This is a genomic window from Lysinibacillus sp. NPDC056232, from assembly GCF_042267565.1.
In the GTDB taxonomy this organism is placed as follows: domain Bacteria; phylum Bacillota; class Bacilli; order Bacillales_A; family Planococcaceae; genus Lysinibacillus.
In genome coordinates this window covers 71,803-129,473 of record NZ_JBHJTF010000006.1, presented here as the reverse complement: position 1 = coordinate 129,473, position 57,671 = coordinate 71,803, and the positions used below count along the sequence as shown (strand labels likewise).

The 57,671-nt window shown below is 37.3% G+C and carries 51 protein-coding genes (1 of these 51 running past the window's edge); 10 read left to right on the top strand and 41 right to left on the bottom strand.

Annotated elements, in window-relative coordinates:
• On the bottom strand, positions 1-372 hold the 5' portion of the coding sequence (locus ACFCYJ_RS07000) for a DsbA family oxidoreductase (RefSeq protein ID WP_376072519.1). 336 nt of this gene lie to the left of the window's left edge; 372 of the gene's 708 nt are visible here — the first part of the coding sequence; the start codon lies at positions 370-372; its stop codon lies beyond the left edge, outside the window.
• Between the two features lie 126 nt (positions 373-498).
• On the opposite strand from ACFCYJ_RS07000, the gene ACFCYJ_RS06995 reads away from it, so the two are divergent.
• A complete protein-coding gene (locus ACFCYJ_RS06995) occupies positions 499-1,878 on the top strand; it encodes an FAD-dependent oxidoreductase (protein WP_376072516.1) in 1,380 nt (459 codons plus the stop codon).
• Positions 1,879-2,095: 217 nt separating this feature from the next.
• Here ACFCYJ_RS06995 and ACFCYJ_RS06990 read toward each other — a convergent pair whose 3' ends face one another.
• Positions 2,096-3,022: a manganese-dependent inorganic pyrophosphatase gene (locus ACFCYJ_RS06990; protein ID WP_376072513.1), complete on the bottom strand. Its 927-nt coding sequence runs from the start codon at positions 3,020-3,022 to the stop codon at positions 2,096-2,098.
• Between the two features lie 1,080 nt (positions 3,023-4,102).
• Between ACFCYJ_RS06990 and ACFCYJ_RS06985 the strand changes: the two genes are divergently transcribed.
• Positions 4,103-4,903 (top strand): GNAT family N-acetyltransferase, encoded by an 801-nt coding sequence (locus ACFCYJ_RS06985; RefSeq protein WP_376072510.1) that lies wholly within the window; start codon positions 4,103-4,105, stop codon positions 4,901-4,903.
• Positions 4,904-4,967: 64 nt separating this feature from the next.
• On the opposite strand, the gene ACFCYJ_RS06980 is transcribed toward ACFCYJ_RS06985, so the two are convergent.
• Together ACFCYJ_RS06980 and ACFCYJ_RS06975 are read right to left on the bottom strand one after the other, a co-directional pair.
• Positions 4,968-5,834, bottom strand: coding sequence for a MurR/RpiR family transcriptional regulator (locus tag ACFCYJ_RS06980; protein WP_376072507.1), 867 nt, complete (start codon positions 5,832-5,834; stop codon positions 4,968-4,970).
• A gap of 785 nt (positions 5,835-6,619) precedes the next feature.
• Entirely contained in the window at positions 6,620-7,849 is a 1,230-nt protein-coding gene (locus ACFCYJ_RS06975; protein ID WP_376072504.1) for an MFS transporter, read from the bottom strand.
• Between the two features lie 206 nt (positions 7,850-8,055).
• On the opposite strand from ACFCYJ_RS06975, the gene thrC reads away from it, so the two are divergent.
• From thrC to ACFCYJ_RS06960, 3 genes are read left to right on the top strand one after another with little or no spacing between them, the layout of a single operon-like run.
• Entirely contained in the window at positions 8,056-9,108 is a 1,053-nt protein-coding gene (gene thrC / locus ACFCYJ_RS06970; protein WP_376072501.1) for a threonine synthase, read from the top strand.
• A complete protein-coding gene (thrB, locus tag ACFCYJ_RS06965; RefSeq protein ID WP_376072498.1) occupies positions 9,105-10,019 on the top strand; it encodes a homoserine kinase in 915 nt (304 codons plus the stop codon). Before thrC ends, thrB begins: the two co-directional genes overlap by 4 nt.
• Positions 10,020-10,047: 28 nt before the next feature.
• Complete coding sequence (locus ACFCYJ_RS06960; protein ID WP_376072495.1) at positions 10,048-10,734, top strand: 2-hydroxy-3-keto-5-methylthiopentenyl-1-phosphate phosphatase; 687 nt, start codon at positions 10,048-10,050, stop codon at positions 10,732-10,734.
• A gap of 150 nt (positions 10,735-10,884) precedes the next feature.
• Here ACFCYJ_RS06960 and ACFCYJ_RS06955 read toward each other — a convergent pair whose 3' ends face one another.
• From ACFCYJ_RS06955 to ACFCYJ_RS06925, 7 genes are all read right to left on the bottom strand, one after another.
• On the bottom strand, positions 10,885-11,496 hold the full coding sequence (locus ACFCYJ_RS06955) for a phosphatase PAP2 family protein (protein WP_376072491.1): 612 nt from the start codon (positions 11,494-11,496) through the stop codon (positions 10,885-10,887).
• A gap of 408 nt (positions 11,497-11,904) precedes the next feature.
• Positions 11,905-12,033, bottom strand: a complete 129-nt coding sequence (locus ACFCYJ_RS06950; protein WP_376072713.1) for a hypothetical protein — start codon at positions 12,031-12,033, stop codon at positions 11,905-11,907.
• A gap of 29 nt (positions 12,034-12,062) precedes the next feature.
• Positions 12,063-12,962 carry a hypothetical protein gene (locus ACFCYJ_RS06945; protein ID WP_376072488.1) on the bottom strand — a complete coding sequence of 300 codons (900 nt, stop codon included), beginning with the start codon at positions 12,960-12,962 and terminating at the stop codon, positions 12,063-12,065.
• A 430-nt stretch (positions 12,963-13,392) separates the two neighbouring features.
• Positions 13,393-14,007 (bottom strand): response regulator, encoded by a 615-nt coding sequence (locus ACFCYJ_RS06940; RefSeq protein WP_376072485.1) that lies wholly within the window; start codon positions 14,005-14,007, stop codon positions 13,393-13,395.
• Positions 13,991-16,249 (bottom strand): sensor histidine kinase, encoded by a 2,259-nt coding sequence (locus tag ACFCYJ_RS06935; RefSeq protein WP_376072701.1) that lies wholly within the window; start codon positions 16,247-16,249, stop codon positions 13,991-13,993. Before ACFCYJ_RS06935 ends, ACFCYJ_RS06940 begins: the two co-directional genes overlap by 17 nt.
• A 35-nt stretch (positions 16,250-16,284) precedes the next feature.
• On the bottom strand, positions 16,285-16,443 hold the full coding sequence (comX, locus tag ACFCYJ_RS06930) for a competence pheromone ComX (protein WP_376072482.1): 159 nt from the start codon (positions 16,441-16,443) through the stop codon (positions 16,285-16,287).
• A gap of 12 nt (positions 16,444-16,455) precedes the next feature.
• Positions 16,456-17,358, bottom strand: a complete 903-nt coding sequence (locus ACFCYJ_RS06925) for a polyprenyl synthetase family protein (protein WP_376072479.1) — start codon at positions 17,356-17,358, stop codon at positions 16,456-16,458.
• Positions 17,359-17,845: 487 nt separating this feature from the next.
• Here ACFCYJ_RS06925 and ACFCYJ_RS06920 point away from each other — a divergent pair, with 487 nt between their 5' ends.
• On the top strand, positions 17,846-18,496 hold the full coding sequence (locus ACFCYJ_RS06920; RefSeq protein ID WP_376072476.1) for a hypothetical protein: 651 nt from the start codon (positions 17,846-17,848) through the stop codon (positions 18,494-18,496).
• 269 nt (positions 18,497-18,765) lie between these two features.
• On the opposite strand, the gene ACFCYJ_RS06915 is transcribed toward ACFCYJ_RS06920, so the two are convergent.
• The 12 genes from ACFCYJ_RS06915 to putP form a co-directional block, all read right to left on the bottom strand.
• Positions 18,766-19,080: an antibiotic biosynthesis monooxygenase family protein gene (locus tag ACFCYJ_RS06915; RefSeq protein WP_376072473.1), complete on the bottom strand. Its 315-nt coding sequence runs from the start codon at positions 19,078-19,080 to the stop codon at positions 18,766-18,768.
• Position 19,081: 1 nt separating this feature from the next.
• Positions 19,082-20,092, bottom strand: coding sequence for a siderophore ABC transporter substrate-binding protein (locus ACFCYJ_RS06910; RefSeq protein ID WP_376072470.1), 1,011 nt, complete (start codon positions 20,090-20,092; stop codon positions 19,082-19,084).
• Between the two features lie 58 nt (positions 20,093-20,150).
• On the bottom strand, positions 20,151-20,912 hold the full coding sequence (locus tag ACFCYJ_RS06905; RefSeq protein WP_376072467.1) for an iron ABC transporter ATP-binding protein: 762 nt from the start codon (positions 20,910-20,912) through the stop codon (positions 20,151-20,153).
• Positions 20,909-21,862: an iron chelate uptake ABC transporter family permease subunit gene (locus ACFCYJ_RS06900; protein WP_376072464.1), complete on the bottom strand. Its 954-nt coding sequence runs from the start codon at positions 21,860-21,862 to the stop codon at positions 20,909-20,911. The genes ACFCYJ_RS06905 and ACFCYJ_RS06900 overlap by 4 nt, the downstream gene beginning before the upstream one ends.
• A complete protein-coding gene (locus ACFCYJ_RS06895; RefSeq protein WP_376072461.1) occupies positions 21,855-22,805 on the bottom strand; it encodes an ABC transporter permease in 951 nt (316 codons plus the stop codon). Before ACFCYJ_RS06895 ends, ACFCYJ_RS06900 begins: the two co-directional genes overlap by 8 nt.
• A gap of 270 nt (positions 22,806-23,075) precedes the next feature.
• The gene (locus ACFCYJ_RS06890; protein ID WP_376072458.1) at positions 23,076-24,128 is read right to left on the bottom strand and encodes a YkvI family membrane protein; all 1,053 of its coding nucleotides are present in this window, start codon (positions 24,126-24,128) and stop codon (positions 23,076-23,078) included.
• A 111-nt stretch (positions 24,129-24,239) separates the two neighbouring features.
• Complete coding sequence (gene menC, locus ACFCYJ_RS06885) at positions 24,240-25,346, bottom strand: o-succinylbenzoate synthase (protein WP_376072455.1); 1,107 nt, start codon at positions 25,344-25,346, stop codon at positions 24,240-24,242.
• A gap of 22 nt (positions 25,347-25,368) precedes the next feature.
• A complete protein-coding gene (locus tag ACFCYJ_RS06880) occupies positions 25,369-26,196 on the bottom strand; it encodes a GNAT family N-acetyltransferase (RefSeq protein ID WP_376072452.1) in 828 nt (275 codons plus the stop codon).
• Complete coding sequence (locus tag ACFCYJ_RS06875) at positions 26,193-27,338, bottom strand: M20 peptidase aminoacylase family protein (protein ID WP_376072449.1); 1,146 nt, start codon at positions 27,336-27,338, stop codon at positions 26,193-26,195. Before ACFCYJ_RS06875 ends, ACFCYJ_RS06880 begins: the two co-directional genes overlap by 4 nt.
• 399 nt (positions 27,339-27,737) lie before the next feature.
• Entirely contained in the window at positions 27,738-29,225 is a 1,488-nt protein-coding gene (locus ACFCYJ_RS06870; RefSeq protein WP_370043789.1) for a peptide MFS transporter, read from the bottom strand.
• A 407-nt stretch (positions 29,226-29,632) separates the two neighbouring features.
• Complete coding sequence (gene hflX / locus ACFCYJ_RS06865; RefSeq protein ID WP_376072446.1) at positions 29,633-30,919, bottom strand: GTPase HflX; 1,287 nt, start codon at positions 30,917-30,919, stop codon at positions 29,633-29,635.
• Positions 30,920-31,080: 161 nt separating this feature from the next.
• Entirely contained in the window at positions 31,081-32,568 is a 1,488-nt protein-coding gene (gene putP / locus ACFCYJ_RS06860) for a sodium/proline symporter PutP (RefSeq protein WP_376072443.1), read from the bottom strand.
• 182 nt (positions 32,569-32,750) lie between these two features.
• On the opposite strand from putP, the gene ACFCYJ_RS06855 reads away from it, so the two are divergent.
• Positions 32,751-33,911, top strand: a complete 1,161-nt coding sequence (locus tag ACFCYJ_RS06855) for a class I SAM-dependent methyltransferase (protein WP_376072440.1) — start codon at positions 32,751-32,753, stop codon at positions 33,909-33,911.
• Positions 33,912-34,029: 118 nt separating this feature from the next.
• Here the strand turns inward: ACFCYJ_RS06855 and ACFCYJ_RS06850 are convergent, their stop codons facing one another.
• Together ACFCYJ_RS06850 and ACFCYJ_RS06845 are read right to left on the bottom strand one after the other, a co-directional pair.
• Complete coding sequence (locus tag ACFCYJ_RS06850) at positions 34,030-35,349, bottom strand: ABC transporter permease (RefSeq protein ID WP_376072437.1); 1,320 nt, start codon at positions 35,347-35,349, stop codon at positions 34,030-34,032.
• Between the two features lies 1 nt (position 35,350).
• On the bottom strand, positions 35,351-36,037 hold the full coding sequence (locus tag ACFCYJ_RS06845) for an ABC transporter ATP-binding protein (protein WP_376072698.1): 687 nt from the start codon (positions 36,035-36,037) through the stop codon (positions 35,351-35,353).
• 492 nt (positions 36,038-36,529) lie between these two features.
• Here ACFCYJ_RS06845 and ACFCYJ_RS06840 point away from each other — a divergent pair, with 492 nt between their 5' ends.
• From ACFCYJ_RS06840 to ACFCYJ_RS06830, 3 genes are all read left to right on the top strand, one after another.
• Positions 36,530-37,150: a DUF47 domain-containing protein gene (locus tag ACFCYJ_RS06840; RefSeq protein WP_323647740.1), complete on the top strand. Its 621-nt coding sequence runs from the start codon at positions 36,530-36,532 to the stop codon at positions 37,148-37,150.
• Positions 37,151-37,170: 20 nt separating this feature from the next.
• A complete protein-coding gene (locus tag ACFCYJ_RS06835) occupies positions 37,171-38,187 on the top strand; it encodes an inorganic phosphate transporter (protein ID WP_376072433.1) in 1,017 nt (338 codons plus the stop codon).
• A 372-nt stretch (positions 38,188-38,559) separates the two neighbouring features.
• A complete protein-coding gene (locus tag ACFCYJ_RS06830; protein ID WP_376072430.1) occupies positions 38,560-40,671 on the top strand; it encodes an MMPL family transporter in 2,112 nt (703 codons plus the stop codon).
• Positions 40,672-40,806: 135 nt separating this feature from the next.
• On the opposite strand, the gene ACFCYJ_RS06825 is transcribed toward ACFCYJ_RS06830, so the two are convergent.
• The 16 genes from ACFCYJ_RS06825 to ACFCYJ_RS06750 all read right to left on the bottom strand — a co-directional run bounded on the left by ACFCYJ_RS06825 (position 40,807) and on the right by ACFCYJ_RS06750 (position 57,313).
• On the bottom strand, positions 40,807-41,418 hold the full coding sequence (locus ACFCYJ_RS06825; protein WP_376072427.1) for an alpha/beta hydrolase: 612 nt from the start codon (positions 41,416-41,418) through the stop codon (positions 40,807-40,809).
• 18 nt (positions 41,419-41,436) lie between these two features.
• Positions 41,437-41,628 (bottom strand): hypothetical protein, encoded by a 192-nt coding sequence (locus tag ACFCYJ_RS06820; protein WP_376072425.1) that lies wholly within the window; start codon positions 41,626-41,628, stop codon positions 41,437-41,439.
• Between the two features lie 22 nt (positions 41,629-41,650).
• Positions 41,651-42,115, bottom strand: coding sequence for a hypothetical protein (locus ACFCYJ_RS06815; protein WP_376072422.1), 465 nt, complete (start codon positions 42,113-42,115; stop codon positions 41,651-41,653).
• 80 nt (positions 42,116-42,195) lie between these two features.
• Positions 42,196-42,345: a hypothetical protein gene (locus ACFCYJ_RS06810; RefSeq protein WP_376072420.1), complete on the bottom strand. Its 150-nt coding sequence runs from the start codon at positions 42,343-42,345 to the stop codon at positions 42,196-42,198.
• Positions 42,346-42,745: 400 nt separating this feature from the next.
• Entirely contained in the window at positions 42,746-43,357 is a 612-nt protein-coding gene (locus ACFCYJ_RS06805) for an NUDIX hydrolase (protein WP_376072417.1), read from the bottom strand.
• 11 nt (positions 43,358-43,368) lie between these two features.
• On the bottom strand, positions 43,369-44,448 hold the full coding sequence (locus tag ACFCYJ_RS06800) for an AI-2E family transporter (protein ID WP_376072414.1): 1,080 nt from the start codon (positions 44,446-44,448) through the stop codon (positions 43,369-43,371).
• Positions 44,449-44,684: 236 nt separating this feature from the next.
• A complete protein-coding gene (locus ACFCYJ_RS06795) occupies positions 44,685-46,382 on the bottom strand; it encodes a M3 family oligoendopeptidase (protein WP_376072411.1) in 1,698 nt (565 codons plus the stop codon).
• Positions 46,383-46,457: 75 nt separating this feature from the next.
• Positions 46,458-47,033 carry a YdcF family protein gene (locus tag ACFCYJ_RS06790; RefSeq protein WP_376072408.1) on the bottom strand — a complete coding sequence of 192 codons (576 nt, stop codon included), beginning with the start codon at positions 47,031-47,033 and terminating at the stop codon, positions 46,458-46,460.
• Positions 47,034-47,118: 85 nt separating this feature from the next.
• The gene (locus tag ACFCYJ_RS06785; RefSeq protein WP_376072406.1) at positions 47,119-48,861 is read right to left on the bottom strand and encodes a methyl-accepting chemotaxis protein; all 1,743 of its coding nucleotides are present in this window, start codon (positions 48,859-48,861) and stop codon (positions 47,119-47,121) included.
• A 613-nt stretch (positions 48,862-49,474) separates the two neighbouring features.
• The gene (locus ACFCYJ_RS06780) at positions 49,475-50,770 is read right to left on the bottom strand and encodes an arsenic transporter (protein WP_376072403.1); all 1,296 of its coding nucleotides are present in this window, start codon (positions 50,768-50,770) and stop codon (positions 49,475-49,477) included.
• A gap of 689 nt (positions 50,771-51,459) precedes the next feature.
• A complete protein-coding gene (locus tag ACFCYJ_RS06775) occupies positions 51,460-52,179 on the bottom strand; it encodes a YebC/PmpR family DNA-binding transcriptional regulator (RefSeq protein ID WP_376072400.1) in 720 nt (239 codons plus the stop codon).
• Positions 52,180-52,585: 406 nt separating this feature from the next.
• Entirely contained in the window at positions 52,586-53,050 is a 465-nt protein-coding gene (locus tag ACFCYJ_RS06770) for a low molecular weight protein-tyrosine-phosphatase (protein WP_376072396.1), read from the bottom strand.
• A 264-nt stretch (positions 53,051-53,314) separates the two neighbouring features.
• Positions 53,315-53,923 (bottom strand): lysophospholipid acyltransferase family protein, encoded by a 609-nt coding sequence (locus ACFCYJ_RS06765; RefSeq protein ID WP_376072393.1) that lies wholly within the window; start codon positions 53,921-53,923, stop codon positions 53,315-53,317.
• A gap of 79 nt (positions 53,924-54,002) precedes the next feature.
• Positions 54,003-54,839 carry a putative RNA methyltransferase gene (locus ACFCYJ_RS06760; RefSeq protein WP_376072390.1) on the bottom strand — a complete coding sequence of 279 codons (837 nt, stop codon included), beginning with the start codon at positions 54,837-54,839 and terminating at the stop codon, positions 54,003-54,005.
• A complete protein-coding gene (locus ACFCYJ_RS06755) occupies positions 54,839-56,224 on the bottom strand; it encodes an MATE family efflux transporter (protein WP_376072387.1) in 1,386 nt (461 codons plus the stop codon). The genes ACFCYJ_RS06760 and ACFCYJ_RS06755 overlap by 1 nt, the downstream gene beginning before the upstream one ends.
• 321 nt (positions 56,225-56,545) lie before the next feature.
• A complete protein-coding gene (locus ACFCYJ_RS06750; protein WP_376072384.1) occupies positions 56,546-57,313 on the bottom strand; it encodes a tyrosine-protein phosphatase in 768 nt (255 codons plus the stop codon).
• Between the last annotated feature and the right edge of the window lie 358 nt (positions 57,314-57,671).

The window sequence follows — 57,671 nt, the reverse complement described above, 5'->3', positions numbered from 1 at the left end:
ATTGTATAATAGTGCTTCAACAAGCGCTGTAACATCCCCTTGTTGTTCTGCCGATTTTACTAGACGATGTGCTTTTAATGTATTTTCCTCCATTAAATGATCAAAGTTATAATCTAGACCAACTTCTTTTGCGCGAGCAGCAACACCTTTCGTCATTTCCTTCGCTTTTTCTAGCGACATCCCATACTTTTTCGCCAATGCTTCATACGTAGACACATTTGTATCCACAGGTGTTGTTGGGTCAAGTTGATAGCTTTTATAAACGAGCTCTACCTGCCCTGCAAAACCAGTTTCCTGAATTGCTTGCTCTAGTTGCTTTTTACCAATATAACAAAACGGACATACATAATCTGACCAGATTTCAATTTTCATAGCTAGACACGCTCCTTTTGCTACATTGTAGCGATAGTAATAATCACTAGGCAATTTTTATGCTTCATTGCATAATTTCTCAAATCAATCTACATACTGAACGTAAAAACAATGTGAGGGTTATGTATGACACAATCTCTTTGGCTCGGAACAATTGATCCCGTCTCCCTACCATCTCTACCTGCTTCAACAACTTGTGATGTATGTATTATAGGTGGAGGGTTGACGGGACTATATACAGCCTATGTCTTAGCAAAATCAGGTGTAGATGTAGTCTTGCTTGAGGCAAATTCCCATATCGGTCATGGTACGACTGGTCATTCAACAGGAAAATTAACTGCACAGCATAGCTTAGTTTATGCCAACCTTATTGAAAAACTTTCTGTAGATGAGGCACGGCTTTATTATCAGCTCAACCAAATAGCTGTAGAAAAAGCATTACAGTTACTCCCTAAAGAAAGCATTCAACAAGTAGATTCATTGCTTTATTGCCAAACAAAAGAAGGCTATGCCCAATTGTTAAAAGAATGGAATGCTTATAAAGTATTAAATATTAAGGCGAAAATCACTTCTGACACAGAGCTTCCCTTTCCAATTACAAAAGCACTTAGCATGTCCCAGCAGGCACAAATACACCCTGTAGAAGTGTGTAATTTCCTTGTAAAAGAAGCATTATCAATGGGCGCAAAAATCTATACAAATACCCGTGTTCAACAATTGAACATACCGCAAAATAGCTTACATACCGAAAATGACATGTCGGTTCAATACAACAAGCTTATTTTATGCTCACACTATCCAATCGAAGCCTTTAGAGGACTAAATCTTTTTAAACTTTCTAACAGTCGCTCCTATATGGTTGCTGGTAAAATTACTGATACACTACAAGGTCAATACTTATGCGTAGATAATCCGACACGCTCTATTCGAACAGCTACCATTAATGGTGAGCATTATTTAGTATTAGGTGGAGCTAATCATATTGCAGGGGAAACAACCAATACCCAGCCCTATTATGAGGCTATTCAAAATGAAATGAAGGCTCACTTTGATCAGGATTCAATCTATCGCTGGTCAGCGCAGGACATCGAAACACCTGATATGGTCCCATATGTTGGCAGGATTACACCGTCCTTACCTAATGTTTTCATTGCAACTGGCTATCGAAAATGGGGAATTTCCAATTCTTTTGTAGCAGGAGATCTACTATCCTCCTTAATAACAGGTGCCGGGAATGAGGATGGCGCAATTCCTCTTTATTCGCCATCACGTACGAAATTTGGGGCTCAATTTATGCAGATACTAAAGGTAGGAGGCTTTGTAGCAAAGGAATTTGTCACAGGTTATGTGAAACATGCCAATACACCAACTTGCACGCATTTAGGCTGTAAAACAAAATGGAATGAAGCCGATGAAACTTGGGATTGCCCTTGTCACGGCTCTCGCTTTAATGCCAAAGGGGAAGTTCTTGAAGGTCCTGCCGTACACCCTTTAAAGCTAGATTAACAAATGCGCTAAAGCGCCCGTTTACATCCGACAAGCGCTGGAGAATCCGAGGCAACAGTATGCGTTTCACCACTTTTGCCCAAGGGACCGAAGCGACCTCGAGGATGTAGCGCTTTAGCCTAAACGATAACTATGCCCTTGGTTATCCACAACATAAAAATCTATAATTTCCTTAACATAAAAAAGAGGTTGCCTTTTCAGGGCAACCTCTTTCTCATTATTTCAATGCATCAGTTAAAACTGGAACGATTTGTTTTTTACGAGATACAACACCCGGTAAAACAACGCGATTATTTACAAGCTCTACGCCAAATCCTTTTGCTGCAGCCTCTGCTACTTGTCCAATTGCAACAGCTGTTGAATCATTGTTTAAAATATCCGTTACAACAAAGAAGAATAAATCTAAACCATTTCCCGCTACATTTTTATTTAATAAATTTTCTAATTCCTCTTGGCGGCCAAGTACATCGTTAATATCGACAGCATTTACTTGGGCTACTACAGATTTATATTCACCGAATTGGAATTCTTTCGCATCTAATGATAAAAGATCTTCTAATGATTTATCTGAAAGATCCGCACCTGCTTTAAGCATTGCTAACCCATATTCAGCGGCATCAACACCTGCAATTTTCGCTAGCTCCTCACCAGCTTGTACATCTTGCTCTGTGCAAGTTGGAGATTTGAATAATAATGTATCAGAAACGATGGCCGAAAGCATTAAACCTGCAATGTTTGCAGGAACTGCTACGCCATGTTCTTTGAAAATTTTATTTAAAATCGTTGCAGTACAGCCTACAGGTTCTGCACGGTAGTATAGTGGATCAGCCGTTTGGAAGTTTGCAATACGGTGATGATCAATCACTTCTGCAATTTGTACTTCTTCAATTCCATCAGCAGATTGCTGGAATTCATTGTGGTCTACAAGGATTACTTTCTCTGCTTCTCCAACTACTGATGAAATTAATCGAGGTGCCTCAAAGCCAAATTTATCTAAAGCAAATTGTGTTTCGTTATTCACTTCACCAAGACGTACCGCTTCAGCATCAACACCAATTTGCTGTTTTAAATATGCATATACAATTGCAGATGTAATTGTGTCTGTATCTGGATTTTTATGACCAAAAACTAAAACTTTACTCATTGAAATTATTCCTCCTAAATGGCATAACATTTATATTTTATTTTATCATACCTTATGAGCAAACATGATATAAATTGAAAGTTTATCTATAAAGGATCTATTGCCAATTCACAACTAAAATCTACTATTCTAGGATAACCACATCTTCATGTATTACTTACTTTTCTTATATATAAAAGAAGCTAAAATTAGGCTTATTTTAGTTAATCGTAAAATGGGAAACCCGAGGGGTTATTTGATCAATTATGACTAAGCATAATTGCGTATAGAATCGGCTTTGTGCTTAGGCCGCAGATGTTTTTTGCGCGAAAGTGTAGCGACAGCAGCAGATGTTTTTTGTGCGAAAGCGTAGCGACAGCAACAGATGCTTTTTGTACGAAAGCGTAGCGACAGCAACAGATGCTTTTTGTACGAAAGCGTAGCGACAGCAGCAGATGTTTTTTGTGCGAAAGCGTAGCCACAGCAACAGATGCTTTTTGTACGAAAGCGTAGCCACAGCAACAGATGCTTTTTGTGCGAAAGCGTAGCCACAGCAAAAGGGTTTTATCTGCGCGAAAGCGAAGCGGCAGCGGCAACAACATGACGCAGGTCAGTTAGCCGTTATCGCATGGATACGATGATTTTAGGTTAATTGAACTTGAACTCCTTTCCGATTCCGTGACATCCGCTGAAAGAAGTTAAAATGTATGCCATAAATAGGAGTTGATTGGAATGAAGACCCGGAGACTCATTGGAAATCAAAATGTCATAGATAAGTTCTTGGAGTGAGCCAGTAGAGGAACGTAGGCTAAAGGTATGACATCCTGGGAAAGCACACCTTTAGAACAGAGATAAAGTCTGCTTTATGGTAACAACTAAAACATTACCTATTTTCAACATTTATAGGTTATTATTAAATTTAATATATTTATCTGTTAAAAACATCCTATTTATAACATTTAATAATAAAAATGCATAGTTTATAAAAATTTTTTACTATAAATAGATATATAGTTGTGTTTTTGTATTTAAGAAACCGTAATTTTATGCTATCATCAGGTAGTCTATATTTTTTAGGATATACAGGAAATGGGGATTACGATGACAAAGAAGATGGAAAAAAAGTATATTCCTTTAGCAAATTATTTTGAAGTAGCTTCACAACAAGAAATTACTTTATCATTTAGCGAACTCGAAAATATTATGGGACAAGCCTTGCCAAATGCAGCTTACTTGAATAGGAGCTGGTGGAAAAAAACAAAACCCCCTCTCTCTCACTATTTGTCATGGACAAATGCAGGCTATTATGTCATTGATGTTAAGCTCGGTACAAGTGTAACTTTCTCGCGTACACAAATGAAGACTACGAGTAATATCTCTAAAAATGACGATAACCCACCTGCATACATAATTCGAGCAATTGAAGCATCAGACGCCAGATCATTTATTCATCTACAAGAAGAAATTTTCCAACAAACTGACTTCATGTATAATATGGAAAACGAATTAGACCTCACAGTTCAACAGCTTCGAAAAGATTTGGGCTATTGGAAACAATTGAAAAACCGTACGATTTTATGTTGTATAGTAAATGGCATTTTTGCTGGCTATGCCGTTATCCATGGATATAAACATTCTAAAGTTAAACATGTTGCAACAGTTCACCTAGCTGTTAAGCAAGAACATCAGCGACAAGGAATCGGCTCAGCGCTGATGGAAGCAGTAGAACGTTGGTCTATACAGCGAGATATTTCGCGCTTAGAAGTATCTGTCATGGAGCATAATGATCGTGCTTTAAATTTGTTCAAAAAATCAGGTTTTCAACAAGAAGGTATCCGACAAAATGCCATTAAATTAAATGATGCCTTTATTAACGAATATAGTTTAAGTAAAATTTTATAAGCTTTTTTCAAGGATGTCTAAAACTTATTTGGACATCTTTTTTATGTGTAGCGTTGTAAAATGATTAGAAGACTTGCTTTTCTCTTACTGCATCTAAAAATAACAAATTATTTTCTACTTGTTCATAGGATTGCTGATATTTCTCATATTGTGCCTTGTCCTGACTGACCATTTCCTCAATTAGCGCATGTAAAAAAGAAAACAGAACTGGAATAACATCCAATGAAGATTGCTTTTTCAGACCAAGTATAAATAACGCACTTGTATATTCCCGAATAGAAGACAACGCCGAACCAGTAATGGCAATAATTCTAGCCTTTTTCTTCTTAGCAATTTCTACAATCGTTTGAATGTCGTTTGAATGCTTGTCCCATGAAAAAACAATTAACGTCGTTTGCTCACTCATACTGTTAATTTGCTGTACAAGATCATCGGATTCTGAGCGAAGCTGCTTCACATTTGGACGTAACGTTTTCATTGTATACGATAACCAATTTGCAATGGACGCAGCTTGACGAGTACCCAAAATATAAATGTTCTCTGCTTCGTGCATCCATTTTGAACTTTTTTGAAGCATAGTATCATTAATCAAATGAATCGTATCTTGAATATTTTGAATATCACGTTGCATTACCTTACCAAAACTCGAAATATTTATCTTACTTGAAGAATATGTAGGTTGAAGACTCGCATTACCATTTTGAGTCATTAAATAGCTTCTAATTTCGTCTTGAAGCTCTACATAGCCCGATAAATCCATCGCATAACAAAAACGAATCACTGTCGATTCACTAACATTAGCCTGTCTACCAACTTCTGCTGCTCCGTTACCAATTACAACTGTAGGGTTATTCATAACAAATTGTGCAACTTTACGCTGTCCCTTCGACAGCCTAACAAATCTACTTTCTATTTCTTCATTAATGCTCATTTCTAACAACCTTTCTTTCAATGAAATTATCACGAATGGAGATTGTTTCCTATTAATTCTAAATTCGGATCAATTATGCCTCGGCATAATTGCGTCCGGAGTCGGCTTTGTGCTTAGGCCTGCACGAGGGTAGACACGATGTCGGTCATTTCGGTAATGCCACAAGACGTGGCGTTTTTACCGATGCAGGTCAGTTTGCCGTTATCGCATGGATGCGATGAATTTAGGCTAACATCCTTTGTGAACTCCTTTCCGATTCCGTGACATCCGCCGGAGGCTTTAGACCAACGTGATGTTGGTCACTCAGTCGTGTGTTGTTGTTGTTGTTGCTGTCGCACAGTTAAAACCATGTTGCTGTCGCTTCGCTTTCGCACAGTTAAAACCATGTTGCTGTCGCTTCGCTTTCGCACAGATAAATTGCCACAGGGATGTGGCGTTCTTAGACTGAGTTCCTCTATTTCAGCGGGTGTTCGGACACCTGTACCTGTCGCTACGCTTTCGGTACAGAAAACAATTGCTGAAAGAAGTTAAAAATACAGTATCACGATTACAATCTGAATACAATGACTTTTCTGAAAAAACTTTAACACTTTAACTTGCTAATAGGATAGTTCGCGATAAAAAAACATAAAATCGTTCTACCCTTATTATCAAAGTTTTTTGATGAATTGATTTTAACAGATTTTTAGAAATATTTGTATAAAAATTAATTTAATCTAATTTTTATGTAACCAAATAATAAAATATGTCTTGGACTATAGTTCATCCAAGACATGGTTATTTTTCTAATCTAATTCCATTTGTTTCGTTTCTTGTCCTAAGAAAATTACCCCGACAACACCGATAATAATCGCTCCGCAGAAAATCGTGAAGATGAAGCCGATATCATAGCCTGCTGTTAATAAAAATCCTACTAACAAAGGTCCAAAAATACCACCAATACGTCCAACAGCTGCTGCCATTCCTGCACCCGTTCCACGAATAATAGCTGGATACTGCTCTGGTGTATAAGCATAAAGTGCACCCCAAGCCCCTAAGTTAAAGAACGATAAAAACATCCCCGAAGTTAATAGCACTACTATTGTTTCGGCATTACCAAAAATGAAAGCACTTACAGCTGTACCAATTAAATAAGAAACAAGTACAAATTTCCGTCCAAATTTTTCTATAAACCATGCAGCTGTAAAATAACCTGGTAGCTGCGCAAGCGTCATAATGAGAACATATTTAAAGCTCGTAATCATATCAAAGCCTTTACTAACCATGACACTAGGTAGCCATAAAAACATACCATAATACGAGAAAACAACCGTAAACCATAACACCCATAACATAAGTGTCGAGCGTACATATTTTTTTGACCATACTTCTCGAATATTTTGCACAATACTACGTTTCTTAGACTCTGCCTTCACAGCAAATTGAGGTGAATCTGGTAAGTGCCAGCGAAGATAAATTGCATATATTGCTGGAATTGCCGTTAACAATAAAGCAATACGCCATCCCCATGATGGAATAACAAAATACGAAATCAATGCAGCGATTAACCACCCCGCCGCCCAGAAACTTTCCAGTAAAACAACTACTCGCCCACGCTCTTTGGCTTCTACACTCTCAGAAACTAGCGTCGATGCGACTGGCAATTCTCCCCCTAGTCCCATGCCTACTAAAAAGCGTAGTGCCATAAAAGCAGATAATGTAGTTGTAAATGCAGATAAGCCACTGGCAATAGAAAATAATACAAGCGTCCACATAAAAATTTGCTTACGTCCTACTTTATCGGCAAGCACGCCGAAGATAAGAGCTCCTACAGCCATCCCGATTGAGTTGACACTTCCTATCAAACCAGCTTGACTTGGTGTCAATCCCCAATCAACTGCTAATGCTGCAATAACGAATGATAATATTCCTACGTCCATGGCATCGAAAAGCCAGCCAACGCCTGCTACCCTCAAAAGCTTATTGCGAGAAATAGATTGTTGAACCTTATTTGTTGTTACTGTATTTGTCGCCATTCTAACCACCTGTCTTTACACTTGACTTTACATCGTAAGTTTACTATACAGTTGTTTCAAGAAAGTGACAAGCAAAAATTCAAATTACCGAATTGTTTCGACAATTTCTCGAATTCTATTGAAAACATAGGGCAATTTGCGTTAAAATGTCTTTTATACAAAAACAACTGTTCTTTCTATAAGAACAAAAGGAGATCGTAAACGTTATGTGGAAAGGCCTAATTGAGGAATATAAACAATTTTTACCCGTAACAGAAAGTACACCAGCTCTAACTTTAAACGAAGGCAATACGCCTCTTATACATTTAGTAAATTTATCCAAGAAACTTGGCATTGAGCTTTATGGAAAAATCGAAGGTGCAAATCCAACAGGCTCATTTAAAGACCGTGGTATGGTGTTTGCCGTTGCAAAAGCAATTGAAGAAGGTAGCAAATGTGTTATTTGTGCTTCAACAGGTAACACATCAGCCGCAGCGGCAGCTTATGCAACACGTGCTGGAATCCAGTCCATAGTCGTGATCCCTAAAGGAAAAGTAGCTCTTGGTAAGCTAGCCCAAGCGACAATGTACGGAGCAAAAATTATCGAAATCGACGGTAACTTTGATGATGCATTAAATATTGTTCGTCAAGTTAGCGAAACAACTCCAGTGGCACTTGTAAACTCAGTGAATCCATTCCGCATTGAGGGGCAAAAAACCGCATCATTTGAAATTGTAGATGCTTTAGGAAAAGCTCCAGATTATCTTTGCATTCCTGTTGGTAACGCAGGTAACATTACTGCGTACTGGAAAGGCTTTAAAGAATATGATGCAGCAAAAGGCTCTGGTTTACCTAAGATGTTCGGCTTTGAAGCTGAAGGTGCAGCAGCAATTGTAAACGGTGAACCTATTGCTAATCCTGAGACAGTGGCAACAGCTATTCGTATCGGCAATCCCGCAAGCTGGAAATTTGCAGAAGCAGCTCGCGATGAGTCTGGCGGAATTATTGACTCGGTGACAGACGAAGAAATTTTAGCTGCTTATAAGTTAATTGCTGGGACTGAAGGAATTTTCGTTGAACCAGGTTCAGCGGCATCATTAGCAGGCGTTATTAAATCAGTTGAAAACGGCCAGATTGCGAAAGGCTCTAAAGTTGTGACAATTTTCACAGGTAATGGATTGAAAGATCCTGATACTGCCATGAATGTCTCAACTGTAGATGTTGTCTCACTTAAAAACGATGAGGAAGAAATTCGAAAATACATCGAGGGCGTACTATGAGTAACATGTGGCAAATCTCAGTTCCTGGGAGCACTGCCAATCTAGGCCCCGGCTTTGATTCAATAGGGCTAGGCTTATCTCTTTACTTAAAGTTAACCGTGTCTTTACAGGATAGTTGGGAAATTATCCACCTCGATGATAATGGTCCTAAAGAGTTTGAGCTGGAAGAGCACTTACTATACGTGATTGCCCAAAAAATTGCGGACCAATATGGGAAGCAGTTACCTGCCTGCCGTGTTGAAATGGCAAGTGAACTTCCATTAGCCCGTGGTTTGGGGAGTAGTGCAGCTGTCATCGTTGCAGGAATTGAACTAGCTAACCAAGTATGTGATCTAGCCTTAACTGTACAGGATAAACTCAATTTATCCTCACAAATCGAAGGGCATCCAGACAATGCAACAGCCTCGGTATTAGGAGGATTAACAATTTCCTCAATGGATGAAAACGGCGTTGTTGATACATTTCATGTCAATGATATAGAAGCTTCCTTTGTTGTGTATGTACCTGATGTCGAACTAAAAACAAGTGAAGCTCGTTCTGTTTTACCAGAACAATTTGACCGTGCATACGCGGTGAGAGCCTCTGCAAATGCAAATATGCTAGCAGCATCATTAATGGTTCGTGATTTCGAGCATGCAGGTCGTTATATGGAAGCTGATTTTTTTCATGAACCTTTCCGTGCCCAATTAATCCCGCAATATGCAGAAATCCGTGCAGCCGCCAAGGCTAATGGGGCATTTGGAACGGCTTTAAGTGGGGCGGGACCAACAATGATTTCTATCATCCCTACTGCTATTGCGCAAGATTTTGTAAAGGCCATGAAAAATCAATTTCCAGAGCATCAAATTATCTTAACAAAGGCCGATGAATATGGTGTACAGGTAAAATTTGGACGTCTACTACAAAAGTAGACGTTTTTTCTTGAAAGGGGGAAATAGCTTGAAACCAATAATTTTCTGTGATTTTGATGGTACTATTACAGAAACAGATAATATCGTCTCACTAATGACTCAATTCGTTCCAGAGGAGTCTGAGAAAATTGCTAAGGCAATGATGGAACAAACTATAACCTTTAAAGATGGCGTTTCAGCAATGTTCGAGCTATTATCGACTAAACAAAAGGATGCTGTTATCCACTATTTATTAGATACAGCCATTATACGTGAGGGCTTTGGTGATTTCGTTCGTTTTGCACAAGAGAAGCATATTCCGTTTTATATTGTTAGTGGGGGTGTGGACTTTTTCATTGAGCCACTATTAGATAAATACGGCCCATTTTCTGGTATATATTGTAACAGTGCTGATTTTTCCGAACAGCAAATTAAACTCGTCTTTCCAAATAGCTGCGATGAAGAATGTGCGAAATTCGAGACACAGGGTTGTGGTTGCTGCAAGCCAAGCGTTATGCGAAAAGTTACACAGAGCAATCATTTTAAAATCGTGATTGGAGATTCACTTTCTGATTTTGAGGCAGCAAAACAGGCAGATTTAGTACTTGCTAGGGATCATCTTATTAAACGCTGTAAAGACCTCCATCTACCTTATGAGCCCTTTGAAACATTCTATGATTGCTTAGAAGTTGTAAAAAAGCTTATGGAAGTAGAAAAGGCTCTTCCATGTAATTGAAAAAATTAAAAAGCTCATCACCATAACGTGTGGTTGATTTCCGTTCCGACTGAGCACTTTCCTGGGGGCTTCCAGTCTCCTCTCCAATCAACTTATATAAATGGCATAACAAAGGGAGCCTCCTCAATAAGGTGGCTCCCTTTCCAAAGTTCATGATTTATTTTTCGCTTTAAAAAGTCTCTTTCGACGTTCGTACCAAAAAACACAAATGATAAACCACGTATAGCCCATACTCCATCCGGCCAATACATCTGAAGCAAAATGACGAGCCCCAGCAATTCGAGACAAACCAATAAGTACAGCTAAAACAACTGCCCCAAGCCAAAGTAATGTCTTACGCCCTCTGCTATTGTTCTCCGAAAAAATATAAGCGACTGTAAATAAGTACAAGATCCCGGTCATAGAATGTCCAGATGGAAAGCTATAGGATGTTAATTGTTCTTCAATCTCCGGTCTTGGTCGTTGCACCCATTTTTTTAATAATTGGTTAAGTACATTCCCACCAGCAATTGTTAACAAAACAAATAATATACCTCGACTATTTTTTACCTTCCACGCTAAATACACTATTAAGACGATAGCTACTAACACTACAAATACCGGTTCTCCTATATAGTGAAAAAATTCTATAAAACGGTTACCGAAAAATAAATCAGCCATTTTCGTATCAAAAGTATTGATTAATTTACTTGGAAAAGTAACTCGTAATACAAAAAAGATAACGAGCGTTAATATCGCTAAAGGATAAGCCCATTTTTTCATAAAATACTTCACCTCAAAACTATACGCTATTATATTTTCCACATCATATCATATTTAAGCTTGTTTGAGGTAATTTGCCTTTTATCCCGCATTAAGGGGCAGTAATAATAATTAACTGCCCCTAATTGCCCGATTGGTGAAGACTAATAATCAGTGGGGTCAATCTCACCACTGATTAAAGTTTCACTTTATCCCGCATTAAGGGGCAGTAATAATAATTAACTGCCCCTAATTGCCCGATTGGTGAAGACTAATAATCAGTGGGGTTTATCTCCCCACTAATTAAAGTTTCACTTTATCCCGCATTAACGGGCAGTAATAATAATTAACTGCCCCTAATTGCCCGATTGGTGAAGACTAATAATCAGTGGGGTTAATCTCCCCACTGATTATTAATCTTCACTTTATCTAACCTAACGTATTCCCTCTTTCTTGTGGGATGACAAAGGATTTTTCTCCTGCTTTATTAAAATAATTTGAAAGAGCTAATGCAACGATAAATAAGACGGCAACGATAGGTATTATTTTTCTAAACAAAATATACACTTCCTCATCTTTGGTTTGAATTATTTTAATAATACAGGATCGAATAACCAATCCTTCGGCCCAAAATTTTCATCCTTCTCTCCTCTTACCTCACGAGATATATTGTTTTTAAGAATTAATTCTCTAAACCTTCTACTGAATAAAGTCTTTCGGTATAAATATCTTCCGTCATGGCTCCATTCTCCCGAGAGGACTATATCATTTTTTATATTGGTTAAATCTTCGCGATAATAAATATCAGGACCATTGATTACCCCACTTAATCCACAACGACATGGAGGCTGCTCTGTCGCAAAATATAGTTTAACTCTTTCAGTGCTAGATTCCGGCAATACTTGTGTCGGTATAATTTGAAAAGCTTTTCGCTTCTCTTCTTTCGGTCCTTGATGAATAACCTCTAAAAGTTCAAAACCTTTAATATCCTCTTGCTTCATTAATGTCGCTAATTCCTGTGAAGCCACCCAATACCCGCTCACATGAACTAGATGACGGTCTTTCATTTCTGTTGTATCTATCACTAATGGTGAAAGTTGTTCTTTTTCCATAAGTCCACAATGCTGGCAATAGGTGCTTATAGAAAATAAAGTTCCTTTATCATCTATAAACATATCCGGTGAGTTACCTGTCGAATTTAAGGTAAACAATTGAGCTTGCTCATATTCGCTATCTGAAAAGTCAAAGTAAAAACGTTCTCCGATAGAAACAATTCCTAATTCATGTTCTAATGATTTATATAGTGCCGCTACATGTTCGTATGTTACATCATCATTTAATGTAAAGATAGGATTAAATGATGCCTTTAAGTTTCTCTTTCTTATTTCAGGCGCACCGATGAAAATACCATAGCGGTTATAAACTTTAATGACTTGATCTTGACTAGATTCATCTATAGAAAATAAGTTTTCAAGTTCTACTTTCAAAATACACGCCTACCTTTATATAAAGTTTTATGGTGAAGTATGTTGACTAGCTAGTAACTTTTAAAAAATCTACAATCTCTACTTTATGCTTAGATAGCCAGGCTCTTATTGAAATCTAATATTATCGTATTACTTACTATAGCAAATCTACTTAACCACGATTAACTTAAGCGTACCAGTACTTACACCGACATTTCAACGTTGGGTTTACGCCAATTTTTTGGCGGTCTTTGTCCCGATTTTTGGCGTGATTTGGCGGATACACAAAAAACACCGCCAAAATCTGGCGGTGTCAATCGAAAATTATAGGTATTTAGAATTAAAGTTTAGGTATAATTAACTAAGTTAAAATATGGTATGTAAAACCACCTAAACTCTCCCTTTTTATTGAAAAATATACCAACAAAAATAAGTATAACATACAGACAATCTATAGTAAATTCATTCTTTCTGCAAGATTTACAGCCTCTGTCCGTGAATCTACATTCAATAAAGAAAATAGCTGAGTTAAATATCTTTCAGTTGTTCGCTGAGGAATATTTAATTCTATAGCAATCGCTTTATTCGTATGTCCTTCTGCAATCAGTCTTAAAATTTTCTTTTCTTTTTCGTTTAAGTGAATATCGAGTTTTGCATCCTGTAATTTAAATTTATTATCGAGAAAATCCAAGAAATTTTGAGGTAAAACAATTTCACCATTTGCAATGGCTCGAACAGTTCGTAAAATTTGTTCCTTAGATCCTGTTTTAGCTAAAATCCCTTCTATTTTCCGTTCTAAAATAAGTGGATAATAATCAGTAATATCATCACCAGTATAAAGGATAATTGAAGCATTTGACTGGATAGCTTTAATGTTACGTGCTAAATTAATGCCGTTTTCTAATGGCATATTTATATCAATTAAGTAGATATCATATGGTTTGTTTTTAATTCTCTGTATGACATGAGTTGCATCACTTTCAGTATCAACTATAATATCTTCATTTTCTTGAAATAAATTTTTCGTTCCCTCCAACACAATGGGGTGATCATCCACTATGAGCATCGTAATCAAGTGTATCACTTCCTTCTTTTACTGTAATTCTAATAGACATTCCTGCATGAACCTGTGAATCGATGTAAAACTGCCCGTTAAAGGCCTTTACACGCTCTTGCATACCTTGAATTCCCATCGATTCTCCGGCAATAATATCATCAATTTTACAGCCTACACCATCATCCTTGTAGATAATTTCAAAACCATCGTCCATTTCCTGTAAACGAATTTCAACTGTTGTTGCATAGGAATGTTTTAAAGCATTATTGAGTAGTTCTTGAAATAGTCTATAAATCATTAAATTCATACGCTCGTCCTCTAAATAAAGGCGATCTATCGTATAAATTAATACAAAACTAGCTCTTTCTATTACTTTACGTATTAGCTTTTCTAATGCAGCGTTTAGCCCTAAAGTGTCTAATAATGGAGGCTTCAGATTTTCACAGTAAGCTCTTAAATCATGTAAAGACGTAATCATCTGCTGATGAATGTTCTCAAGTTTTTGCTGGATTTCTGTTGTATCTTTCGCATTGACTAGGACATCAACCTCACGGGCAATATGGAGCTGCTCTTGCAAATTGGTATCATGTAATTCTTGAGCTAATTGATATTTTTCCTCTTCAAATCTTAACCATAATAATTTGCTTAACCAAGGTAGTTGACTATCATCTGCTTGCCTCATATGCTTTAGTTCCTCTAACAGCTCTTCTACCATCTTTGTATTTTCAATAAAATTGTTTACATATAATAAAAGCAATTCAAGCCATAGAAGCTCTTCATCTTTTAAATGAATCGAATTTTTATGTTCCAATACTAAGGCTCTTTTATAATGAGCATCTTGGTGGAGGAAGGCTAAGTAGACTTTGTCAATTCTCCGTATTTCTCCTAATTTTAAATCCTCTATTAGCGCGGGATTAATTGAAAGCCTTCCCTCAACCGTTGAAGTAAATTGATTTGTATCATAGTTATAGGTTAATACAAATACATGCTCTAGCTCAAGATGTAATGAAACCTCTTGAGCAAACTTCTCTAGAAGCTCATCTATTTTAATCGTTTTACCAATCCTATCGACAGCGGTGTATAGCTGATGTATATAATCCCCTTTTGTCGAAAATAAAATTTTTCGTTTTCGATAATCTACCTTCTCTTTTATGTAAAAAAGAACAACTAACGATATAAAAGTAAAGAAAGAAACACCTGATATTACGGGTATAGTTAAATATTCTCCTGCAATCCAATACAAACCAACTATAAACCATAAAGTAAATATCAATGAAAAGATTACATAATAACGAAGTCTTGTAATATGGTATTCAATATCAAATAATCGTTCTGCTACCTGTGTTAAGATAAAGCTAAAAGGAATAAGCAATAAAAATAAAGAGCAGATTTCACCTGAAAGAAAATACGTATCAAAAAAAATTTTAGGGAGTGAATATAAAAAAAGAAATGGCAAAAACGGTATCAATATACTACATAACAATATTTTCAACTGAGGTGATTTATATTTGAAATAGCTTAGTAATAAAATACTAATAATAATAATAAGGAGAATGAAGAAAAGGACTAACACAACTTCAGAAAGAAAATAATAAGAAACAGGATGGAAAATAATAATACAGCCTAGTGAAAAGGCGATTACAGGGAATATATAAAAGTATTTGATATTGTTTGTAAACAGCCAATTTATTTTTACAAATGAATAATAATCTCTTAAAAAATGCAATAATATAGCTAAGCATAATACCATACTACTACGATTTACTATTATCCCAATTCCATTTACTCTACTAGATACTCCACTGCTTACATAAGCCAATGAAACAGTTAACATAAAAAAAATAAGTAAATTTGTAAGGTTTATATTTTTTCGATTAAAATGTAGATATATGGTAATTAATAGAGTTAATAAATAATAACAAGCTGGAAATAGTAATATATAGTAAAACTGGTGAGGGATATCTAAATGGTTAATATGTATGTCTTTTATTTCCCCATTTGGCTTCATTATGGTTATTTTATTAGCGGCTACTATCATAGATTTATATTTCAACTGATTTAGATGATCCATTGGCACATCATCTATTCTTAAAATAACATCAGATGGTGAAATACTTTTCCATTCCGTCCATTCTTTATAGTAAGGTTGTGTTACTCCCCACTCGCCATTCTCTTTTTTTATCTCAATTTCTAATAATGGCCTGCTATAACTCACATAAATCAGATAAAGGCCAATCACTAAATAGAGCATTATAGCAGGCCAAAATAACTTACTACTCAACGATTTTATAACCACACTGAATTTTCCAACTCTACTTCACTATTAAACGCATCTAAAATTGCTTTTTGTTCCATCGACGAAATTCCGATTAATGATGCTTTTTGTGATTTTAATAGAGCAACTAGTTCTGGGTTTTTTTCTAGATATTGAATTACATTCATCATACATATCCCTCCTCATTTTATTAGTTTTTTTAAGTAGTCTTTACCTACTTCATTTATAGCTACATTTTCAAGAGTATCTAATGCTTTAAACTTGTAAACATTTTTCATAGTAACTGCATAACGTATTGCGCCACCATTTGTCAACTCGTTTTCCGTAGCATTATTATCCAAAAATGCATCTATATCATCATTATAATAGTTTATAACAGACTTTGAAACATCATTTTTCTGTGATAAAAGATAAATAATAGGTAATGAGTATCTTTTATTTAGCAAATCATTTTTAGATCCCCAAGTTTTTAAACTTTGAATATCGTTTTTAATTTGTTGGATAATACCTATGTATTTCCCATACTCGTTAACCTCATAAGATGTCTCACCTTTTGCAAGTACTTCACCAATTAAGCAACCCATTGCTGTTAAAGAACCTGACTTTTGTTCAATCATTTGTAAATATGATTGCTCATCGCTACAAGTATTAAGTAAATCTAGTTGCTGACCGTTTATACTTCGTAATGCATAATCCTCTAGTATTTGAATAGCTGCACTTTTGTGTTCAAAGGAAGTCTCACGTATAGTTCTAGAAGCCATAACTAGCATAGCTAAAGCTACATTTAATGATAATTCAGGTGTTTTAGTCCAGCTGTAGTCTGAATCTTTATCCTGTAAGTCATCGATGATATCAAAAGATAAAATTAAGAGTTCGATAGCTGCTGCAACTTTATAGATGTCCTCATTCAAACAATCTGTAAATGCTTCATAATGCCAATAACATAGCTTACCAAATGAATAGCCAACTGCCTTTTTTTCTTCCTTAAAAATCTTTAGCATCGACCGTAGTTCATGATCTATCAATAACTCGTTCTCAATTAGAATGTCTAATGATTCATTAATTTTTACGTCAAGCCCCTGCAATAGTCCTCTCCTCCCCCTCGTATGTTATTAAATATTATACAGATTAATGGGAAATAATACTAGACTCCGAAATTATAAGGGAATATTTTACATAAACTCATTGACGAAAATACCGCCAAAAAGTGGCGGTATTTGTGGAAAGCACGCCATTTCTTTATTTAGGCATAGTAAAATAAGTGGCGGTTTTATATTATTGACCGCCATTTTTTGGCGTAAACTCAGCATTGAAATGGCGTCCTCACTGATGATACGCTTAGGCTAAGCTAAGATAAATTTGTATTCTGTTCGTGTTCGTACACTAAAGTTCATTAGAAACAAAATCGTATGCTATGTGAATAAGTTGATTGGAGAGAAGACTTGGTGGCTTCTCGGGATTAGAGTTACTTTGAACGCCAATTCAGAACGGAAACCCCCAACGCTTATCGTGATGGACCATTTTCGTTTAATCTATTAACAAGGAAATTCTCAAACACTGGGAGTGATTGAAATGAAAAATGAAGTAAATGAAAACGTTTTAATACTTACGGCTAAGTTCTCCTGTACAATTTCTGTGTCTGAAGAGGAAATCACGATTAAAAAACCTTCGAAAGAACAGCAATGTATAGGGCAAATAATTGTTGATGCCGAGCAACAGGCTTATAAAGAAACATTAGCAGAGTATAAAAGCAAATCTACATTTTCAAATTTTATTTGCAATACCCCTGGATTTAAAGATACTTTTCAACAAAAGCTAGACAGTTTTATTGAACAATATGGAATTATAAGAGTATCTGAAGAATATTTGTCTGTATTGCCTTTAATAAATCCATTTACCTCCGGATTGAACATACATACACCTATAATCTATACGTCACCAAGCTTTAGTATTATAAACGCAAGAGGCAATTGCTCTAGTACTTCATCTATTGAAAATGCTGTTAAAATTGGAGAAACAGTCGGCTTACCTGTCTATCTCCATAATTCAGAATTAGAAATGGAAATGTCCTCTTTAGGGAAATTTACCGCTGTAAATAAAGTAAATTTGGGACCCAAACAATCAACTGCCAATTTTACAGGGGTTACCATTAGTGACAATGGTATATCTTTTAATATTACTACAGCATTTAATACATGGAATAAAGCGACCATTAAACATTAATACTTGAATGGGCATGGCACTGTTACAGATATGTGCCCCGCCCTTCTTCTTTAATATCGTTCTATAAGCCATTTTAATAGTTCTATTAGGTTGCTTTAAATGATTTTACCCGTAGCTCTGACCTTTCTATCCGTCACTTTGGCTCCTCTATCCGCCACCTTCTCTCTGCTATCTACCACTTTGCCTATCTATTGTCTTATTTCTACCAGACAATGCATATTCATAAGAAAAAAGGTGCCTCAAATGAACTTTGAGACACCTCTAAATTATTAGCCTTTTACATAATAAACTTCTTGTCCGCTTTCGATGATGTGATCAGGCTTCGGTTTACCAGCATTTGCTTTATGACCAGCAATATGCTCCGGGCTCTTCTCCCAATTTTTCCATGCCTCTTCTGATTCCCAACGAACCACAATTAACACTTCCTCATCACCACGTCGTACTTTTTTCAAAAGTACTTGCTTATCAATAAAGCCTGGCTGTTGTTCAAGCAATGATGGACCATCTTTTTTAGCACCAAAACGCTCAACAACTTTATCCGAATTCCCTTCCGTAACGACAATACGTTTAATTTGTACAAACATATTATTTAAACACCTTTAAAATGTCATCAACTTTTTGAGTTTCAGAAGTTAAACCGCCACCAGATAAATACCAAACTTGTGGATCTAAATAAACAATCTTACCATTTTTCGCAGCGTTTGTAGCACCAACGATTTCGTTTTCAATTGCAGCTTTTGTACCTGACTCACCTTCTGGATTTACAGCAGCATCACGGTCAACTACGAATAAAATATCTGGGTTTGTGTCACGTACATATTCAAATGATGCGTTAGAACCGTGTGTAGAAACTTCAATTTTTTCATCAGCAGCTTTCACACCATATACATCATGAATGACACCGAAACGTGAACCAGGACCATATGCAGATAATGAACCTTCATTTGCTAAAACGATTAAAGCTTTTTCTTTAGCTGAAGCTGTTTTAGCTTTAACTTCTTCTACTTTTGATTCGTATGCAGCAAATGCATCAGCAGCTTCTTTTTCTTTACCAAAAATCTTACCAGCTAATTCTGTTTTTTCTTTAAATGATTCCATGAAATTTTGATCGTCTACACCCACAAATACAGTTGGTGCAATTTTAGATAATTCATCGTAAGCAGATGCTTGACGACCAGAGATGAAAATAATGTCTGGATTCATAGCAGAGATTGCTTCAAAATCAGGCTCTTTTAAAGAACCAACATTTACGTAATTTTTATCAGTATATTTGCTTAAGTAGCTAGGAACTGATTTTTGCGGTAGACCTGCAACTTTAACACCTAAAGCATCTAAAGTATCAAGGAAACCATAGTCGAATACAACAATATTTTCAGGCATTTTATCAAGAGTTACTTCTTTAAAAGTATCTTTACCCTCTTTGATAGCTGGGATTGTTAGGGGGTAAGCAGTAGCTTCTCCTTTTTGCTCTTCAGCAGACTTACTATCAGTTTTAGAATCTGTATCCTCTTTTTTAGTATCATCCTTTGAGCCGCAAGCAGCTAATACCAATAGCATCATTGCCATTAAAACAGTAAGTAATTTCCAATTCTTCATTGTAAAATTGCTCCTTTAAGATTTATTTTTCAGATGGACATTTCCATCTATTATTTTTTTAAGAGTTAAAATACACGCAAATGCGACAGCCGTCCTGTTCTTGAACAGGGATATCCATATCATAGATTTCCTTAAGCGCATCAGAGTTGATGATGTCATTTGTTGGACCGTCTTTGACAACACGTCCATTTTTTAATGCGACAATATGATCAGAGTAAACGGAAGCAAAGTTAATATCATGTAATACGATGACAACTGTTTTCCCCAGCTCATCAACGAGCTTCCGCAAAATTTTCATGATTTGCACAGAATGCTTCATGTCTAAATTATTGAGCGGCTCATCAAGCAAAATATAGTCTGTGTCTTGTGCAATAACCATAGCGATAAATGCACGTTGACGTTGACCACCCGATAATTCATCCAAATAATTGTGCTGAAGATCCTCTAAATTCATATATTGAATTGCTTCATCTATCTTTAGCTCATCCTCAGGCTTCAAATTTCCTTTCGAATAGGGGAAACGCCCAAATGAAACAAGCTCACGAATTGTTAGACGTACATTCATATAATTGGACTGTTTTAAAATTGATATTCGCTTCGCAAAATCATCCGATTTCCAACGACGTACATCTGATTTATCGAGTAATACTTCTCCAGTGTCTGCATTAAGTAAACGGCTTACCATTGAAAGCAATGTTGATTTACCTGCACCATTTGGTCCAATAAAAGACGTAATTTTCCCTGGTGCAACGTCGACACTAACATCTTGAATGACCGGTTTTTTTCCAAAATACTTAGAGATTTCTTTTACTTGGATCATCCTGCTGACCTACTTTCCTTCAATAATAAGTAGATGAAGTACACGCCACCTACGAAGTTTATAATAACGCTTAGTGTTGTATCGAAATTAAAAACACGTTCGACTATCCACTGTCCACCGACTAAAGCTACAATACTCATGACACAAGAACCTGCAATGATCACAGAGTGCTTGTACGTCTTGAAAAATTGATACGATAAATTTGCCACGATTAAGCCAAAGAACGTAATAGGCCCAACAAGAGCTGTAGACACGGCAATTAACACCGAAGATAATATGAGCATTCGCTGTACAAGCTTGTCATATGGTACCCCTAGGTTAATTGCTGTATCACGTCCAAGCGACATTACGTCTAATTGGTTCATGTGACGCCAGCCATAAATAAAGGTAATGATTATGACAACACCTGCAAGCCATACTAAATCTGAATTGACATTGTTGAAGCTTGCAAACATTTTACTTTGTAAGCTTAAAAACTCATTCGGGTCTATTAACACTTGGAAGAACGTAGTTACGCTTCCTAAAAACGTTCCGACAATCATACCGACAAGCAGCAAGAAATAAATCGGACGTTTTCCTTCTTTGAACAATACACGATAAAAAATCACCGCAAAGACAACCATAGCTAAAACAGCTAGTAAGAAATTGTATTTTGCATTAATAACGAATATCGACATAGAGCCAAAAAAGTAAAAGATGAACGTTTGAACCATCATATATAATGCATCAAGTCCCATTACACTTGGCGTTAAAATACGGTTATGTGTAATCGTTTGGAAGACTACAGTTGAATAAGCAATCGCAATCCCTGTCAACGACATCGCTACCACTTTAATAAGGCGGCGTGGGAACGCATAATGATAGTTACCATTAAGTCCATAAAATACATACAGTAAGATAGAAATTACTGCAAGACCTAGTAAAATCAACATTTTTGTACGGTTACGCATATGCTTTCCCCCTAAACAACATAATTAGGAAGATCGCACTTCCGATGACCCCGACAGTCATACTAATCGGAATTTCATAAGGGAAAATCACTACACGCCCTATAATGTCGCAGAATAATAAGAACGACATACCTAGTAATGCTGTATGAGGCAATGTCTTAGCAAGGTTATCCCCTTTGAACAGCGAAACTATATTTGGAATGATTAAACCAAGGAACGGTATCACACCAACTGTTAGCACCACCGTCGTCGAAATAAGTGCTACTAACACTAAACCTAAATTCACAACGAATTTATAGGAAAGACCAAGATTTTTTGCAAAATCCTCACCCATTCCTGCCACTGTGAAACGATTCGCATAAATGTAAGCTAAAATCAGCACGGGTACACTTATGTATAAAAGCTCATAACGACCTTTCATCATTAATGAGAAATCTCCCTGTAACCATGCAGAAATGTTTTGGATAATATCCGCCTTATACGCAAAGAACGTTGTAATGGAAGAAAGGATATTCCCAAACATTAAGCCAATAAGCGGTATAAAGATCGCATCTTTAAACTTTATTCGATTTAATATTTGCATAAACAATAATGTGCCGGCTAAAGCAAATATGAAAGCGAAGGAAATTTTTTGAAAGTACGAGACATTTGTGAAAAACATCATCGAAATTAATATCCCCAACTTTGTAGCATCTAACGTACCTGCTGTCGTTGGTGACACGAACTTATTCCTACTTAAGCTTTGCATAATTAAACCAGCAATACTCATACCTGCACCTGCTAACAAAATTGCTACAAGTCTCGGTATACGACTAATAAAAAACAGTCTAGTTTCTTCTGATTCGAAGTCTAATAGATCACTCGGCTTAATATCAACTACTCCAATAAATAGTGAAACTATAGACAACACAACAGTTGCTGTTAAAAGATATCTTTTTTTCATTGTAATCCCCGGTAGATTCATTTTTGCTCGTAACTCTCATTGAAAACGATTATCATTACTCACGATTCTCATTATAAGCGCGTTTCCATTCTCAGTCAACCTTCAACTGAGAATTATTCTCGTTTTATTTGAAAATCCTAAAAAACAAGCATTCTTAACGGAATTTCTACGTTTTTTATGGTTCCTCAAAATTAAAGACCTCTACTTTTTGACACAAATAAAAAGGTAATTGAGAATAAAACACTAATTACCTCCCAATCACCTTATCAATTATGCTATTCGTCGAACACCTTTAAGCCACGCAAAAATAATTAGAACTATTAAAATAAAACCGACATACCCCATCACAGCATATAGCTTGGCTACAAGTGTCGTAAAACCAGCAAGACTCGCTAAAAAGCCCAAACCACCTATAAAAACGGCAGTTACCTTAAAACTAGCCTTATTTGGTTTTGCGAATCTTACCATGAATGAATAGAACATCCCTACTGCTGTATTATAAATCATCCCTAATAAGGAAATGGACATCAGTAGACCGATTAGAGGATGGATTTCATTTGCTAAAGCTAGCATCGGTATATCTATACCAACGATTACATTCATTTTGGCAAGAAGGGATAGGTTAATAAGAAGAATTAAAGCTCCAAGTAAAATCCCACCAATAATACCTCCCATCCCCGCCACCTTCTCATTGCGAATAGATCCACACATAACCGTTAAAAGCGAAAAACACACACCGATATTAAAAGACGTATAAAGTAAAGCTGTAACCCACCAGCTTTTAGTACTTACATGTGCTTGTTGTGCGATAACAGCTTGTTCAACAAAAGTTAAATCCATCGTAGCTAATGAATAGACAGCTATTATTGAGACAATTGCTAGCAGATAAGGTGTAGCTATAGCAATAATGTTTATAATACTCTTCACATTCATCATAACCGTCGCTATAGTCAGTACAATCATACAAATGCTCCCTAGCCAAACCGGCAGTCCAAACATTTGATGAAACGTAGCACCTGCTCCTGCAAACATGATTACTGCTACACCGAATAAGAAAAGGGACAGTAAAAAATCCATCACAAAACCAACAGTATTACCTGAAATTTGATAAATTAAATCCTTGTGCGATGTCGTACGTAACCTTGAGCTAATTTGTGCAATGCACATTCCTACTAAAGCAAATCCAAATGTGGCAATAAGAGCACCATATATTCCATGAAAGCCATAGCTCGTAAAATAAAGGACGATTTCCTGCCCTGATGCAAATCCCGCACCGACGATAATTCCTACATAGGCACCACCGATTTGCAAACTTTTTTTCAATCAGTTCTCTCCCTGTTTATCCTATATTCAATAAGGCACTAAGCAACTAATGGAAGATCAATTTGCCCGTATAATTTGTTCAATTACTATTCGAATGAAGAATCCCTTCAATTATTGATAGATCTTCTTGCTGATTGTTAACTCATCAATTACCTTCATATTAGGTGTATATCCAATTCCGGCCGTTTGTGGCACACGAATATAACCATCTTCTACAATTACTTCAGGTGTAATGATATCCTCATACCAATAATGACTAGAGCCCGCAGTATCCCCAGGCAGCACAAAATTAGTGAGCGATGTTAATGCAATATTATGCGCTCGTCCAATTCCTGCCTCTAACATGCCGCCACACCAAACGGGAATCTTATTTTCCTTACATAAATCATGAATTCTTCTTGCTTCTGTTAAACCGCCTACGCGTCCTATTTTAATATTGATAACACCACAACTACCTAGCTCTATCGCTTTTCGAGCATCTTCATAGGACGTGATGCTTTCGTCTAAACAAATAGGCGTTTTTATCTTTCGCTGTAACTTAGCATGATCGACAATATCATCTACAGCTAATGGTTGCTCAATCATTAATAGATTAAATGCATCCAGTTGCTGCAATACATCCATATCGTTCAATGTATAGGCCGAATTAGCATCTACCATTAATGGCAGATCGGGCATTACAGCTCGTATAGCACGAATAACTTCTACATCATGACCAGGCTTAATTTTCACTTTTACTCGTTTATAGCCTTTATTTACATGGCTTTTTAATAGATCAATTAATGCTTCTGTAGAAGATTGAATACCTACGCTAACGCCTACCTCTATTTGCTCCTTATCTCCACCTAACGCTTGAGCAAGTGATTGTTTCGTTTGTTGAGCATAAATATCCCATATAGCCCCTTCAATAGAGGACTTCGCCATGCAATTTCGGCGAATAGAGGAAAACAAAGCACTAACCTCATCTGGATGCCCAACCTCTTTATGTAACAAGATGGGAATCAAGAAGTCTTCAAGCATATGCCATGTTGTTTTTATTGTCTCCTCTGTATACCAAGGCGCTACAAAGGCAACAGCTTCTCCCCATCCTACAGTTCCTGATTCATCTATCGCTTCTATAAGTAAGAGTTCCTTTTCATCAATTGTGCCAAAACTCGTTGTAAACGGTGATTTCATTGGCATTTTTATATGTCTAACTGTAATCTGTTCTAGTTTCACAAGATTTCACTCCTTATCCTTATTATAAAGCTAATAAGGAGCGTCTGACTAATAGATAGCTATGGACATATTCCTTGTGCTTTTTCATTCGAACGATTGCATAATTTTGTTCAAACAATGTCGTTAAAATAGTACGAACTTTATAACGCCAGTCTTCTGCAAGCTTAGGACTCTCCACTTTCATCTTTTGTAAATATTGAGGAATGGGCAATAAATAAGCGTCCTTATAAAATAATTGCTCTCGCTGAAATTCACCATCCATATCGAGCACTGGTAAGCCATCTACTGTTAACGACCACGGTACAATTTCTTCGGCTCCCTCTTCCAGTTCATCCAGGGAATCCTCCACTCGATCGCGTTCAATCCACCATTCTACGACAATTCGATCTGAAGGTAGCCCATCGTTAAAATCATCCTTGAGCGGACCATAATAATCATTTTCATACTGACAACTAAAGGAATTGAGCTTCAAAAATGATAAATTAGCCATACATGCTTCTAGTGGATCAAATAGCCAAATCACAAGCTGGAATCCATGTTCTTTTGCATATTCCTGCTGGGCATGCTTTAATAATTCACCTACACCTTGTTCACGATATGTTTTCTCCACACCAATCATGTGTGAGTGTAAATACATTTTTTCATGTCCATAGCCAACAAAGCAGTAGTTAAAGCCAATCAGCTTTTCGTCTAAATACGCTCCAAGTACTAATCCACCATTTTGTACAGCCGCTAACAATTGATGAGAAGGAATAGCCTGACTCCCCCAAATACTTTCGTTTAAAATTTGTACCTCTGCAACCTCTGTAGGTGTCATTATTTTTTGAATACGTACTCTCTCTAACATCATGCTGACCCCTCCTTTGTATTCCCTGACTTCAATGCTAACAATACCGCCCTTGTAAGGATTTCAACTCCAGTTACTAGCCGCGCCTGCTTAAATTTCATCTTCGGGTGATGTAGTCCAGGTGTTAGTCCACAGCCTAAACCTAACATCGTAGATTTTAAATGAGGGCGTTGAACAGCATAGTGATGAAAATCTTCTCCTCCAGGTGTATGAACTGGCTTTCTTAAATTCGACAACCCTGTTGCTTGCACGATTGCTTGCTCCATAAGATATTGAGCAGTTGGATCTACCTCAGCAGCTACTACATTTGCTACTGTACGTAATTCAATCTGCACTTTATGCAAAATCTTGGAAGAATCAATAACCCTCTTTACTCCCTGTGCCAGTGCATCCATTACATCATTTTGTTGAGCTCGTATATCAATGGTGAACGATGCACTCCCAGGAATAATATTGCCGGATTCTCCTCCTGCATGGAATTTGGTCATCTTAATTGATACAGGAATCATCGGATCTGTATGAATCGTTCTTAAATCTTCGATTATAGTTGCTCCTACTTCAATGGCATTCACGCCGAGATGCGGTCTTGCAGCGTGGGCATCTTCTCCGATGATTTCCCCTTCCATTAATCGAGAGGCTCCATGATGCAACGCGGCACAATATGTACCATCTTCAAGCTCATGGACAGGTCTTACATGGACACCAAATAAAAAGTCTAAATCGTCCATTATTCCTTCTTTTAAAATGGAGAGAGCCCCTGTTCCTTTTTCTTCAGCTGGTTGGAAAATCACACGAATTGTACCGTTGAATGATGGAGCAAGCTCTTTCAAAAGTAGAAGAGCACCGACTGCCATCGTCATATGTCCGTCATGGCCACAGGAGTGATTCGCACGAAATTCACCATCTACTTCCTGCCATAACGCATCAATGTCCGTACGTAAACCGACTTTAGGATGACCATTTCCTATGTCAACATAAAGCCCTGTGCTGTTTTTAAAGCGTATTGGTGAATAACCTTCGCGTGTTAGTAAGTCGAAAATATAATTTGTTGTTTCTACCTCATGCCAGCTTATTTCTGGATTCGCGTGCAAATACGCGAAAATCTCCATTAATCTTGGCCTCAAACGACTCAAAGCTTCCTTCATAGCATCCAGCTCCTTAAATTTTCATACTATTAAGATTATTATAAATGAAAATGAAAACTTTTCTACACAGAAACGTCCCGCATTCAGCAAATTAACTACATGTTACAGCTTTTCACTTTCAGATTGGAGATAATTTTCATATCGAAGCATAAGAACTAGGTTGGTTGAATAACCACCTCTTATTCATTTTTATTGATTAGAAAGATGCTGATTTCCGCTAAATGCTACATCGAGCTAAAAATATGCATATAATAAGTAAAGGATCAGACTTATCCTCAAAAGTTTGGGATAACATTTGTTAAATCAACCACACGTTATGTGAAAAGTATCAACAAAATATCTCTTAATACAAAAAAATGCAAGTACAGTTATTTGAATAACTGTACTTGCATCTTTTGATTAATTAATACCTCGCATAGCTTTTGAAATAATTGGCGAAAGCACTAATATTATTATTCCGAAAACAATTGATAATGAGCCTAAGAAACCGAAGTATGTGAATTCACTTACCACTTCATAGACTTTTACAAGTTGTGCGTTGATCGCTTGCGCTGCTGCACTTGTTAAGAACCAAAGTGACATCGTTTGTGCAGCAAAAGCCTTCGGAGCCAATTTCGTAGTAACTGACAACCCTACTGGCGATAATAATAACTCCCCAACTACAACTAAAAAGAATGATAATACTAGCCACCATGGACTTACTAAATCTGTACCACCAGATAAATACGCTGGAAGCATCATCACTAAGAATGACAATCCTGCAAAGAATAATGCATAAGCGAATTTACGCGGTGTAGATGGTTGCTTATCTCCCCACTTCATCCATAACATGGCAAATAACGGAGCCATTGTAACGACGAATAAAGGGTTTAATGATTGGAACCAAGAAGATGGAATATGAAAACCACCAATATCCAATCGTGTACGACTATCTGCATACGTTGCTAAAATAGTCGCCCCTTGTTCTTGGATTGCCCAAAACATTACAGCCGATAAAAACAAAGGAATATAAGCGAGCACGCGAGACTTCTCGTCCTTCGTTGTTTTCTCACTGCGATACATATAAATAAAGTACACCGTTGGAATTACAATACCTAGCGCCGTAATAATTAAACCAAAAACATTCACTGTTAGTACGCCAGTTTTGATACCAATTGCCCCAGCAATAATAATAAGTAGCGCTAAAATCCCAAATCGTGTAAAGACTTTTTTCCGTTCTTCAGGCAGTAACGGGTTGTTTACCTGTAATCCTGCTAACCCTAAATATTTTTTTCCTGTTAATTTAAAAATTATTAAACCAATTAACATCCCTACCCCTGCTACACCAAAGCCTAGGTGGAAACTATACTGTTGTCCAATTGTTCCGACAATTAATGGTGCAAGGAATGATCCCATGTTAATACTCATATAGAAAATTGAAAAACCTGCATCACGACGACTATCTGTATCAGCATACATATCTCCGACAATGCTTGAAACGTTCGGTTTTAATAAGCCTGTCCCAATGACAATAAAGAACATTGAAACAAATAACATGCTTGCGCCACCAGGTAACGCTAGCAGGAAATGTCCAATCATAATGAACACGCCACCATAGAAAATAGTCCTACGTGTACCTAGTATTCGGTCAGCAATCCAACCACCGATAATCCCTGACATGTAAACCAATGATCCGTAGATAGCCATAATTGAGTTCGCTAGTCCACGATCTAGGCCTAAGCCGCCTTCATGCAATTCATAATACATAAAGAAAATCAGAATTGCTCGCATACCGTAGTATGAGAATCGTTCCCAAAATTCAGTGAAAAATAATGTAAAGAGCCCTTTAGGGTGTCCGACAAAGCCATTTTGAGGGACGGATTTTACAATTTCATCTTTAGTAGACATAAAAATATCCTCTCCCGATTTCATTATTCAATAATAATATTATTACCCAATAGTAAAGATAAAAACTTTATTTCACCATACTAAAGCGTTTTAAAAACTTTTTCAAGAGTTTTAAAAAATGTTGGAATTTTACACCTTTTCTTTAAATTCAGAATGATTTCCATAGAATTGTACGAAACCCGTTGATATTCTTAAGTTTTCTGATTCTTAAATATCTACTAAATTATAAACCGCCTTGAAATTATTCTAAAATATTTTATAGTCAGATTTTTTACTTTTTAAACAAAAAAGCTAGTATTATCTATAATTTCATTCACAGCGATACAAATTCGCTTTTTCGATTACAAAAAAGCACGCTAGAAACACGAAGTGCTTCTAGCATGCTTTTAAAACAATGATGTTATTCATTATTTAATTACATATTGTTGGAATTTTGCGTAATCCGCTTCTTTTACCTCTATTGTTAGCAGCGTACCATTTTCTTCATACGCTGTTTCATAGACAGAGGCATTTTCATTTAAATAAGAAACGATATTCCCTTGTTCGTACGGAATGAGCATTTTACATGTTACATAATCAGAGAAAATATGCTGACGTATCATTTGCAGTAATTCTTCTAATCCAATCCCTTGCTTCGCTGAAATCCAAATATTATCACCACTAATAACAGGATAAGGAACGTTTGCTATATCCGCTTTATTATACACATAAATCGTCGGAATCCCTTCAACGCCAACTGCTTTAAGCGTTTCATTTGTTACTTCCATCATAAAGCCGTGCTCAGAATTGGAAACATCCACAACATGGAGTAATAAGTCGGCATCACGAGCCTCTTCTAGAGTTGAGCGGAATGCCTTGACTAGATGATGCGGTAATTTGCTAACAAAACCAACTGTATCTGTTAATAAAAATGTCTTTTTATCAGGTAATTCTATTTGACGGACAGATGTTTCAAGTGTGGCAAAGAGCATATCCTTCTCAAACACTTGCTTATGATCTTCCTGCCCTATTTTCGAAAGTAGCTGATTCATAATAGTTGACTTACCAGCGTTCGTATAGCCAACAATGGAAACGACAGGGACGGCATTTTTACGTCGTTGTTTACGCTGCGTCTCTCGTTGCTCCTTTACATGCTCTAGGTCCTTCTTTATTTTCGCAATCTGATCCTCAATTTTACGACGGTCTAGCTCGAGCTTTGTCTCACCGGCACCACGGTTTTTAAAGCCCCCCCCTGTGCCGCCACCTTGACGACTGAGAGAAGCATGCAAGCCAACCAAACGAGGTAGCATATATTGCAATTGTGCTAACTCAACTTGCATCTGTGCTTCACTTGTTTTAGCACGACGTCCAAAAATATCTAAAATCAACATCGTTCTATCAATAACCTTCGTCTCTAAATCGCGCTCTAAATTACGGATTTGTGAAGGTGATAATTCATCATTAAAAATCACTAAATTTGCTTGTACTTCATCATAAAAGTTTTTTATTTCTTCAATTTTCCCTGTTCCAACATAATGAGATGGCGTAACGCGCTCTAAATTTTGTGTGACAATGCCGGCAACTTCAACATTTAAAGCTTCAGCTAAATTTTTTAGCTCCTCCATTGAATAATCAAAATGCTCATCATTCCGTAAATTTACGCCAACTAAAATAGCTTTTTCCAACAATATATCTACTTCTTTAATTCTATCCATCCACAAACCTCCCACCAATGCCTTTGATGCTACTACGACAAATTTTCTTCATCTTACCATATAATGTCCTAATTCGTGACGTTTAATAGTTAACTCTTATCTTTAGTAACATGTATATCGTAAAAAAGGCGCCTTCTCTGCAAAAGGCGCACTTCATTTATTTACTTACGTTCTTCTTTTAACAATACTTCAGTGCGATTGAATTCGTCTTCAATATCTTTATTCGGTTTATATGTCAAAATACTGACAATAACCGCAACGATTAAGCAAACTAAGAAGCCTGGAACAATCTCATATAATGTATCAGATAAGACCTTTATTTTCCCCCAAATAATGGCGGTTGCAGCACCAGCTACCATTCCACTGAGCGCTCCGTAATTCGTTAATTTCCTCCAATACAGTGACAGCAATATTACAGGACCGAACGCTGCACCAAAGCCAGCCCAAGCAAAGCCCACTAAGTCTAAAATAGAACTATCTGGATTCCATGCTAAAATCCCTGCGACAATAGCTACAACTAAAACAGCGACACGGCCAATAAAGACATAATGCTTATCATCTGCTGTTTTATTAAATAATGCTTTGTAAATGTCTTCAACAAGCGCTGACGAAGTAACAATTAATTGTGATGAAATTGTACTCATAACTGCAGCTAATATGGCAGCTAGCATTATACCTGCAATAAATGGATGGAATAAGATTTGGCCAAGTACAATAAATACTGTCTCAGCATCCTTTAACTCACCAGCATTTTGTTCAAAATAAGCCACACCTACTAATGCTGTGGCAATTGCTCCGAATAAACTTAACATCATCCAGCCAATACCGATACGGCGAGCTTGCTTAGTTTCTTTTACTGAGCTAATGGCCATAAAGCGTACGATAATATGTGGTTGTCCAAAATAACCTAGTCCCCATGCAAGTGATGAAATAATTAGTGCTGTTGTTGCATGTGAAGATAATAAGTTCAGATGTTCAGGATTTACGGCTTTAATGGATGCTAGTGTGTCTCCGAGTCCACCTGTTAAAGACAATCCAAATAACGGTACAGTAATAAGTGCTACAAACATAATAAGTCCCTGTAAAAAGTCTGTATAACTAACTGCTAAAAATCCTCCAAATAATGTGTACGCCACAACAACAGCAGATACAATTAATAAGCCAGTATGGTATTCATAGCCAAATGAACTATCAAAAAATTTACCCCCCGCTACCATTCCTGAAGAAACATAAAATGTAAAAAAGATTAAAATAATTATACCTGATGCAATTCTTATTAGCTTTGTATTGTCACGTAAACGATTATCTAAATAACTTGGAATAGTAATTGAGTCATTGGCAACTTGTGTATATACACGCAGTCTCGGCGCTACCAATAGCCAATTCAAATAGGCGCCAATTGTTAAACCAATGGCAATCCAAGCCTTAGCAAGTCCAAATAAATAGATCGCACCCGGTAAACCCATTAACAGCCAACCTGACATATCTGCTGCACCTGCACTTAGCGCTGTAACAGCAGGTCCTAGCGAACGCCCCCCGAGCATGTAATCCGTTAAATTCGATGTTTTAATAAATGCATACCAGCCGATTCCTAGCATGGCGATCATATAAATAATAATTGCAAGTAATTGATATGTGTTTTCAGACATATATTTCCCCCTATTTCCCCTTTAGTCTATTTATTAATAATTCTCTATAATCAAAATACCACAAATATACAAAATAACCTATAAATATTCAAAAAGTGAATTCTGAAATTTATACTAGCATCGCATTTCATAAAGTGTGTTAAACTAGTGCCATCTATAACACGATAAAGTAGGCGAAATATATGACATTTGAAGAAATGAAAGCTCATCTTATAGAGCGGATATTACAACAGCAACTCGTTACTGCCACAATCAGTCAACCACGTATGAAATCAAACGAAGTAAAACGTATAAAGCTAAAACCTTTATTACTGAAGGATACTTACCATATACAAGTTGAATATCAATTTGAACGTATTTTAAAACATGAAAATGTTCTATTAGAAGATTTCTCTGAGAAGCTAGAAGCATTTTTTAACGATTACCGTCAAGCACATGTTGATTTTATTGATGAAAAAATACAAGTGCAGCTATCAAAAAAGAACAAAGTACTATGGAAATCTGATAAGTCCTCAACGCCAAAGCAAGTCAATTTAGCGCATAATCGCAAGAAAAATTATTTACTGGAAGAGGATAAGCCGTACCCGTTTTTAATTCGTCTCGGGGTGCAAACGGAAGACGGAAAAATAAAAAAACAAAAATACGATAAGTTTAAACAAATCAACCGCTTCATCGAATTTATTGATGATGCATTAACATATTTACCAAAGGATCGTCAGGTTCGTATTTTAGATTTCGGTTCAGGTAAATCCTATTTAACATTCGCCTTATACCATTATTTAAAAATCGAAAAAGGCTTAGACATTCGTGTCACTGGTTTGGATTTAAAGAAGGAAGTCATTGAAGAATGCTCACAAATCGCACAGGATTTAGGCTATGAACAACTCGAATTTCTAGTAGGAGATATTAATGATTATAATGATGAGTCTGCTGTGGACATGGTGGTAACACTACATGCTTGTGATGTTGCCACTGATATGGCATTGGCCCGCGCTGTGAAATGGGGAGCAAGCGTTATTTTAAGTGTCCCTTGTTGCCAGCATGAGCTAAATCGCCAGCTTAATACACCAACTCTTGATATCATGCTTCAGCACGGTCTCGTACGCGAGCGTTTTGCAGCGCTCGCAACGGATTCAATCCGAGCGGAAATTTTATCACTCGTTGGCTATGAGGCACAATTGCTGGAATTTATAGATATGGAAAATACACCGAAAAACATTTTAATAAGAGCCTATCATACTGGTAAAAAGCCGAGCTCTGAACAGCGTGCTAACTATGATACCTTTTTAAAGTTGCTAAATGCCAAGCCATTTTTAGCGAATGAGTTACAAGCTTACCTATAAAATGCCGCGGTATTTGTGAGCGAAGCACAGGTATTCACGCTCCTTCCGCGGGTATTTCTGAATTTGCTTAATCAAATTAAAAGGGCGGTCCAGTAACTTCTTGACCGCCTTCTTTCTATTATAGTTCTTGTCGTAATGCTTGAATAACGTCAATTTTTGTGGCCTTACGTGCTGGACGATAGCCTGAAATCATCGCTACCCCAATACTAATCGCTGATGCAATAAGAACGAGCTGCCAAGGAATAAGTGAAAATGTAATTTCACTTTTACTAAATGCATCTTCACCTGTTGCTGCTTCTAGAATTAAAGGCAATGCAGCATTTGCTACAAAGCTAATAACATATGAAATGGCTACCGCAATCAAAGTACCAATAATACCAATGAACGTACTTTCCATTAAGAACAATCGTTGAATAAGTTTTGGACTTGCTCCGATTGCCTTTAAAACACCAATTTCACGAGTACGCTCTGTAACTGCCATTGTCATTGTATTGAAAATGCCAATCGAGGCGATCAAGACAGCAATTGTTCCTACAAATATTAAGCCGATTTTTAAAACTAGGAAAAATACATTCATTTGATCCAATTGTTCAGTAACTGAATAAACACTATAGCCTTTGTCTTTTAGTTTATCTAATATCGGCTTTACATTTTCCATGCTATCCGCAAAAATATTGAACTCCGAATAAAACATGTCATCCTCTTTAACTTTACCTGTTGCAGCTAAATTTGAAGTTAACATTGACTTTTGCTCTGTATCCATATAGATAGAGCTATTGATCATCCAATCATAAGAAGGCTTTTTCATAACACCGACAATCGTATATTTCATTTTCTCTGTCTCTTCTGCCCCATCAGCATGTGGCATTAATGATAATTCGATCTCTTTACCAATTAATGAGTCCTTATAACCTTCCTCACTACCATTATAATACGTGCCTTCTGCTTCAGCTTTTTTACTCTTTTCTTCAATAATTTTACGCTCAGCATCATTTATTAATGTTTGAGCAAAATGATAACCTACAACGATTTCGTTTGGCTTTGTTGGATATTTCCCTTCCTCAAGCTTGCCATTTACTTGCTCAAAATCATGCATATTCGCAACGTATACATCAGATTGTGTATCTCGACCCTCAAAAAATGAATGCGCAGATGCATTGACAGTAATCGTTTCGAGTACCGTTTCCACATGTTCTATACTTTTTATTTCATGGATTTGTTCCTCTGTAAATTGATCATTACCAAACACTTGAATTTTCGTAACCTTTTCATCCGATAATATTTCATTACGTATGGAATCCTGAAGCCCAAACCCAACTGATGCGAGGACAATCAAAAATGCACAGCCCATCGTTGCCGCTAGTACTGTCATAAACACACGTAATTTATTTTTCTTTATATGCTGTGTAACAAAATCTAATTGATCTTTAAATAACATGTTATGCTTTCTCCTTTACAAGTTCCCCGTCGTACATGCGGAAACGTCGATGTGCTATTGTTGCTACTTCCTCGTCGTGAGTAATGATGACAAATGTTAAACCAAGCTCACGGTTTAGACTTTGAATGAGCAGCAATATATCTTGCTCAGTTTCCGAATCAAGACTTCCTGTCGGTTCATCTGCCAACAAAATAGGTGGATTTGTAATTAGGGCTCTCGCAATACTAACACGCTGTTGCTGACCGCCCGATAATTCATTTGGGTAATGGTCTGCCACCTCCGTTAAACCAACCTTGTCCATTAATTTTTTTACCTTTTCTGTGCGCATAGCTTTCTTGATACCTTGTAATTTCAGTGGTAGTTCTATGTTTTCAAACGCTGTTAAGCCTGGCATCAGTTGAAAGTTTTGAAAGATAAATCCGAACTGTTGCAAGCGAAAAGCTGCACTTTCTACTTCAGTGAGATTAGCTGTTTCCTTTCCGTTTACCTTAATAGATCCTTGTTCGGATTTCATAAATCCAGCTAATATTTGTAATAAGGTTGATTTACCAGAGCCACTTTTACCAACAATTGCGACAATCTCTCCTTTTTTCACCTCAAAGTTAACACCTTTTAATACCGGAACCTGCTTTTCCTTGCCTTTCTTTCCAATTAAAAATGTATGTTGTAAGTTTTCGACTTGAATCATTTTCAAATAAACGCCCCTTCCACATTCTTTAGATTCATCACCATAATGTAGGTTGATTTCCTTTCCTACAAAAGTCATCCTAAATTTTAGGTTATGAGCCTTTCCTTCTCCATTGTAGTAAAGAATTCTTAATAAAGTTGAAGGATAAAAATGAAGATATTCTTAAGAAAAGGAGAAACTATTAACAAAACAATTCCTTTACATTCTCTTTACAATTCATTCAAAAATTTATTCGAAATTTTATGTTCCAATAGCATCTTTTTGTATGAAACAGAAGGGGCAACTCTTTACAAAACCTACTCTCAAGGTTCTTTTCTGTATTAATAAAAACAAATACAGTAATGCCCTTATTATTTTATGAACAAATTGTATATTACAGGATTGTAAAGTTTTATGGAGAATAGAAGAATTTTATGTAGATAAATTAAAGATTTTGTTATGATAGTAAAGTTTAGAGGCCAATTTATTTATATCCAGGAGGATTCGATTTACATGCTTAACTCAAAAAAACAAGACCCTTTCTTTATAGCTTTGCATAAAATTGCTGAGAATATGAGAGAGGCCGTACATTACGCAAATGATTTTCGTATTAACAGTGTAGCTGACCTAAAAGAGATTAGCATTACTATGAAAAATTACGAAACAGCTGGTGATAAGCTCATTCACGAACTAATCGTGATGCTAAACAAATCATTTATGACACCTATCGAGCGCGAAGACATTCTAGAATTTGCAATTCGTATGGACGACGTATTAGATGGTACGGAGCATTGTATCGCTCATTTTGAAATGTTCTCTCTAACAGAAGTTGACGAATCGATGCGTACTTTCTTAGGCTATATTTCAAAAGGTGCAGATGAAATTGTGAAAGCAACAGAAGAGTTAAAGAAAAAGAATCTTATTGGCATGCGCCCACACGCAATTCTAATTAAAGATTACGAGCGTGAGTGTGATGAAGTACAACGTTCGTCTATTAAACAACTATTTTTAAATGAAAAAGATCCAATTCGAATTATTAAATATAAAGATATATATGAACAACTTGAAGATATCGCTGATCATTGCCAAAACGTTGCAAATACTATGGAAACAATTATCATGCGTAACGCGTAATTAGGAGATGGGCACTTACAATGAACACAATCATTATTCTAACCGTACTGGTCGTTATCTTTGCCCTAACATTTGACTTTATCAATGGCTTCCATGATACAGCAAATGCTATCGCAACTTCAGTTTCCACTAGAGCATTAAAACCTCGCGTAGCTATCATGATGGCTGCGACGATGAACTTTATCGGAGCTATTACTTTCGTCGGTGTTGCAAAGGCTCTAACAAAAGACATTGTAGATCCATTCTCTTTAAATGCTTTTGAAGGAGACACGACAGGCTCAATCGTTATTTTAGCAGCATTAATCTCCGCTATTATTTGGAACTTACTAACATGGTATTTCGGTATTCCATCGAGTTCTTCACATACTCTGATTGGGTCCATTGCTGGTGCAGCAGTTGCATCTGCCGGCTTCGGAGTTCTAAACTATGGTGGTTTCACTAAAATCATTATGGCCCTAGTGCTATCACCAATCCTTGCGATTTGCGCTGGCTTTATTATGATGACACTGTTTAAATTATGGTTTAAAAACTTAAATTTATATCGTACGAATAAAGGTTTCCGTACGATGCAAATTTTCACAGCTGCAATTCAATCTTTTACACATGGTACAAACGATGCACAAAAGGCAATGGGGATCATGACGATGGCGTTAATCGCTGGTGGTTTGCATTCAGGAGATGAAATTCCTTTCTGGATACGAGCTGCAGCGGCAACTGCAATGGGGCTTGGTACCTCTATCGGTGGCTATAAAATTATTAAAACAGTCGGCGGTAAAATCATGAAAATCCGTCCTGTAAACGGAGTTGCAGCAGATTTAGCATCTGCTTCAATAATCTTCGGTGCTACATTAATTCACCTACCAGTATCTACAACACATGTTATTTCTTCCTCTATCATGGGTGTCGGCTCTGCACAACGTGTACGTGGTGTGAACTGGGGTATGGCGCGTAAAATTGTAACTACTTGGGTTATTACAATGCCAATTTCTGCAGTTATGGCAGCTATTATTTACTTTTTGTTATCGTTATTCTTTTAACTTCTTTCAGCGGGTGTCCAAACACCCACTGAAATAGAGGAACTCAGTCTAAGAACGCCACGTCCTGTGGCAACGACTGAGTGACCAACATCACGTTGGCCCAAAGCCTCCGGCGGATGTCACAGAATCGGAAAGGAGTGCTTAAAGGATGTTAGCCTAAAAATCATCGCATCCATGCGATAACGGCTAACTGACCTGCATCGTGCAGGCCTAAGCACAAAGCCGATTCTGGACGCAATTATGCCAAGGCATAATTGATTTTGATCGCATACTAAGACTCCTGTTCCTTGTTGAACAGGAGTCTTTTCATTGTCACACGACAAAATGCGACACATCCTTTACACTATTTAAAAAAGGAGGACAGTACCTACTATGAAAACTTTTTCAGCTTTTATAACAACCCATGCTAAAGCTATCGTAGTCTTATGGTTCGTAATTTTTATTACCATGGCTATGTTTGCCATACAACTTCCAAGTAAGCTTCATGGAGATGGTTTTTTTGTTAAAGGCGATCATACCTACGTAACAAATGAGCTGGCAAAAACATTTGATATGCCTTCTGATACAATTTTGGTCGTCTTCTATCCAGCTGACGATAAGAAAATTCAAGATACATTAAAAAAATTAGAAAAAGTTAAGGAGATTCATTCAATCCAGTCACCACTTGATGATGCTTCTTTACAAAAGAATGGTATAGCTTATGCCATGATTCATATGAAAAATAATGTTGATCATCTACCTGATGTTGTGAAAGACATCCGTTCATTAATAGAGGATGACGGTGTGAGCATTACAGGCGGGCCTGTTATTTCAGCAGATATCAATACAGCAAGTCAAAAGGATTTAGCATCAGCGGAAGCAATAGGCTTACCAATCGCTATCATAGTGCTATTACTAGCTTTCGGTACTGTCGTTGCTTCAATCTTACCTATCATTATCGGGGTTGTTACTGTTGTCACTGCGTTTGGAATTTTGACTTTGTTTAGCGGTAATATCAATTTATCGATTTTTGTGTTAAATATAGTACCAATGCTTGGACTTGCATTAAGCATTGATTTTGCCTTGTTGTTTATTAACCGGTATCGCGAAGAACGTGCACATACATCCATTGTACAGGCTATTCAAACGGCGATAGAGACAGCTGGTCGCTCTATTATCTTTTCTGCTGTTTGTGTCATGATCGGCTTAGGTGCCATGATTGTCATCGACGTTGAAATTTTTCAAAATATCGCTTTAGGAGGCGCAATTGTTGTATTCCTTGCAGTACTTTCTGGCTTAACCTTACTACCTGCTACGATGATGCTATTAGGGGATCGCCTAAATAAATGGCGTTTATTACGTGTAAAGTCTGGTGGAGCAAATCGTTGGCGTGGCTTTGCTGGCTTTGTCATGAAACATCCAGTGACCATCGTTATTGTGGCATTATTATTACTAGGTATTGGTATGATTCCATTGAAGGATATTAAACTTACAATTCCTCAGGTGGATTCATTACCAACAAAATATGAGGCACGTGCAGCTTATGATCAATTAGACGAAACGTTTGGACTTGGTGATACCTCAACTTTATATTTGCTAGCAGAACGTAAGGAAGGTTGGCAAGATCGTGAGGCAAGAGAACTTATTTACAATATTCAAGAAAAGTTACTTGATGACCCTCTAGTGAAGCAAGTATCAACCATTTATACGACGGCTAACATTAAGTCTCCTGAGGAACTGACGGCTTCTTTGAAAATTCCCCAAGTGGCAGAACAATTAACACCAATTCTAAATACGTTTTCTAAAGATAAACAACTCTTTATCCCAATTACACTGGATGCAGCCGGTTCATCCACTACTGCTCAACAATTTGCTCGAACATGGAAAGATAAAGATTTAGGTGTCGATTTTGCTCTCGGAGGTCACGCGAAATTCAACCAAGAAATTTTCGATGAAATCTCTAGTAAAATTTTCTTGGCTGTAGCCATTATTATCGTATCAACATTCTTTATTTTAATGCTCGCTTTCCGCTCTATTTTAATCCCACTGAAAGCGATTATTATGAATATCATTGGACTTTCATCGGCCTTCGGTATTCTCGTCTACATTTTCCAATATGGACATTTAGGTATTGAAGCTGGTTCGATCGTCCTAATTATTCCAGTAATCGTATTTTGTCTTGTATTCGGCTTAAGTATGGACTATGAAGTCTTTTTAATATCTCGTATTCAAGAGGAATATCAAAAAGGGGCGGATAATACACGTGCCACGATTGATGGTCTAACCTCTACAAGCCGTATCATTACGTCAGCAGCGCTTATTATGATTGTTATAACAGGAGCATTCGCTTTCACAGATGTGATGCCTGTGAAGCAAATTGGGGTTGGTATAGCTATTGCAGTCGCCATCGATGCAACGATTATTCGTCTCATGCTCGTTCCAAGTCTTATGAAGCTCTTTGGGGATTGGAATTGGTGGCTACCTTTCGCGAAGAAACAAAAATAAGCGGAGATTAATTATGCCTCAGTATAATTGCGTTTTACGTTAATAATTGTAGCTGACGTTTCACTTTCGCTACGAAAACACTTGTTAAAAGAAGTTAAAAAAATCCGCTCCCTCACAAAGGTTGCGGATTTTTCCTTATTTTGAATAAATACGGTCGTACCATTCTTTTGCTGCTTGTACCTCAGGCATTGTAAGCTGATGACCATAATTAAACCATGCAGTTGTCACCTCTGCCCCAGCTGACGTTAAAAGCGTCTCTAAGTCTTCGGATTCCTGAGCAGTACACATTGGATCATTCGTTCCGGCACCAATAAAGACAGGAATAGAAGAAAGTGTAGGCAATTTAATATCGCGTCTAGGCACCATTGGATGATGCAGGATTGCACCTGCTAGAGCATCCTCATAATGGAATAATAGGCTAGCAGCAATATTCGCGCCATTAGAGTAGCCGATAGCAACAACTCGATTACGGTCAAAACCATACTGCTGTGCCGCTTCTAATAAAAAGTCATTTAATTCCTTCGTACGGAAAATTAAATCCTCTATATCAAAAACACCTTCCGCTAATCGACGGAAAAAGCGTGGCATACCATTTTCAAGTACATTTCCACGGACACTTAAAATGCTTGCTGTCTCATCAATTTCCTTTGCAAGGCCAATTAAGCTTTGTTCATTCCCACCTGTACCGTGTAACAATAAAAAAGTTGGTTTTGTTTCATCTGTTCCTTTATGAAAAACGTGTTGCATTTACAGTCCACCTCTCGATTACCTTGAATTCGAGATAATTGTAGCCTGCGGCAAAATTAAATTCAAGCTCTTTGTCTTATTAATTTCGCGATTTTCACTATTTGGCTGTTCCTTATGATCTTTATAAAATTTTGTGATCGTAAATACTGAAAATAAACAAGCAGCTAGAACAACAACAATAACTATTCCCACTAATTTTTTCCCATTCATTCGTTAGTATCCCCCGAATTACTTATTTCTTTTTACGAAAACCTTCTTCAAGTAAATATTCTTTCGCAGCATCGTGTGTACCAAAGGCTTCCTCTAAATTTTCTCCATGATAAACATTCCACGAACGTTGCTCAAAGGCTAGCATTAATTGAGCACCTTCACGATTTTGCCATATCTCTTCGATTGGCTCTTGCTCCTCTGCTTCTTCCGATAAATATTGAATGGCATCTTCAATAATTTCACGAAGCTGTTGTTCATCGTAGTCACGAATATTGACTAGACCTTTATCGCTTGCTTCTTTCTCGTAGCGCAATAAATCACCAACAAAGACGAAGCCGTTGCCATTTGGGTGTAGCTTTTCAACAACAATGGTCTTTTCGTAAAGGCTATCCATAAAGTGATAATTTAAGCGTTTTAATGAAATTTCCTTCTTCGTAAGTTCAGGAAATGAGTCGATGATGGCTTGCTTTTGTTCAAATGTTAGCATATAAAAATGCTCCTTTTCTATTCAATCTACCTTACAGTATAACTTATTCTTCCTGTTATATCGAAATAAAATAGGTAGTACTAAAAGTAAAGTTTGATGTCTATAACGTGTATGTTGATTTCCGTTCCGATTGGGCGCTTTCCTGGGGGCGTCCGATGAGCCGCTTCGCTTCGCTGCAGGGTCTCATCTGTGACGCTAATCCCCGAGGAGTCGCCCAATCTCCACTCCAATCAACTTATTCGCATAGCATACGTTTAAACAAAACGCCATCCCTAAATTAAGATGAGAGACCCAAATTAGAAAATCACATCACTATAACGTAGAAGGCGTTATCACAGGACGTGACGCTTTTAGCCTTCTTTCCTCTATTACTAATCCCTAAGGAGTCACCCAGTAGGAACGAAGATCAACGTATATACATGACATACTCTTTAACAAAATTGATGATGAGACAAGAAATCAGAGCCTAATCATTTTTCCTATAAAGACAAAAAAGTCCGCTTAAACTCCCAGGAAAAAGCAAGAGCACAATGATGTTGCTCATACCTTGTCCACGGAAAGCGAAGCGGATTTTACCTTTTACAATTATGCCAGAATTCTTACGGAAGACTTCCCCAGTCCCCCCACAATTCATAACATTTTATCTTTTACAAACTGAATAACATGAGCAACGTATAGTTCACGGTAAGGGACAAATTGTGCTGTACCTACCGGGCGCACAATTTTCGCTCGTTGACCATCAGGGAAATATTCATAGCCTTCAATATTTAGAGTAGCTGTTTCTCCTAAAAAGAATGCCTCTGCCTCATCAAGTTTTGCTCGAACGACTCCTGACACTTCCTCATATTGCAGTTCAAATGATTCCCAATCATGTTTGAATGGATATATATAAACATGACAAAATTCATTGTCTATCATGTTTTCCGAAACGATACTACAAGATGTCATGCCCATTTTAACAACTTCGTGTACGTCGACATCGAGCCCTAGTTCTTCCTTCACTTCACGAATTCCTGATTCTACTGTCTCTACGGCCAATAGATGCCCCGCCGCTGTAATATCAAGCAAGCCAGGGTAGTCCTTTTTTTGTGAACTACGGATTTGGAAATAGATATAGTCCTCATTGACAAGCCAACAGTGGAATGTTTCATGCCATAATCCTTTTTCATGTACCTCTGCTCTCGTTGCTGTCCCAATCTGTTCATGCTGTTCATTAAAAACTTTCACAATTTCTTGTTCCATTTTTTCGACTCCTATACAGACTTCGTAGCCTTTTTCTTAATCACGTTACGTTCATCATAAATATTGGATGCGATCACTTTTAATACTGCATAAAATGGTACAGCAATGATAATACCGATGAAACCTGCAATATTACCTGCTGCTAAAATAACTGTAATAACTGTTAACGGATGTATATCGAGTGTTTTCCCCATTACATTAGGCGTTATAAAGTTACTATCGATTTGCTGCGCCACGAGTGTGACAACAGACACCCATATGACTAACACTGGATCCTGAACAACGGCCACAATCAGTGCTGGTGTAAAGGCGATCCACGGTCCAATAAACGGAATCATATTCATAAAGAACGCGAATATAACAAGTAGCAACGAATATTCTAGACCTATAATTAAATACCCTACATACATAATGGATGCTAGTAAAAAACTAATCTGTAGCTGTCCTTGAATATAGCTACGTAAAACATCGTCAATTTCACTTAACGTCTTTTTCACCCATTCTCGACGTTCACCACTGAAATATTTATAAACTGACGGCGCAAATTTTTCATGATCCTTCAACATAAAAATAAAGAAGAATGGAATTAAAATAGCTAATAAAGAAACGGATACAACTGATTGTAAAAACGAAACTAGCCCCTTACTTGCTACAACGGCAAAATGCTGCACAGAATTCGCCATATTGTCGATAAAATCTTTTAACTGTGGCGGGAAGTTATCTTTGTTTCGCAACACATAATCGGCTGCATCTTGTATGCTAGCACTAATCTGTGGTACATTTTTCACTAAATTATTAACCTGCACTGCAATTGGATTACCAACAATCCAACCAAAGCCACCAACAAGCGCTATAAGTCCAATGATTATCGTTAATATACTTGCCCATCTCGGAAATTTACGCTTCTCTAAAAACCTTTGAATCGGTTCCGTAACATAATACAAAACACCGCCAAGTAACAAAGGTATAAAAATAGCCTTTAAGATAATTACAAGCGGCGAAAAAATCCAATGAATCTCTATAAAATATTTAATGACTAGTAGAACAAGCAAAACCCCTACGCCTACTTGAAACCAAACTTTCCTCGTCACTTTCTTCACTTCCTTTTATCACAGTTACTGAAAATACTACTTATATATTAACCATTTCGCAAGTATCCTACTATTTAATTTCCAAATAAAAGAGTTTCTAAACTAAAAAATTCGCAACTCACCAACGGGCAATCCTCGCAAGCCCCTCAAATGCTATAGCATCTGAGAAAGCTCGGACGGATTGTTTCCCCACAGGAGTGTCGCGAATTTCCACTAATGTCGCATAACGTAGTAGTCTATAATTTTGTATCTTCTACTGAATTTAAGTAATCTTCAATATCACCAATAACCGATTCAACACAACCGTCCTCAAATGGTGAAATTAAGCCTGCTTCTTTCACAAGCTTCGTAAAGGACATAGAGCCTCCTAAACCACATAAATGAACATAGTCCTTCCAAGCAGCTTCAAATTCTTCACGTGAACGTTTCCAGAATTGGAATGCACAAATTTGCGCTAACGTGTAATCAATGTAATAGAACGGACTTGAATAAATATGTCCTTGACGTTGCCATATACCGCCTGCTTCTAGATAGCTATTATGATCATATTCACGATGTGGTAAATATGTCTCCTCAATTTTTTTCCACGCAGCTTTACGTTCAGCTGGCGTCATATTCGGATTTTCATAAATCACATGCTGGAACTCATCAACTGCAACACCGTAAGGAAGGAATAACAAGCCACTACTTAAGTGTGTGAACTTATATTTTTCGGTGTCTTCCTTAAAGAATAGCTCCATCCATGGCCATGTGAAAAATTCCATACTCATCGAATGAATTTCACAAGATTCATATGTTGGCCATAAATATTCTGGGATTCCGATGTTACGACTTGAATAGACTTGGAAAGCATGTCCAGCTTCATGTGTTAACACATCGATATCGCCAGAAGTACCATTAAAGTTCGAGAAGATAAATGGTGAGTGATAGTTTTCAATAAATGTACAGTAACCGCCACTCTCTTTTCCTTTCTTCGCCACTAAGTCCATTAATTCATGATCAATCATAAAGTTGAAAAATTCACCAGTCTCAGGTGATAGCTCTTCATACATTTTTTTACCGTTCGCAACAATCCATTCAGGATCGCCTTTTGGTGTAGCATTTCCCGATACAAAGTTGAATGCTTCATCATAGAACTTAAAGTCAGCAATACCAATACGCTTTGCCTGACGCTCATATAATTTTGTGGCAATAGGTACGATTAAATCACGAACTTGGTCACGGAATTTCTTTACCATCTCTGCATTGTAATCAATGCGATTCATTCGAATATAGCCTAGCTCGACATAGTTTTTATAGCCTAATTTAACAGCGATTTCATGGCGCACCTTAACTAGCTCATCATAAAGTCGATCAAATTCCTCTTCATGATCAGCAAAAAAGCCAAAGCGTGCATCCGTAGCCGCCTTACGCACTTCACGATCAGTAGACTCTGCATATGGTCCAAGCTGAGCAAGCGTTAATGTTTCACCATTAAAGTCAATTTGCGCAGAGGCAACAAGTTTATTGTATTCTGAAACGAGCTTGTTCTCCTTTTGCATTAGATCAATGACTGCTGGTGAAAAGCCTTTAATTTGATAGGTTGCTAAATCAAATAATTGCTGACCCCATTTTTCTTCTAACTGCTCACGGAATGGTGAAACGATTAGCGCTTTATAATATTCTGTTGTTACCTCTTCCAACTCAGGTCCAACCTCGTCAAAATAATCGCGTTCTGCATGATAAAATTCATCATTTGTATCAATCGAAGCACGAATGTACACTAAGTTTGCCATTGTAGCGTAATCATTGCTCAATCCATTTAATTTTTCAATTATTTCACTTTGCTCGTCCATAGTTTGAGCATTTTTAAATTGGTCAATTAAGGATAATTGTTGCTCTTTCATTGCCTCGATATTTGGACGGCTGTATTCATAGTCTTTAAATATTTTCATAGAAGTCCCCTCTTTCTGTTCATATACCCCATTATATTTCTATTATATGCCAAATCTATAGTATTAAGAAATAAATTAATGGCCAAATACATATGTTTTTAATAATGCTGCCCTTTCACGTAGCGTTAACTTTAATTCCACCGATTTTGGCGTTTTTGCCGCAACGACATCTACTTCAAAACCTAAAGACTCCGCTAAATATTTTGCACGCTTTAAATGAAAATCATTAGAGACAATCGTGATTTTCTTAGTTCCTTTAGGCAAAAGTTCTTTACCAAATAATAAGTTCTCATAAGTTGAAGTAGATTGGTCTTCCACTACTATTCTATTAGTATCAATCTCATTGTCCTGTAAGTATTTAAGCATGACTGAAGCCTCTGTCCGATCTTCATCTCTCCCTTTTCCACCTGACACAATCACTTTTACATGAGGATACTTTTTCAAATACTTTACAGCCTCTTCTAATCTATTTTTCAAAGAAAGCGATGGAATTCCTCCCGGTTTGACCTTCGCTCCCAGGACAATCATGTATGTAGCTGTTCCATTTGCCGCTGGCTGGACCCCTTGTTTCATCTCCTCGCCGAGCCAAATATAAACAACAAAACAAATAGCAAGTAGTATAACCCCTAATCTTATTACCCATTTCTTCACGACTGATCCCCCCTTACCATTTATTAACGTGCAGAGAAAAAAAAGGATGCTTGTACTAAAATTACTGTACAAACATCCTGATCGATTATCTTAATATAAAGCGCTTAATAGAATCCTGTAACGCTGTTATTTCATCTGTTAAATCATTGGAAGATTCACTAACAACCTGAATGGCACGCTGTTGTTCATCAACGGATGCCGTTACCTCCTCTGATGCAGCAGCATTTTTCTCACTAATCATCGCAATGCTTTCGATAGATTGCATAATGTTATTCTTTGAGCTATTCAAATATTCTACTCCTGTAGTCATTTCGCTAATGATCGAAATGATTTCTTCTACGGCCAATTCTATTTCCTTAAAGGATGACTCTGTTATGGCAACCGAATCATTTTGCTGACGAACAATGATGTTTGTTTTCTTCATCTCATCGTTCACCAAATTAGTTTCACTTTCAATTCCCTTTAAGGTTGTACGCACTCGCTCTGTTGCTACAGATGTTTGATCCGCTAACTTACGTACCTCCTCAGCAACAACTGCAAAGCCCTTGCCATGCTCCCCAGCTCTAGCCGCCTCAATAGATGCATTCAATGCAAGTAGATTCGTCTGATCAGAAATCTCCGTAATAGTACCGACAATCCCTTCAATTTCCCTGACTTTCACAATTAAGCTATTAAATACAGCATGAACATTATTAATCACTTCTGAAGACTCGTGTGATGTCTCTTTTAAGCTCTTTAAATTTAAGAGCCCCTCTTGATTGGATCGCTTCATATGTTGAGATGCATCAAGCATTACTTCATTTTTGTCATGCAATACTTCAATCTGTTGTGCAAAATCAATGGCAGTTCTATTTGTATCCTCTGCATCTGAAGCTTGCATTACTGCACCGTTTGAAACCTCATTTATCGCTTTTACTATTTCATCTCCATAAGCGTTTGTTTCCTCTGTCACAGATGTTAAATTTGACGATGTCGATTGAATTTCTACAATAGCTTCCTCTACATCTGTAATTAATGTTTTCAGTTGATCAACCATTTCATTAAAGCCTTCATTTAACTGACCAATCTCATCTGAGCGTTGTAGATTTTCAATTTCTACAGTTAAATTCCCCTTGGCTACCTCACGTACACGTTTAGATAATTTTCGCACTGGTAAAGCTAAATGTCTTGAAACCATTATGACAACTGCAGTACCTATAATGATGGCACCTAATAATGTAATACCAATAACGAGTAATAATGAATTAGCCCCTTTATTAAAGTCTTGCATATATGTACCTGATACAATGATCCATCCCCAATTAGGATCCTTTGCAGAATAAATTATTTTATCAGCTAATACATCTTGACCCGGTAGCGCAAACTCATATTGAGTATATCCCCCACCGGCAAGTGCTTTTTCGGTTACTTCCCGAATAAAGTAATTTCCGCTACTGTCTTGATCGTTCCATAGGCTATCCCCTTCTCGAGTCGGATGGGTTGTCAATGTCCCTTTATCATCTAAAACATATAGATAACCATACTCTCCTAAGTCTCCAGGATAATTAATTGGCCTCTTTCCTTCACTATCCTTTGGTCCTAGAAACGCCTCCCGCACTCTCTCCTGTGCAACTTCCAAAGGAACGTCGCCCCTTTTAACACTCTCATTTGCAAGCTCTATTAATTGCAAAGAAGATTCAACACTATTTTTAATAACTTGTTCACCAATATCATCCATACCTTTTTTTGCTTTACTATAACTAACTAAACCTATAACTAAGCTAGGGATAATTAATAATGCTAATGAAATGATAATTAGTTTCCCCTGTATCGAACGTGAAAACTTCATGCTTTAGCCCCCCTCTTCTCCTCTTTCACTATGACTATTAATCTATATTATGTTATGATTTGGAATTTTCCACAATGGGTAAAACGTAATTTATGTTTGAATTATTCGCCTTTTTACGCAAATATGCTTGATAACTTAACGTGGGGGGTGGTTTCCATTCCTACTGGGCCCTTTCCTGGAGGGGCGTTCAGCCTTCACTCCAAATCTAACAAATATGATTCCAAATTTTTAAAGAGGAGCTTCAAATATGCATATACACATTTCAATCGTTAAGAAAAAACTATCTTTCTACAGGGATATGCCTTATAGAAAAATAGTTTTTTGATTTTTATCTTAAATCAATTATGCCTCGGCATAATTGCGTCTGGAATCGGCCGGGGGCTTTAGGCCAACACGATGTTGGTCACTCAGGCGTTTTCACAGGATGTAAAGTTCTTAGCCTGAGTTCCTCTATTTCAGCGGAAGTTTGGACACCCGCTGAAAAGTGACTTAAAACTGTATTCATCACACCACCTATAGAGGTGTGAGACTTCTGTAACTGCCGTTGCACTTTCGTTACAAGAGACATTTACTGAAAGAAGTTAAAATGTTTAGACACTATCTTAGTTCTCGCCTATGATATGATTTTAATCCAAATCACTAAAGCTATTAAAGTAGCGAAAAGGGTTGGGATTGTTAAAATAATACCTATTTTCAAATACTGAACCCAGCCAATCTTTATTCCTTTTTGCTTCAGTATATGGAGCCATAACAATGTCGCAAGTGAGCCAATCGGTGTCATTTTAGGACCTAAATTTGTGCCGATGACATTTGCATAAATAAGCCCATCTTTAATAATTCCCGTTGCACTAGTTTCAGCAATAGCTAATGCATCAATCATTACAGTTGGTAGGTTATTCATAATAGCTGACAAAATCGCTGCTACAAACCCCATCGTTATTGTCGCTACCATCAACCCTTGCTGTATAGCGTGCTCTAATAGACTTGCTAGCAATCCTGTCATTCCTACATTTTTCAAGCCGTAAACAACCACATACATACCGATAGAAAAGAACACAATATTCCACGGTGCCCCTTTCACAACTCTCTTTGTATCTACAATATGGCTACGTCGTGCTAGTAGGAAAAAGATAGCTGCTACACCACATAAAATAAATGACACTGGAATTTTGAAAAACTCACTCGTTAAGAAACCAACTAATAGAATGGCTATAACATACCATGATAATAAAAATAATCTCGAATCACGAATGGCGAGCTTTGGATTATCAACTGCCTCGAGTGAATATTCTTTTGGAATCGAACGGCGAAAGACAATATAAAGTATAACTATGCTTGCTAGTAAAGAAACTAAGTTCGGTATCAGCATATGTAGGGCATATTCCATAAACCCAATACCGAAATAGTCTGCCGACACAATATTTGTTAAATTACTAATGACTAACGGTAAGGATGTTGTGTCTGCTATAAAGCCACTTGCAATAATAAATGGAAAGATCATTTTATCGGTTAAATTCAATTTACGGATCATTGCGAGAACAATTGGTGTTAGTATTAAAGCTGCACCATCATTGGCAAATAATGCTGAAACAATAGCACCTAGACAGGAAAGGTAAACGAATAAGCGTATACCACTTCCCTTTGCCACGCGTGCTATATGTAGGGCAGACCATTCAAAGAATCCTATTTCGTCTAAAATAAGTGAAATAAAAATAATTCCTATAAACGATAACGTTGCATTCCAAACAATCCCTGTCACCTCAACAACATCTTGCCAGGTAACAACTCCGAGCGTTAACGCAATTGCAGCACCAAAACAAGCAGACCAGCCGATTGATATTTTACGTGGCTGCACTATTACAAAAAATAAAGTTACTAAAAATATTGCAATCGCTAAAAGAGCTTGCACCGTTTTCCTCCCTAAATCAATTATGTCTCGGCATAATTGCGTCCGGAATCGGCTTTGTGCTTAGGCCTGCATGATGCAGGTCAGTTAGCCGTTATCGCATGGATGCGATGATTTTAGGCTAACATCCTTTATTAACTCCTTTCCGATTCCGTGACACCCGCCGGAGGCTTTGGGCCAACGTGATGTTGGTCACTCAGTCGTTGCCACAGGACGTGGCGTTCTTAGACTGAGTTCCTCTATTTCAGCGGATGTTTGGACACCCGCTGAAAGAAGTTAAAAACCAGTAGCTATAATTGCTACTGGCTTTAGTTTGTCGATAAAAGAATAAATTAAAGTGTATCCATAGACAAAGGTTGATTTTCAGTTGACGCTTTCCGCGGGCTTGGCTTCAATCTCCTCGTCACTACGTTCCTGCGGGGCTTTCAGCGCAAGCTCATCCCGCTGAAGTCGCCACTCCCCGTGAAAAATCAACGGCTCCTCATCATTATTATGAGTAGACAAGATGAACCAAAATAGTATGGATTAAAATATCAAAGAGATTCAGCCTAAATAATAATAGGATATGTTTGATTATTATTTTTATATCCAAGAAAAGCCTATTACCATATAACTTTATGCCATCAGGAGTATCGTTTTTTCTACAGACAAAACCAGTAGCTTTAAATTGCTACTGGTTTTATATGTTTATATTATTCGCCTAAATCAGCATTATGGTAAACGTTTTGAACATCCTCTAAATCTTCTAATGCATCAATTAATTTTTCAAATTTCGCTACGTCGTCACCAGTTAATGCTACTTCTGTTTGTGGAAGCATTGAAAGCTCTGCTACTGTAAATTCTTGAATGCCAGCTGCTTTTAGTGCTTCTTGTGCAGTAAAGAATTGGTCCGGCTCTGCATAAATAATGACAGCCTCATCTTCTTCCAGAATATCACGAGCATCAACATCTGCTTCCATTAAAATTTCAAGAACTTCATCTGCTGATTTACCTTCTAAACCGATAACTGCCGTTGAATCAAACATGTAGGCAACAGATCCACTGACACCCATATTCCCATTATTTTTACCAAATGCTGCACGTACATCAGAAGCTGTACGGTTAACATTATTCGTTAAAGCATCAACGATTAACATAGTGCCTGCTGGTCCGAAACCTTCATAACGTAATTCGTCGAAGTTTTCATCGCCGCCACCCTTCGCTTTATCAATGGCTTTTTCAATAATATGTTTAGGAACACTGTATGTTTTTGCTCGTTCAAGAACAACTTTAAGGGCACGGTTTGATTCAGGATCTGGCTCGCCTGATTTAGCTGCCACATAAATTTCGCGTCCAAATTTTGCATTGATACGGCTTGTGCTTTGGTCTTTAGACGCTTTCTTTTCTTTAATATTGTTCCACTTACGACCCATTGTTTCCACTCTCTTTCAAATAATAAGTTTATAAAAATCATAGATGCGCAGTTGCACATCTGTAAATGGTGATTAAATACTTCTCGTATCTTTACTCTGAAAATAATAACACAAATGATGCTTACAAAGCTAGATATGCCAATGTTTAAGGTAACTTTATTAAGTTATTAATTGTAAAAAATTGTTTCACTTAGAGCCACTTGGGATCATCACCAAAACGTGTGGTTGATTTCCGTTCCGGCTGGGCGCTTTGCTTTCGCTACAGAAAACATTTGCCGCTGACGCTTCGCTTTCGCGCAGAGCAAAGCTTCCTGGGGGGGCGTCCAGCCTCCACTCCAATCAACTTATTTACATAGTAGACGCTTTAACAAAAGTCATCCACTACTTTTGATGATGAACCGCCACTTTACAATTGGTTTTCTACTTTGATTTTTTCTAATAGTGCATGACAGCCTTCTAAAACTAAATCATAGGTTTCTTGGAAATCTCCTGTATAGTACGGATCAGGTACGTCTTTTCGATGGTCAGTTAAATCTAAAAAGCGGAAGATCTTTGGGGAATCAGGATTCCCAAGCGTCGTTCGGATATTACGTATATTGCTTTCATCCATGCCAATAATGTAATCAAAATTTTCATAGTCAGCCTTTTGTAATTGTCGGCCTTGCATCTCTTTCGTTGAGATTCCATATTCTTTTAGCTTAGCTTGTGTTCCCCTGTGAGGTGGTTCGCCAATATGCCAAGAGCTTGTTGCAGCTGAATCTACCTCGACTTTATGACTCAAATGCTCTTTCTCTACCAAATCACGCATGACCGCTTCAGCCATTGGTGATCGACAGATATTCCCCAAACATACAAAAAGTACTCGAATCATTTTTATGTCCTCCTACAATCAATTTCGCCTTGATCCAATTATAGCTGCCGCTTCGCTTTCGCACAGAAAACATTTGTTGCTGTCGCTTCGCTTTCGCACAGAAAACATTTGCTGAATTGAAGATAAAGCACTCAAAATCAATCGATTCTGAGCGCCTTCTAAGTTATCCCATATTGCTAGCAGTAAGCTACTACTTCAAAAGGATGTGAAGATATTAGTTTGGGTTCTTCACACAGAGGGTTCTCCTCTGAATGATATTTCACTTTATTTCTTTTCTGCTGCAACTCGCTTCTCTAATTCTTCGGTTAATGCTACTAATTCATGCTCAAGGCGATGTGTAAATTCCTCGCGCCCTTCTTTACCTTTACCCGTTACATAAAACGGCTCACCATAAATCAGATAACCTTTTCCACGCTTAAAGACATCACCAGCATTACGCGCACCAATGTAAGCGGCTGGTACAATTTGTGCTTTTGACAATTGCGCTATTGTAATCGCACCTTGCTTTAAATCCGATCCTTCTGCATTTCGCGTACCAGATGGGAAAATCCCAACAATTTTTCCCTCTTTCAATAGCTGCGAAGGAATTTTAATAACACTTGGGCCTGGATTGTCACGGTCGACTGGAAAGGCATTTAAACGCTCTATAAGCCAGCCAATACCCTTCATATCAAACAATTGCTTTTTAGCCATAAAGTTAATTTCTCGAGGGTATACAGCAACACCAAGATTTAAAATATCAACATAGCCCGTGTGTGTACATGCAATAATAAACCCACCTTCCTTCGGTAAGTTTTGCTCTTCGTATACACGCGCTTTTGAGCCCGTTAATTTTAATATCACTTTTACAAATTTCGCTATAAATTTATACACTGTTTCATTCCTACCTTATTCAATAGTTATTCCCATTGTAATCGAAAAGACCAGTATACTGCAATTGCAGGTGAAATAATTAAACTCTTCCCACTAATACATCAACATCAATCGTAATTTCTTCTAAATGGATATTGGCTTCCTCTTTTTTATGCCAGCCCATTGGTGTCATTTCAAGCAGTGCTGGTACAAGCTCTGTAGCTAGTGGTACCGTATAAGTAATACGTTCTACACTAACATCTGTGAAACTTTCTTTAAATCGAGAAACTATTTGTTCATTCGAATACGACTCTTTCGTGGAATCCGCATATAATTGTGCTCGAAGCTCATGTAGATACCCGCTTTGAGGTACAACCTTAACAACACAACCATTCGGAGTTAATAGACGTTTAAATTCTTCGTAATTGGCAGGTGATAAAATATTTAAAATGGCATCGAAGCTTGATTTTGCAAATGGACTTTTCGCTAAATCACCGACACACCAAATTTGCTCTGGATAATGTCGAGATGCAGCAAGGATGCCTTCTTTTGCTATATCAATACCAATGCCAATACAGGCACCATTTTTATCCTCCGTAATACGGGCTAAATGTGAGCCCTCACCACAACCTGTATCAAGCACGGTTTCTGCATTAGCAATTAGCTCTCCGATTTTATCTTCTACTACATCATAGATTCCACTATCAATAACCGCTTTTCGAGATTCAAAGAGATCTCTACTGTACTTAGAAACAGCACCATGTGTCAGCATATTGACATAGCCCTGTTTGGCAATATCAAAAGAATGATTTGAGGAACATACTAATCTACCTTGCTCAATAACATCCATTGACTCCTGACAAATTGGACAAGCAAAAAGCTTTATATTTTTATCCATTAACGCTGCCCCTGCAGCTCTTTTAGAAAGTGCCCCCATTAATTTTCCTCCTTCTGTTCTGTAGGTGAAACAAGTGCAAAACGCTCCCACTTACGACTTCTCCATCTAAAGTATACGATAATGGCTCGCATCCATTCATCTGCCGCAATTGCTAGCCAAATACCTACTAACCCCCAATGTAAAACGAAGACGAACAAGTAACCGAGCGGGAGGCTCATACATACCATTGATAAGAAACCAATTTTCACCGGAAATCTTGCATCCCCTGAGGCACGCAGCGAGTTAATCACTACAATATTCATTGTACGCCCTGTTTCAAGTAGAATACTTAATGCTAGGACAGACGCTCCGATGGCTATTACCTCTGGATTATCTGTAAAAACGTGCATTAGTTGCTTACGGAATATCGTCACAACTGCAACCATAGTGATCGTAAAGGCAAAAGCTGCACGTACACTTGTCCAAAGTTGATGATAAGCTTGATCCTTTTTACCAGCACCGACATTTCGTCCAATAATTATAGCTGTACCTGTTCCGATCGCAATCGCAAATAAATACGTAAACATCGAAATATTCATAGCATATTGTCTTGCCGCAAGTGTCTCTGCGCCTAAGTATGTTGCATAATAAAGGAAGACAATCTGACAGAACTGATAAAGCACCTGCTCAAATGCTGACGGTAAGCCTATATTTAATATTTTTTGAACATATTCCTTTGAATACTCGAAATAATATTCTAGCTTTACTCTTACTCCCATGACTTGATACAACAGCCAGAAAAACACAAGAACTGCTAAACCACGACTTATCACTGAGGAAATAGCCGCTCCTTTTACACCTAACTCCGGTAATCCTAAGTTACCAAAGATCAAACCGTAATTTAATACAACATGTAGCACATTCATACCTAGAGATACATACATTGTTTCTTTTGTCCATCCATGTACTCGGATAATCGCTGCTAAGGCATTAATAATTGCTTGTAAAAAAATGAAGCTTCCTATAATGATCAAATAACTTTGAGCGTATTTAAGCACTTCTCCTTGCAAGTTCATCATAGTCATTAAATGACTTGAGAAGAAGAAAAATAAAACACTCATCATTAGTCCAACGGCTAAATTCATCGTTACTGCTAAAGCAGAAATCTTCGCAGCTTCCAAAAAACGCCTTGAGCCCAAATATTGAGATACCACTATAGAAGCACCATTACCAACTACTTCAAGTATTAAAATTGCAATATGAATATATTGATTGGCTGCACCAACTCCTGATACAGCATTATCTGATAAAGCACTGAGCATAAAAGTATCGGCTAGTCCCATTAACATAAATAAAAATACTTCTAAAAATATCGGCCATGTTAAATGAAATAAGCTTAACTTATCTGTCTCTTTTATATCACTTTCTCTCAATGTTTCTCCCAATACTCTCCACTTCTCCTATACGCTTCTTAAAGATTTTACGGACTGTTAATCTTTCAACTACCTTTTTTGTCTTCGGTATAGATAAATTACTGCCCGTTAAAAATATATAGTATCTTATCATAGATTTTTAGGCTGTAAAGAGTTTTTATATTGAAACAATCAATTATGCCTCTGCATAATTGCGTCCTAAGGCCGGGAGACTTCTGAGCTGGCGTTCACTTTCACTACGAAAACACTTACTGAAAGAAGTTAAAAGATTATGCAAAGCTAATATAAGACGCAAAAAACCCCTCTCACAATTTTATGTGAAAGGGTTTTTTATCATAGTAAGCAAAAGTCCTGCAATTGCTTACGTTTTTCATTTGTTAGGCCAAACTCTTGCTCTAAAAAAGCTGTCTTAGAGCCATATCGGTTATCCATAGCATCAAATGCTGCTTGTAAATAGTCTTCACGGGCAGACATTAAAGCATAAAATTGCTGTAATTCTTGATCGCTATAATCTTGCTGCACTGTCTTAGCCATTCGTTCAACTAAGGGATGTAAATGTACATTTGTATCTAAATAGTCTTCCATTATCGTTTCCTCAGGTACATCTAAAGCAAGTAAAATAAGTGCACTGCCAATACCTGTTCGATCCTTCCCGACCGCACAATGATGAACAAGCCCTAAATTTTCAGGGTGTTGAATCGTTGCTATTAGTTCCTTAAACGAGGCATTATTAAAAGGCATTTGTGCATAAAATTCTCGAAACATCTCTGGGCTTACAACCTTATAAAAATCTCTTCCACCCGTGTTTGTAGGCATCTCAAAAGCATGATTTCCCTTTGCTGGTATTTGAATATACTTGGCATGCGAGAATATCGGATTAGGATTATTTTGAGCCTCATGGTTGTCTCGATAATCAAAAATTGTTTTCACACCTAGCGTTTCAAAAAGCTCCTTATCTGCTTTCGTCATTTTCCCAAGTGCTGCTGAACGATAAATCAAACCATTCTTAACAGCACGCCCATCTCTCGATTTATAACCACCCATATCCCGAAAATTATAGACTGCCTCAAACGAAGTAATCTTCATATCAAACTGTTTCACTCACTGCACCTCTTCCTGTTAGCAAGCATACTTATCTCTATTTTATAGAACAATTCGATATAATACCAATTTTCGCACTAGGAAATGTCATACACTACTTAGAGCGATGAGGGGATTTATTTGAGTACTTCTTTATCTGGGCGGAGCAGGTGACCGTTTACCCGATCACTTTCCCATCCAAGCGGAGCAGTTATCCACTCTACCCGATCACTTTTCCACCCAAGCGGAGCAGTTATCCACTCTACCCGATCACTTCCCCATCCAAGCGGAGCAGTTATCCACTCTACCCGATCACTTTCCCACACAAGCGGAGCAGTTATCCACTCTACCCGATCACTTTCCCACACAAGCGGAGCAG

Excerpts from the sequence above, each read along its gene's own strand:
- ACFCYJ_RS06995 (WP_376072516.1), top strand. The coding sequence starts at position 499 with ATGACACAATCTCTTTGGCTCGGAACAATTGATCCCGTCTCCCTACCA.
- ACFCYJ_RS06990 (WP_376072513.1), bottom strand. The coding sequence starts at position 3,022 with ATGAGTAAAGTTTTAGTTTTTGGTCATAAAAATCCAGATACAGACACA.
- ACFCYJ_RS06985 (WP_376072510.1), top strand. The coding sequence starts at position 4,103 with ATGACAAAGAAGATGGAAAAAAAGTATATTCCTTTAGCAAATTATTTT.
- ACFCYJ_RS06980 (WP_376072507.1), bottom strand. The coding sequence starts at position 5,834 with ATGAGCATTAATGAAGAAATAGAAAGTAGATTTGTTAGGCTGTCGAAG.
- ACFCYJ_RS06975 (WP_376072504.1), bottom strand. The coding sequence starts at position 7,849 with ATGGCGACAAATACAGTAACAACAAATAAGGTTCAACAATCTATTTCT.
- thrC (WP_376072501.1), top strand. The coding sequence starts at position 8,056 with ATGTGGAAAGGCCTAATTGAGGAATATAAACAATTTTTACCCGTAACA.
- thrB (WP_376072498.1), top strand. The coding sequence starts at position 9,105 with ATGAGTAACATGTGGCAAATCTCAGTTCCTGGGAGCACTGCCAATCTA.
- ACFCYJ_RS06955 (WP_376072491.1), bottom strand. The coding sequence starts at position 11,496 with ATGAAAAAATGGGCTTATCCTTTAGCGATATTAACGCTCGTTATCTTT.
- ACFCYJ_RS06940 (WP_376072485.1), bottom strand. The coding sequence starts at position 14,007 with ATGCTCATAGTGGATGATCACCCCATTGTGTTGGAGGGAACGAAAAAT.
- ACFCYJ_RS06935 (WP_376072701.1), bottom strand. The coding sequence starts at position 16,249 with ATGCTCTATTTAGTGATTGGCCTTTATCTGATTTATGTGAGTTATAGC.
- comX (WP_376072482.1), bottom strand. The coding sequence starts at position 16,443 with ATGATGAATGTAATTCAATATCTAGAAAAAAACCCAGAACTAGTTGCT.
- ACFCYJ_RS06920 (WP_376072476.1), top strand. The coding sequence starts at position 17,846 with ATGAAAAATGAAGTAAATGAAAACGTTTTAATACTTACGGCTAAGTTC.
- ACFCYJ_RS06915 (WP_376072473.1), bottom strand. The coding sequence starts at position 19,080 with ATGTTTGTACAAATTAAACGTATTGTCGTTACGGAAGGGAATTCGGAT.
- ACFCYJ_RS06910 (WP_376072470.1), bottom strand. The coding sequence starts at position 20,092 with ATGAAGAATTGGAAATTACTTACTGTTTTAATGGCAATGATGCTATTG.
- ACFCYJ_RS06905 (WP_376072467.1), bottom strand. The coding sequence starts at position 20,912 with ATGATCCAAGTAAAAGAAATCTCTAAGTATTTTGGAAAAAAACCGGTC.
- ACFCYJ_RS06900 (WP_376072464.1), bottom strand. The coding sequence starts at position 21,862 with ATGCGTAACCGTACAAAAATGTTGATTTTACTAGGTCTTGCAGTAATT.
- ACFCYJ_RS06895 (WP_376072461.1), bottom strand. The coding sequence starts at position 22,805 with ATGAAAAAAAGATATCTTTTAACAGCAACTGTTGTGTTGTCTATAGTT.
- ACFCYJ_RS06880 (WP_376072452.1), bottom strand. The coding sequence starts at position 26,196 with ATGATGTTAGAGAGAGTACGTATTCAAAAAATAATGACACCTACAGAG.
- ACFCYJ_RS06875 (WP_376072449.1), bottom strand. The coding sequence starts at position 27,338 with ATGAAGGAAGCTTTGAGTCGTTTGAGGCCAAGATTAATGGAGATTTTC.
- ACFCYJ_RS06870 (WP_370043789.1), bottom strand. The coding sequence starts at position 29,225 with ATGTCTACTAAAGATGAAATTGTAAAATCCGTCCCTCAAAATGGCTTT.
- hflX (WP_376072446.1), bottom strand. The coding sequence starts at position 30,919 with ATGGATAGAATTAAAGAAGTAGATATATTGTTGGAAAAAGCTATTTTA.
- putP (WP_376072443.1), bottom strand. The coding sequence starts at position 32,568 with ATGTCTGAAAACACATATCAATTACTTGCAATTATTATTTATATGATC.
- ACFCYJ_RS06855 (WP_376072440.1), top strand. The coding sequence starts at position 32,751 with ATGACATTTGAAGAAATGAAAGCTCATCTTATAGAGCGGATATTACAA.
- ACFCYJ_RS06850 (WP_376072437.1), bottom strand. The coding sequence starts at position 35,349 with ATGTTATTTAAAGATCAATTAGATTTTGTTACACAGCATATAAAGAAA.
- ACFCYJ_RS06845 (WP_376072698.1), bottom strand. The coding sequence starts at position 36,037 with ATGATTCAAGTCGAAAACTTACAACATACATTTTTAATTGGAAAGAAA.
- ACFCYJ_RS06840 (WP_323647740.1), top strand. The coding sequence starts at position 36,530 with ATGCTTAACTCAAAAAAACAAGACCCTTTCTTTATAGCTTTGCATAAA.
- ACFCYJ_RS06835 (WP_376072433.1), top strand. The coding sequence starts at position 37,171 with ATGAACACAATCATTATTCTAACCGTACTGGTCGTTATCTTTGCCCTA.
- ACFCYJ_RS06830 (WP_376072430.1), top strand. The coding sequence starts at position 38,560 with ATGAAAACTTTTTCAGCTTTTATAACAACCCATGCTAAAGCTATCGTA.
- ACFCYJ_RS06825 (WP_376072427.1), bottom strand. The coding sequence starts at position 41,418 with ATGCAACACGTTTTTCATAAAGGAACAGATGAAACAAAACCAACTTTT.
- ACFCYJ_RS06820 (WP_376072425.1), bottom strand. The coding sequence starts at position 41,628 with ATGAATGGGAAAAAATTAGTGGGAATAGTTATTGTTGTTGTTCTAGCT.
- ACFCYJ_RS06815 (WP_376072422.1), bottom strand. The coding sequence starts at position 42,115 with ATGCTAACATTTGAACAAAAGCAAGCCATCATCGACTCATTTCCTGAA.
- ACFCYJ_RS06805 (WP_376072417.1), bottom strand. The coding sequence starts at position 43,357 with ATGGAACAAGAAATTGTGAAAGTTTTTAATGAACAGCATGAACAGATT.
- ACFCYJ_RS06795 (WP_376072411.1), bottom strand. The coding sequence starts at position 46,382 with ATGAAAATATTTAAAGACTATGAATACAGCCGTCCAAATATCGAGGCA.
- ACFCYJ_RS06785 (WP_376072406.1), bottom strand. The coding sequence starts at position 48,861 with ATGAAGTTTTCACGTTCGATACAGGGGAAACTAATTATCATTTCATTA.
- ACFCYJ_RS06775 (WP_376072400.1), bottom strand. The coding sequence starts at position 52,179 with ATGGGTCGTAAGTGGAACAATATTAAAGAAAAGAAAGCGTCTAAAGAC.
- ACFCYJ_RS06770 (WP_376072396.1), bottom strand. The coding sequence starts at position 53,050 with ATGATTCGAGTACTTTTTGTATGTTTGGGGAATATCTGTCGATCACCA.
- ACFCYJ_RS06760 (WP_376072390.1), bottom strand. The coding sequence starts at position 54,839 with ATGGGGGCACTTTCTAAAAGAGCTGCAGGGGCAGCGTTAATGGATAAA.